Annotated in this window: 42 protein-coding genes and 1 tRNA gene (2 of these 43 only partly in view); 22 read left to right on the top strand and 21 right to left on the bottom strand. The window is 46.5% G+C overall.

Translation table 11 applies throughout. The features are described from left to right. Positions 1–165 carry the 3' portion of an alkaline phosphatase family protein gene (locus BC343_RS24270; protein WP_078350388.1) on the top strand. 1,191 nt of this gene lie to the left of the window's left edge, so only the last 165 of its 1,356 coding nucleotides appear in the window; its start codon lies beyond the left edge, outside the window; its stop codon occupies positions 163–165. Between the two features lie 112 nt (positions 166–277). Continuing rightward, the gene (locus BC343_RS24265) at positions 278–3,583 is read left to right on the top strand and encodes a TonB-dependent receptor (RefSeq protein WP_078350387.1); all 3,306 of its coding nucleotides are present in this window, start codon (positions 278–280) and stop codon (positions 3,581–3,583) included. A gap of 53 nt (positions 3,584–3,636) precedes the next feature. On the opposite strand, the gene BC343_RS24260 is transcribed toward BC343_RS24265, so the two are convergent. From BC343_RS24260 to BC343_RS24250, 3 genes are all read right to left on the bottom strand, one after another. After that, on the bottom strand, positions 3,637–4,518 hold the full coding sequence (locus tag BC343_RS24260; RefSeq protein ID WP_078350386.1) for an AraC family transcriptional regulator: 882 nt from the start codon (positions 4,516–4,518) through the stop codon (positions 3,637–3,639). 65 nt (positions 4,519–4,583) lie between these two features. After that, positions 4,584–6,002: a DUF1501 domain-containing protein gene (locus BC343_RS24255; protein ID WP_078350385.1), complete on the bottom strand. Its 1,419-nt coding sequence runs from the start codon at positions 6,000–6,002 to the stop codon at positions 4,584–4,586. Between the two features lie 33 nt (positions 6,003–6,035). Continuing rightward, positions 6,036–8,423, bottom strand: a complete 2,388-nt coding sequence (locus BC343_RS24250; protein ID WP_078350384.1) for a DUF1549 domain-containing protein — start codon at positions 8,421–8,423, stop codon at positions 6,036–6,038. Positions 8,424–8,862: 439 nt separating this feature from the next. Here BC343_RS24250 and BC343_RS24245 point away from each other — a divergent pair, with 439 nt between their 5' ends. Beyond that, entirely contained in the window at positions 8,863–10,122 is a 1,260-nt protein-coding gene (locus BC343_RS24245) for a cation:proton antiporter (RefSeq protein ID WP_078350383.1), read from the top strand. Positions 10,123–10,131: 9 nt separating this feature from the next. Here BC343_RS24245 and BC343_RS24240 read toward each other — a convergent pair whose 3' ends face one another. Further along, entirely contained in the window at positions 10,132–11,043 is a 912-nt protein-coding gene (locus BC343_RS24240) for a PIG-L family deacetylase (RefSeq protein WP_078350382.1), read from the bottom strand. Positions 11,044–11,419: 376 nt separating this feature from the next. Between BC343_RS24240 and BC343_RS24235 the strand changes: the two genes are divergently transcribed. The 4 genes from BC343_RS24235 to BC343_RS24220 all read left to right on the top strand — a co-directional run bounded on the left by BC343_RS24235 (position 11,420) and on the right by BC343_RS24220 (position 16,142). Further along, complete coding sequence (locus BC343_RS24235) at positions 11,420–12,541, top strand: cysteine desulfurase family protein (protein WP_078350381.1); 1,122 nt, start codon at positions 11,420–11,422, stop codon at positions 12,539–12,541. A gap of 9 nt (positions 12,542–12,550) precedes the next feature. Further along, a tRNA-Cys gene (locus BC343_RS24230) sits at positions 12,551–12,622 on the top strand. A gap of 9 nt (positions 12,623–12,631) precedes the next feature. Continuing rightward, entirely contained in the window at positions 12,632–13,630 is a 999-nt protein-coding gene (locus BC343_RS24225) for a quinone oxidoreductase family protein (RefSeq protein ID WP_078350380.1), read from the top strand. 106 nt (positions 13,631–13,736) lie between these two features. Next, the gene (locus BC343_RS24220; protein ID WP_078350379.1) at positions 13,737–16,142 is read left to right on the top strand and encodes a sensor histidine kinase; all 2,406 of its coding nucleotides are present in this window, start codon (positions 13,737–13,739) and stop codon (positions 16,140–16,142) included. 89 nt (positions 16,143–16,231) lie between these two features. On the opposite strand, the gene BC343_RS24215 is transcribed toward BC343_RS24220, so the two are convergent. From BC343_RS24215 to BC343_RS24195, 5 genes are all read right to left on the bottom strand, one after another. After that, positions 16,232–17,023 carry an MBL fold metallo-hydrolase gene (locus tag BC343_RS24215; protein ID WP_078350378.1) on the bottom strand — a complete coding sequence of 264 codons (792 nt, stop codon included), beginning with the start codon at positions 17,021–17,023 and terminating at the stop codon, positions 16,232–16,234. Between the two features lie 10 nt (positions 17,024–17,033). Beyond that, positions 17,034–17,816, bottom strand: coding sequence for an alpha/beta hydrolase (locus BC343_RS24210; protein ID WP_078350377.1), 783 nt, complete (start codon positions 17,814–17,816; stop codon positions 17,034–17,036). Positions 17,817–17,870: 54 nt separating this feature from the next. Next, positions 17,871–18,905, bottom strand: coding sequence for an alpha/beta hydrolase (locus tag BC343_RS24205; RefSeq protein ID WP_238381849.1), 1,035 nt, complete (start codon positions 18,903–18,905; stop codon positions 17,871–17,873). Between the two features lie 474 nt (positions 18,906–19,379). Beyond that, the gene (locus tag BC343_RS24200) at positions 19,380–20,762 is read right to left on the bottom strand and encodes a sigma-54-dependent transcriptional regulator (RefSeq protein ID WP_078350376.1); all 1,383 of its coding nucleotides are present in this window, start codon (positions 20,760–20,762) and stop codon (positions 19,380–19,382) included. Positions 20,763–20,850: 88 nt separating this feature from the next. Beyond that, positions 20,851–22,500 carry a sigma 54-interacting transcriptional regulator gene (locus BC343_RS24195; RefSeq protein ID WP_078350375.1) on the bottom strand — a complete coding sequence of 550 codons (1,650 nt, stop codon included), beginning with the start codon at positions 22,498–22,500 and terminating at the stop codon, positions 20,851–20,853. 369 nt (positions 22,501–22,869) lie between these two features. Between BC343_RS24195 and BC343_RS24190 the strand changes: the two genes are divergently transcribed. From BC343_RS24190 to BC343_RS31880, 10 genes are all read left to right on the top strand, one after another. Beyond that, positions 22,870–23,739, top strand: coding sequence for an alpha/beta fold hydrolase (locus BC343_RS24190; RefSeq protein ID WP_078350374.1), 870 nt, complete (start codon positions 22,870–22,872; stop codon positions 23,737–23,739). Positions 23,740–24,121: 382 nt separating this feature from the next. Next, the gene (locus BC343_RS24185) at positions 24,122–26,518 is read left to right on the top strand and encodes a GumC family protein (protein WP_078350373.1); all 2,397 of its coding nucleotides are present in this window, start codon (positions 24,122–24,124) and stop codon (positions 26,516–26,518) included. Between the two features lie 8 nt (positions 26,519–26,526). Next, on the top strand, positions 26,527–27,888 hold the full coding sequence (locus BC343_RS24180; protein WP_078350372.1) for a lipopolysaccharide biosynthesis protein: 1,362 nt from the start codon (positions 26,527–26,529) through the stop codon (positions 27,886–27,888). A gap of 19 nt (positions 27,889–27,907) precedes the next feature. Further along, on the top strand, positions 27,908–28,546 hold the full coding sequence (locus tag BC343_RS31885; RefSeq protein ID WP_162276928.1) for an acyltransferase: 639 nt from the start codon (positions 27,908–27,910) through the stop codon (positions 28,544–28,546). Positions 28,547–28,559: 13 nt separating this feature from the next. Beyond that, positions 28,560–29,816: a hypothetical protein gene (locus BC343_RS24170; protein WP_078350371.1), complete on the top strand. Its 1,257-nt coding sequence runs from the start codon at positions 28,560–28,562 to the stop codon at positions 29,814–29,816. Positions 29,817–29,853: 37 nt separating this feature from the next. Continuing rightward, positions 29,854–30,600: a glycosyltransferase family 2 protein gene (locus BC343_RS24165; protein WP_162276927.1), complete on the top strand. Its 747-nt coding sequence runs from the start codon at positions 29,854–29,856 to the stop codon at positions 30,598–30,600. Beyond that, positions 30,597–31,895 (top strand): glycosyltransferase, encoded by a 1,299-nt coding sequence (locus tag BC343_RS24160; RefSeq protein WP_078350369.1) that lies wholly within the window; start codon positions 30,597–30,599, stop codon positions 31,893–31,895. Before BC343_RS24165 ends, BC343_RS24160 begins: the two co-directional genes overlap by 4 nt. A 1-nt stretch (position 31,896) precedes the next feature. After that, positions 31,897–33,033 (top strand): glycosyltransferase family 4 protein, encoded by a 1,137-nt coding sequence (locus BC343_RS24155; protein WP_078350368.1) that lies wholly within the window; start codon positions 31,897–31,899, stop codon positions 33,031–33,033. Next, positions 33,023–33,769, top strand: a complete 747-nt coding sequence (locus BC343_RS24150) for an acyltransferase (RefSeq protein ID WP_078350367.1) — start codon at positions 33,023–33,025, stop codon at positions 33,767–33,769. The genes BC343_RS24155 and BC343_RS24150 overlap by 11 nt, the downstream gene beginning before the upstream one ends. Before the next feature lie 10 nt (positions 33,770–33,779). Beyond that, positions 33,780–34,322, top strand: coding sequence for an acyltransferase (locus BC343_RS31880; protein ID WP_078350366.1), 543 nt, complete (start codon positions 33,780–33,782; stop codon positions 34,320–34,322). A 53-nt stretch (positions 34,323–34,375) separates the two neighbouring features. Here BC343_RS31880 and BC343_RS24140 read toward each other — a convergent pair whose 3' ends face one another. Continuing rightward, positions 34,376–35,041, bottom strand: coding sequence for an acyltransferase (locus BC343_RS24140; protein ID WP_078350365.1), 666 nt, complete (start codon positions 35,039–35,041; stop codon positions 34,376–34,378). 362 nt (positions 35,042–35,403) lie between these two features. Between BC343_RS24140 and BC343_RS24135 the strand changes: the two genes are divergently transcribed. The 4 genes from BC343_RS24135 to BC343_RS24120 all read left to right on the top strand — a co-directional run bounded on the left by BC343_RS24135 (position 35,404) and on the right by BC343_RS24120 (position 39,717). Beyond that, a complete protein-coding gene (locus BC343_RS24135) occupies positions 35,404–36,582 on the top strand; it encodes a DUF1972 domain-containing protein (protein WP_078350514.1) in 1,179 nt (392 codons plus the stop codon). Positions 36,583–36,586: 4 nt separating this feature from the next. After that, a complete protein-coding gene (locus tag BC343_RS24130; RefSeq protein ID WP_078350364.1) occupies positions 36,587–37,381 on the top strand; it encodes a polysaccharide biosynthesis/export family protein in 795 nt (264 codons plus the stop codon). 93 nt (positions 37,382–37,474) lie between these two features. After that, on the top strand, positions 37,475–38,320 hold the full coding sequence (locus BC343_RS24125) for a sugar transferase (RefSeq protein WP_078350363.1): 846 nt from the start codon (positions 37,475–37,477) through the stop codon (positions 38,318–38,320). Between the two features lie 89 nt (positions 38,321–38,409). Continuing rightward, entirely contained in the window at positions 38,410–39,717 is a 1,308-nt protein-coding gene (locus BC343_RS24120) for an OmpA family protein (RefSeq protein WP_078350362.1), read from the top strand. A gap of 169 nt (positions 39,718–39,886) precedes the next feature. Here BC343_RS24120 and BC343_RS24115 read toward each other — a convergent pair whose 3' ends face one another. The 11 genes from BC343_RS24115 to BC343_RS24065 all read right to left on the bottom strand — a co-directional run bounded on the left by BC343_RS24115 (position 39,887) and on the right by BC343_RS24065 (position 57,226). Further along, complete coding sequence (locus BC343_RS24115) at positions 39,887–40,294, bottom strand: response regulator (RefSeq protein WP_078350361.1); 408 nt, start codon at positions 40,292–40,294, stop codon at positions 39,887–39,889. Next, a complete protein-coding gene (locus tag BC343_RS24110; protein ID WP_162276926.1) occupies positions 40,291–41,490 on the bottom strand; it encodes a sensor histidine kinase in 1,200 nt (399 codons plus the stop codon). The genes BC343_RS24115 and BC343_RS24110 overlap by 4 nt, the downstream gene beginning before the upstream one ends. Before the next feature lie 258 nt (positions 41,491–41,748). Beyond that, positions 41,749–42,948, bottom strand: a complete 1,200-nt coding sequence (locus BC343_RS24105; RefSeq protein WP_078350359.1) for a glycoside hydrolase family 76 protein — start codon at positions 42,946–42,948, stop codon at positions 41,749–41,751. A 12-nt stretch (positions 42,949–42,960) separates the two neighbouring features. After that, positions 42,961–44,202 (bottom strand): glycoside hydrolase family 76 protein, encoded by a 1,242-nt coding sequence (locus tag BC343_RS24100; protein ID WP_078350358.1) that lies wholly within the window; start codon positions 44,200–44,202, stop codon positions 42,961–42,963. Between the two features lie 79 nt (positions 44,203–44,281). Beyond that, positions 44,282–46,648 carry a GH92 family glycosyl hydrolase gene (locus BC343_RS24095; RefSeq protein ID WP_078350357.1) on the bottom strand — a complete coding sequence of 789 codons (2,367 nt, stop codon included), beginning with the start codon at positions 46,646–46,648 and terminating at the stop codon, positions 44,282–44,284. Positions 46,649–46,685: 37 nt separating this feature from the next. After that, positions 46,686–47,915, bottom strand: coding sequence for a glycoside hydrolase family 76 protein (locus BC343_RS24090; RefSeq protein WP_078350356.1), 1,230 nt, complete (start codon positions 47,913–47,915; stop codon positions 46,686–46,688). Positions 47,916–47,979: 64 nt separating this feature from the next. Beyond that, positions 47,980–49,098 carry a SusE domain-containing protein gene (locus BC343_RS24085; protein ID WP_078350355.1) on the bottom strand — a complete coding sequence of 373 codons (1,119 nt, stop codon included), beginning with the start codon at positions 49,096–49,098 and terminating at the stop codon, positions 47,980–47,982. 24 nt (positions 49,099–49,122) lie between these two features. After that, positions 49,123–50,754: a RagB/SusD family nutrient uptake outer membrane protein gene (locus BC343_RS24080; protein ID WP_078350354.1), complete on the bottom strand. Its 1,632-nt coding sequence runs from the start codon at positions 50,752–50,754 to the stop codon at positions 49,123–49,125. 30 nt (positions 50,755–50,784) lie between these two features. Next, the gene (locus tag BC343_RS24075; RefSeq protein WP_078350353.1) at positions 50,785–53,934 is read right to left on the bottom strand and encodes a SusC/RagA family TonB-linked outer membrane protein; all 3,150 of its coding nucleotides are present in this window, start codon (positions 53,932–53,934) and stop codon (positions 50,785–50,787) included. A gap of 50 nt (positions 53,935–53,984) precedes the next feature. After that, positions 53,985–55,418 (bottom strand): sugar porter family MFS transporter, encoded by a 1,434-nt coding sequence (locus tag BC343_RS24070; protein WP_078350352.1) that lies wholly within the window; start codon positions 55,416–55,418, stop codon positions 53,985–53,987. Next, positions 55,418–57,226: a class I mannose-6-phosphate isomerase gene (locus BC343_RS24065; protein WP_078350351.1), complete on the bottom strand. Its 1,809-nt coding sequence runs from the start codon at positions 57,224–57,226 to the stop codon at positions 55,418–55,420. Before BC343_RS24065 ends, BC343_RS24070 begins: the two co-directional genes overlap by 1 nt. A 270-nt stretch (positions 57,227–57,496) precedes the next feature. Between BC343_RS24065 and BC343_RS24060 the strand changes: the two genes are divergently transcribed. After that, positions 57,497–57,671, top strand: partial view of a GntR family transcriptional regulator gene (locus tag BC343_RS24060; RefSeq protein ID WP_078350350.1) — the beginning only. 554 nt of this gene lie beyond the right edge of the window; only the first 175 of its 729 coding nucleotides appear in the window; its start codon is at positions 57,497–57,499; its stop codon lies beyond the right edge, outside the window.

The following is a 57,671-nucleotide window of genomic DNA, read 5'->3' as shown; positions in this document are numbered from 1 at the left end:
TTCATTGCCAGTGGTGCGGGTGTAAAAAAAGGCGTAAGCATGCCGCTTATCGGTTTAGAGGATATTGCACCTTTAGCAGCAAAACTGCTGGGTGTAAAATTTAACGCCCCCGATGGCGTGCTTTACCCTGGTATGCTGGCAACAGATAAAAATTACAAAAAATAACGATCGATAATAACCGGCCGTAAAGAACGGGCAGCCTAACGCTGCCCGTTCTATTGGTTTAAAGCCATTACTATTTGAATTAACATTTACAAAAACATCACATTGGTGGTTTATGAAAACAAAGTGCTTCCTTTTTATGGCCATGCTTACCTGCCGGATGCTGTGTGGCTACCATGCACTTTACGCCCAAACCACTAAAAGCAGCCTGGAGGGTGCTGTTGTTGCAGGCGGAAGCCCGGTTGCAGGAGCCAGTATCCGTTTGCTATACATACCAACAGCCACGGAATATGGCAGCGCCACTAATGATAGAGGCTTTTTTTACCTGCCCGAGGTAAAGCCCGGCGGTCCCTACGAGTTAGAAGTTACCCACACCGGTTACGACAGGTATACCATAAAAGACCTTTACCTTAAACTTGCCGAGGCTAAGAGCCTTGAAATAGTGCTGAGCAACTCTACTCGTACACTCCCCGAAGTAGTGATAAATGCAGATGCTGATGAAGGTAAACTCCTCACGGCACAAACAGGCCCCCGGCTTTATATGGCAAACCGGCAAATACAGGCACAGCCCAATATCCGAAGAAGTATTACCGATTTGCTTAAGCTGGTGCCCCAGGCGTTTGGCAATGCCATAGCGGGTGGCAATTACCGCCAAAACTTTATTACGGTAGATGGCTCGGAGTTTAACAATAACTTTGGCGTTGGCGATAATCTGCCCGGCTACGGCGCACAACCCATCGCTTTGGATGCTATTGATCAGCTTACCGTTAGCATAGCACCATACAACAGCATTTGGGAATCGGGCTTTATTGGCGGGGCCATCAATATCATCACCCGTTCGGGCGATAATAAAATCAGGGCTTCGGTTTACAGTTATTTCCGAAACCAGGATATGTACGGCTACCGTGTTGGCGAAGCGCAGCTTGCAAAGCGGCCGGTATCTTTTCATCTTAACGGCTTCAGGATAGGCGGCCCGCTCATTAAAAACAAGCTTTTTTATTTCCTAAGCCTCGAGGCCGAGCGCGAAATTTACGATCCGCAGGTATTAACGCCCTCAACCCCGGCTGCACCTTACGGTAGCAGCCCGAACGTGGCGCGGCCAACGGCACAGGAGCTGGGCGCCATTAATGAATACCTGCTTACCAACTACGGGTATAATGCCGGGCCTAATAACGGCTATACTTTTAAGAACACCAGCTCACGCGTGCTGCTACGGCTCGATTGGAATATTGCAACCAACCATACCCTCACCTTAAGGTACAATCAACTAAACAGCTTGCGCCCCGAGTTGGTGAACGGCTCCCGCAGCCCCTTAACCGCATTCCCGATGGGGGCAGGCCGCCGCAGCAACAATGCGCTTCCGTTCGGCAACTCCAACTTCAGCACCCGCTCTAATTTTTATTCGCTGGCTGCCGAGTGGAACTTCCCTGTAGCGCCGGGCTTATTTAATACGGCCAGGGTATCATTTACCCGGCAGGATGAGCCACGCGAAACGGCAAGCACAGTTTTCCCTTTTGTAGATATCTTAAAAGACGGTTCGCCGTTCACCTCATTCGGGTTTGAGCCTTTCACCTATGGTAACAGCCGGGATATCAGCATGCTGTCGGCAGCAAATTATTTGCATGGCAGTGGTGGTAAACACAACTGGCAGGCAGGGCTTCAGGCCGATTACAGCCGTACCGAAAACACTTATATGCCCTTTGGTACGGGTTATTACACCTTTGCATCGTGGAATGATTTTGCCACCGGACAAAAACCTGTTGATTACGCAGTTACCTATTCCATTGTACCGGGGCGAGAAAAACCCTCCTACAGTTTTATATACACCAACTTTGCATTATTCGGACAGGATCATTTCACCATCAATGATGGCTTTGAGCTTACGGGAGCTATGCGGTTAGACCTGCCTGCATTTCCAAAACCATTAGCCAATAACACTTTAGCATCAAGCTTGGAGTTTGCGGGCGGGCAACGCCTGTTTACCTCGCAATTGCCCAAGCCCGCTTTTTTGTTTTCGCCAAGGCTTAGCTTTAATTGGGATATGGATGAATTTAAAACGATTAGGTTGCGGGGCGGCACGGGCATATTCACGGGGCGCATACCCTTTGTGTGGATAATTAGCCAGGCCCGGTATTCGGGCATAAACCAGGTAACACAAACCTGGCAGGGGCAACAAAATACACCCGGGCCTTTTAACCCCGACCCAAAAGCTTATGTACCTGCCGTTACGCCTGCTACGGGTACTTTTCTCCCTTCAAATATCAGCGTGTTGTCGCCAGATTTTAAGATGCCACAAAGTTGGAAAAGCAGTCTGGGCCTCGATGTTCGTTTACCGGGAGGGCTTAAAGGCACCGCGGAGGTTTTGTACAACCGGGATATTAACACTATCGTTTTTAAAGATGTTAACCTGGTACAGCCGCAGCGCTTAAATATACCGGGCTATCCCGATAACCGGCTGGTGTACCCATCGGCAATAAACCAACGTTTTATACATCCTTTAAATACCTCCGGCTATCCGGACCCGGCGGGGAATGCAGCTTTTAATGCTGTATTGATTAACAATGCATCAAGAGGGTACTACTGGTCGGTAACAACAGGCATAGAAAAGCAGTGGGATAACCATTGGTCGGCATCGGCAACGTTTATTAAAAGCATGGCCAAAAGTTTAAATGATGGCGATGGCGACCAAACCTTATCAGCCCTAACGGCTACCCCAACCGTGAATGGCATAAACCAGCCCGAGCTTTCCTACGCAGGCTACGTAAGCCCAAGCCGCATTATCGGCAGCCTGAACTACCAAAGCCCTTTGGGTAAGAATTTACAGATCAGCGCGGCGGTATTTTATCAGGGCGCTATTGATGGCAGGTTTTCTTACACCTACGCCCGCGATTTGGTGAATGATGGCACCAACCGCTCCCTTTTATATGTTCCGCGAGATGCCTCCGAGATCACATTTTCGCCCATCATCAACAACGTTACCGGCAGGGTGGCGTACACAGCCGAGCAGCAGGAAGAAGCCTTTTTTAAATTTATTGAACAGGATAATTATCTAAGAACACGAAAAGGGCGTTATGCAGAACGCAATGGCGCAACGCTACCCTGGCGCAGTCAGCTGGATGCTAAACTGGCTATAAAAACCCATTTCAAGCACAATACAAACAAACATGCGCTGGAGTTTACTGTGGATTTGCTAAATGCCGGAAACCTCCTGAACCCGAACTGGGGCCTCAGAAAATTAGTTAACGCCAATGCGCTGCTGATACCCGTAAACCTGAACGCTGTTAAACCCGGCGGCACCACCAGGCCGGAGTTCCAATTGGCCACAATTGGCGGCAAACTTGTTTCAGAAACTTTCAGGAACGATGTAAGCCTAAACTCTACGTACACCATACAATTTGGTGTACGGTATAGCTTTAATTAGCGAGCCTATATTGCCCGCTGCATCAGATACCGATATCAATTGGCTGATTTCTTCTAAATCCCGCGGGCACGGCTGCGGTACTGGGAGGGCGTATACCCCGTTTTTTCTTTAAAAATTGAAGAAAAATAAAAGTTAGAATCGAAATTTAGCTGAGCGGAAATTTCTTTGATGGGCATACTCCCATTACTCAAAAACTCTTTGGCTTTTTCAATTTTTAGCTGGAGAAAATATTGCCCGGGCGATAAGCTTGTATAACTTTTAAAACGTTTACGAAACCAGGAGTAACCCACGTTAAGCTCTTTTGCCGCCTGCTCTGCCGAGAATGGGTTGCTAATATTTGCCCGAAATAATAGCCGCGCCTTCTCTATAATTGTTTCTTCTTCGGTGCTACCAATTGTGTTCTGTTTCACAATTGCATGGCAGTTGCCTATTAAATGATGCACCACACCGGCTACAAACGGTTGATAGCCGGTTTTTTCGAGCTTAGTTTTTTCTATTATCAAATTAAAAAGGCCAACTATGCCTTCATTGAAACCTATATACTGGCACGGAGAATCGGGCAATATATAATTTGCGCCTACCAGGTTATCAATAACAGGGCCCTTAACACCTACCCAATATTCATCCCAGCCCGTTGTAAAATCCGGTTTATAACGGTGTTTTTCGCCCGGGAAAAGGTATATTATGGTACCGGCTTTTACCGGTATTTGCGGGCAATGCTCCGATTCAAAAATCCCCCCGCCATTGGTAATATAAATAACCTGGTATTCTTCTAACCGGCGCCAGCTTTCCCAGTTAAAATTATGATGGGCAGGATGGTTCTTATAAGGGTAGCTACAGGCCGGCTCTATCCGCGTGCATCCTGCATTCAATACGGTTAAGCCCCAGCTTTCGTCTTCTTTACTTACCGGAAGGTATTTGTAATAATTGATCATTTACAGGCCTAATGGCCGCCCAATATACTATTTATGGGTTTTAATACCGGTATATCGGCGATTGCTTAAGCAAACAACTCCATCACCGGTTTACCCAAACCATCGGGCGTGGTATAAAAAGGGCGCTTCTCAACCAAATAATTAGTATCGGGTGCTATCCCCAGCGCATGGTAAATACTTTGGTGCACCTGGTCTATCACTATCGGGTTCTCAATGGTTTTACATGGGCGCTCATCGGCAGTTTTGCCGTATACGCTGCCTTTTTTTATGCCGCCCCCAAACATCAGCATCGAAACACCATCGGTAAAATGGCGGTGCATACCGTAGTTTTTAATATCCTGTATCACATCAGGCTGGTCAACCTGTTCGGGCACTTTTGCATCAGGGCGCCCTTCCACCATCATATCCCGGCTAAATTCACTGGCCAAAATAACCAGCGTCCTGTCCAGGCGGCCGCTTTTGTCGAGGTCTTTTATCAGTTGCGCTACCGGTCCGTCTATTTGTTTTTTCATATCGATAAGGCGGGTGTAGCCGTTATCATGCGTGTCCCAACCTTTAAACGGCTCGTATTCCGTTGTTACGCTAATAAAACGGGCACCTTGTTCAGTTAGCCTGCGAGCCATCAGGCAACCTAAACCAAATTTACCGGTGTTGTATATGTCATAACTTTCTTTGGGCTCCAAACTCAGGTCGAAAGCTTTAGCTTCGGGCGATTTTAGCAGGATGTATGCCTGTTCCATTGATCTCCGTAAAGATTCTTTTTGATAGTCGCTGCCAAACTCGCCCATCGGGCTTTGGCTGATCAGGTCGTTATACAACTGGTTACGTTTTTCGAACCGGGAAGACGACATGCCCACCGGCGGGCGAACGCTTTCCAGCCCGGATGTTGGGTCGGGCACCAGGAAGGGGCCAAACTCGTTCCCTAAAAAGCCTGCTGTGTGGAAAGCCTTTAGCTCCTCGCCTTCGCCCAGGTTGAAGCGCTGCCCAATGTCGATAAAGGCCGGAATCACCGGATTTTTGGGCCCCAACTGCTTCGCTATCCACGAGCCGATGTGGGGTGCCATAACAGACTGTGGTGGTTTGTAGCAGGTATGCCAATGGTACTGGTGCCTGGAATGCAGGATAGAACCCATATCTGCCGCCACATACGAACGTATCAGCGTCCCCTTATCCATTACCTTACCAATAGACTGCAACCCTTCCGAAAAGTGAATGCCATCTAATATCGTCGGCACCGATTTGAAGGTGCTTAATACGCTATTGGCCTGCATGCCTTTGGTAAAGGGTGTAAACTTTTTAGGGTCGAAGGTATCGGTATGCGCCATGCCGCCGGCCATCCAAAGCAAAATGACTGTATCGGCAGTTGAATGAATGCTTTTGCCGTTACACGAAGACAGAAAACTGCTCATCGGAACACTCCCCGCCATGGCCGCTAATGTAGCCGCACTTGTGTTTTTCAGAAAATCACGCCTGTTCCAGTTCATTTTATATGCGCATCAGTTTGTTGAAATAATTGGTTAATAAATGATCTGGAACTCGGGCAATAACACTACCGCCCAAAACAGATCTTGTATGGCTGCTACACTTGGTGCTTTACCCAGTGCTTTTTTTGCCAGCGTAAACTCCTTCGTCGTCGGTTCCCGCGCCAGCCCTTTGCTATATAATGCTTTTATCAACGTATCAGGATCGTTATACTGCGCTTTCCATTGTTGCGCGCCTTGTTTAAGCATATCGTTAAAACGGCCACCGTTGGTTAGCTCCAGCGCCTGCAATAAATTGGCCTGCGAATCGCGGCTGGTGGCTACCGTTTCGCGGTTTGGCCTGCCCAGGGCGGTTAAAAAGCTATTGTTGGCCACCAGGGATGCCCTAATAATTGCAGGCTTGGTATGTGTATTCTTGTACGCCGCCGCCGTGAATGGATCATACTTTAAGTCGACGGATAAAAACATTGGCGAGATAAGCCCGCTTACGGCATCGGTAAATTGCTCGGCCGTCATGCGTCTGCGCAGCATGCCCTTAAATTTATAGTTGGGATTGTTAATCAGCGCCACTTCCTTAAACCCGACTGATGGTAATTGGTAGGTTTTTGAGGTAGCTATCTGAAAGATGAGCTCCTTCAAGTCAGATCCATTGGCAGAAAAATTGAAAGCCAGCCAGTCCAGCATATCCTGGTCCCAGGGGGCGTTGTCCATCACATCCACCGGCTCTACTATGCCACGCCCCATCATTTGCGCCCAAATACGGTTTACCAGCGTGCGGTACAGGCGGCCATCTTCGGGCTTAACCAAATTTTCGGCTAATTGCCGCTGCTTTACTGCTGCAGTGGCTTTACTGTTTATGGCACCCAGCTGTTGCCATAACATTTTAGGGTCTACATATTTACCCGTTGGTTTATCGCAACGGTTTATTTCTAAAGTAGTATCGGCAAAAATATTGGCAAATGCATATGCGTCGGCCAGTTTCCAATCGCTTATAAAACTGTTATGGCACGAAGCACACTTTAAATTAAGCCCCAAAAACACCTGCGACACGTTTTGCGCCGCCTGCATCTCGGTACGTTGGCTGGAATTTACCACCCCGCGCCATTGTATGCCGGCTATAAACCCCTTCGACGCATCCGTAGGGCTCAGTAATTCTTTCACGAATTGGTTGTAAGGCTTATTGTTTTTTAATGATCGGTACAACCAATCGGTAATGTTAAACCGCCCGCCGGTGATGTACCCGGTACCCGAATAGTCGTTACGTAGCGCATCATTCCAAAATGTTAGCCAGTGCGTTGCGTAGTCGTCCTGCTGATTGAGTAGTTGCCGCACCCACAGCGCTCTTTTATCTGCACGGGGATCTTTTTCAAATTTGTCAAGTTCTGCAGGGCTTGGCAGCAGACCAACTATATCCAAGTATATGCGGCGTAAGTACAATCTGTCGTCAACGGGGGCTGGCCATTGACTGTAGTTTTTTTTGAAGTATTTGTTGGTCCAGAGGTCAATAGGATTTGAAAGGCCCGCCGTAGGCGCAGGTAATACGGGGTTTCGGGGTTCCAGTTTAGCTACGCGGTAAACGCTTGCCTTGCTTCCGTCTTCGGGCCAGGGGGCTCCTTTACTTATCCAAAATTTAACAATAGCAATATCTCTGTCCGCCAGCCTCTTACCTTTCGAAGGCATAACATCTTTATCATCAGCAGGCAGGGAGATCCGGCGAAACAATTCGCTTTCGGTTGTATTGCCGGGAACAATCACCGGGCCGTTTTCGCCACCTTTAAAAGCGAGATGCTTGCCATCAAGCCGTAAACCGCCTTTTACTTTTTCGGCCCCGTGGCATTTATAGCAATTATGCGCCAGTATGGCCCTGACCTCAACATTCAACTCAATTTCTTGCTGTTTGGTTAATTTGGCGGTATCTGCCCCTAAGGAAGCGAGGTTGAAGTTACTGCCCGAAGCGGGTACATAATCTTTATCCCACGGTAGCGTACTCGATAAATAATCGTCGCCATGGGTAAGGCTTGCGCCAAAATGCCCGGCCACCGATACCGTTACCGCCGTTATAAAAAGGATAGTGCGGTATACCAGGAAATTCCCGCTATCTCCGCCACGCCTGTAAAGCAATAGCAGCAACACTAAGCCAAAACCTGCCGTAACAAACCCGAACCATTGATGAATGATAAGTACATTGCCACTGTAATCGCCATGCCGATATAGCAGCCAGCCTAAAAATGCAGCAACAACGGCGGATGCCGCCCCGGTTAAAATCAGGATATTGATACCCGGGCGAAGTTTTGAATGGCGATTTTTCAGCGTGAACAGTTCCAGTATGGCAGCCAATAATAGCAGGCTCACGGGAAAGTGCACAGCCAAAGGATGCAGGCGGCCTAAAAACTCCCAAAGCCAAAACACCTTTTCTGTAGCCATATTTAAATTTTAAGAGCTGTTAATTGGTTTTAATAGCGCCGCCACAATGCCGGGTTAGGTAGCCTGGATAATAACAGGCCTATTGCAGGGGCTATTCAGCAAAACTATCCCGCTGGGGGTGATAATAAATATACGATATGACATATTAATTATAAAATTTGATTCGGGTTGAGAAACAGCTAAGCAATAAACTGATGTTGGTTACCCGCTCATCCGGCTACCACTCTGCAACGGCGAGCAATAGCATCAAAAAGCACTTGGAGCGGTTAATCACCTACTATCCTGGCAAAGGGGATGAATAAATTCAAAAAAGAGTATTAATGAAACAACAAAACATTTTTCATTAAACTATTAAATCTATAGACATTATATACTATACTTGTGCGAATAGTATATACACTCTATCGGCTCTTAAACATTGCTATAATTCTACCGTACCATGGTTTCTAAACTGACCTCATCAGAGATAATACATTTCCTGCTTATACTATTAATTATACTGGTGCCGGCCAGGCTGCTGGGCGAGCTTTGCCGCAGGTACAAACTGCCCGCCATTATAGGCGAAATACTGGCAGGTATACTGGTTGGCCCTACCCTGCTGGGCGCAATATCGCCGGGAGCTTTTGATAACATCTTCCTCTCGGCACCGCATGCTTTCGAGGCTTTCGACGGTATAGCAAACATTGGTATCATCCTGTTGATGTTCATAGCCGGTTTTGAGGTAGACCTGAAACAGATACGAAAAGATGGCAAGCAGGCCATCAGCATCAGCCTTACGGGCATCATTTTCCCTTTTGCTATTGGCTTTGCGGCGGTGTGGTTTTTATACCAGAGCCACTTCGCTAACGAAGCCAATAATCAACTGGTAACCTCGCTGTTCTTTGGTACGGCACTATCAATTACCGCACTCTCGGTTATTACCAAAATACTGCTCGACCTCGACCTGCTTACCACCCGCATAGGCAACATTGTGCTTACCGCAGCCATGGTTGATGATTTTTTGGGCTGGATATTGTTTTCGGTCATCATTCAACTCATGCATGTTGGCAAAGGCGAAGCGTCGTTTTGGTCGGTAATTATTGTGGTAGCATACGCCATTTTTATGCTGACGGGAGGCCGCTGGCTTATACACCGCCTGATGGAAATAGCCGGCAAGGGCGAAAAGCCGGGGCGTGCGCTTACCATGGGCGTTTGCCTTTGCCTGCTTAGTGCCTGCGCTACCGAGGCATTGGGCGTACGTGGCATATTCGGCGCATTTTTGGTAGGCATCGGCATAAACGATTCGCGCTACTTTACCGAAAAACACAAGCATGTTTTACACCAGTTCACCATTAACGTACTGGCACCGCTGTTTTTTGCCTCGGTAGGTTTAAGGCTTAATTTCATCGCCAATTTCAACCTCGAGATAGTGCTTATCATCCTTGTGATTGCATGCCTTGCCAAGCTGGTGGGCGCGGGCATTGGCAGTGCATTAAGCGGCATGAGCAAAAACGAATCGATAGCCGTGGCCTTCGGGATGAATGCAAGGGGATCGCAGGAAATTGTGTTGGGGTTGTTAGGCCTTCAGGCTAAAATAATAAGCGAGCCTGTTTTTGAAGGGCTGGTGATCATGACAGTAGTAACCATGCTTATATCGGGGCCTATAATGAAATACTATTTCCTTAAAGAGCAGAAATTAATATCAGCACCTGCGGGTTAGCAAAATAGCTTAATAGGTTTTTGCCAGGTAAGGTGTAAGTTTCAGCTTGTCAAAAAGCTGCCTGCATTTTTCAAATCGGCCAGCATCATTCTGTTTAAAAAACCAAAATTCCTCCAAATCGCCTTCGTTCATGGTCATTTGGGTAACGCCCTGCGTTTTATGTTCGGCTATTTCCCAGTTAGCTATCACTTTATAGTTTACGCGGTTATGATAGCTGAAGCTTGCGGTACGGTCTATTACAAAAGCTGCGGTATCGGTAGTAGCCTCCGTTTCCGGGTAATTTCGCAAGCTTGTATAGGCAAGCGTCTGCCCTGTTTTGTTCTTTAACGTGGCGCCCAACAGCGTCGGCCTCCTGCCTTCGGGCAAGGAATGCACAATATCAAGCGATAATAATGCAGCGGCTTTATGCGCACCATGCGTATCGGCTTCGGGCAGTAAGCAAAACACAAAATCGTAACTCTTACTCAGCAATACTTTCTTCAGTTCTTTCCCCACCAAAGTAACATTCCAGCAACTATCAAGCGGCTGCCGCTCGTTTAGGGTGAATTTAGAATCCTGCTGCCCGGCAAAGTGGTATTCAGATACGCCAAGTATCTTCCCGGCGTTCATCAATTCCTGTTTACGTATGCGTGGTAAATTTTGCCTGCCGGTTTGCTCGTCGGTCAAATCGCGCCCATAAAATGCTTCGGCAAGTGTGGCGTATTTAAAACCAGCCTCGCCATTAGTAATCACAAACAGGTCTACCGTACCGTGCTGTTCCTTGGCTATTTTATATAAGGTTACCGAGAATGTGCTTTCATCATCAGGGTGCGCCATTACCACCAGCACGCGTGGCGGCTTCGCAGCCTCCTGCGCAACAGCATTTATAGATATATGCTTCAGTACTAAAAACAGCAGTAAAAATTTCAGGGAAGTGCGCATGGTGTTATTTAAAGTAAAAAGAAAGAGCTCCTGATGGGCAGGAACTCTTTACAACCAATTATAAACCTTAATGAAGAGAAGCTGTGTAAGAACGATTTGAAAAACTAAAAGAATCAATACTAAGCTTTAAAAACGTTGTGGTGCAAACATAAAAATAATTTCTACTATTTCTATAGAATTTATAGAATTAATTCTATTTTTGCATCAACAAATATTTACTGATCTTATTATTTGCTATCAAAACTACAGCATCCTTGCCCGCGCAAGGATGCTTTTTAAACTACTACTACCATGAAACTGCGCTTGTATTGTTGTTGATAAAACCCCTTCCCCCATCGTCCTTAAAACATCTATCTACTTTATTTTATCTACTACTATGGGTATTTATCTCGACAATGCTTCGTCTACCCCTATACATCCGGAAGTATTCAGCGCCATGGCGCCTTACTATTTAGAGCACTTTGGCGATACCGGCGCCAATAACTCCTATGGGCGCAAGGCAAAAGAGGCCATAGAGAACAGCCGCGCCACTATAGCAACTTTATTAAAGGTACCCGCCGATGCCATTGTTTTTACCGCTAACGGTACCGAAGCAAATACACTTGCCATTACCACAGCAATTGCTGCACAAGGCATCGACCACGTTATAACCACACCGTTTGAACATAGCGGCGTGCTTAACACCCTGAGCACCCTGCAGAAAAAACATAATGCCCGTATCAGTTTCCTGAAGCACGATAGGATAGGCCGGCTCGATCTGGATCATTTAGAATACTTGCTACGAACCAATACCCGCAACCTAATTTCGGTAACACATGCAAACCCCTTAACCGGGCTTATTAACCCTATTGCACAAATTGCCGAAACAGGCAAACGTTTTGGAGCAACGGTACATGCCGATACTACGCAAACCATAGGCACCCTTCCCCTTCAACCCGAAAAGCTGAACCTTGACTTTGCATCGGCATCGGCAAATAAATTTCATGGGCCTTTGGGTGCCGGCTTTTTGATTAACCGCAAAGCAAAGCGCATCAATAACCCTTTGTATGGCAACGGGCGGCACCAGGCCAACTGGGGAACCGCAAATGTTGCCGCTATAGTGGGCCTGGCCAAAGCGCTGGAGATAGCCTACTGGGATATAGACAATACAAGCGCATACATCCAAAACTTGAAAAACAGGCTGATAGCCAAACTGCAGGAACATGTTCCGGGTGTGCGGATAAACGGCGGGAAACTGCAAGAAAGCCTGCCAAGTATCTTAAGCGTAAGCTTTCCGCATTGGGGTAACCGCCCACTGAGCGATTACCTGGAGGATATAGATGTTACCGTATCGGGAGGCACTGATTACACCTCACAATCCGGAGCTGTTTTTAAAGCGTTAGGCATACAAACCGAGATGGAAACTATCCGCTTCTCGTTCAGTTATAAAAACACCGTGGCTGAAATAGATGAAGTTGCGGCAAGCCTGGCAGCCTTACTGAAAAACGTGGCCGCCTAAAATAGCAATGGTGGAGTGGCCGAGTGGTTAGGCGGAGGTCTGCAAAACCTCTTACGGCGGTTCGAACCCGCCCTCACACCTCATTAAACCATGAAAGCAATTACCCTGAAAGCCTTTGGCGACAGTTCCAATTTCGAGCTTACCAACCTGCCTGTTCCCGCCGTTGGGCCAAATGATGTATTGGTGCAAATAAAAGCAACGGCCTTTAACCCCATTGACTACCAAATGCGCAAAGGGCTGCGCGAAAGCGCGCTGATGCGCTCGCCTATATTAGGGCGCGAGTTTTCGGGCGTGGTGGTTGGTACGGGCAGCAACGCCAAAAAGTTTACCCCCGGCGATGCTGTTGTAGCCCTTGCCGGCAGCCTGGGCAGCAATGGCACCTATGCCGAATACATTGCCATAAACCAGAAGCTGCTGGCCAAAAAACCGGCGGGTATTTTCTTCGAGGAGGCAGCGGCCATTCCTTCGTCGGGGCTTACGGCCTGGGAAACTATTACCAGGGCAGGCATAAAGCCCGATGATAGTATTTTTATTGCCGGAGCAACCGGCGGCGTGGGCCGCTTCCTGATCAAACTCCTTAAACTAAATGGCATAAATGATATAACGGCAACCGCAGGCAACCCGCAAAGTGTTGATTCGCTGATTGCGCTTGGGGTAGATAGCAATCGTATTGTTAATTACAACGCGGATAACCTTACCGATGCTATACTGAAAACAAACGGGCGGCAAAAATTCGATTACGTTGCCGACCTTGCCGGTGGCACAATAACCGAGGCGGCTGCAAGCGTGTTAAAAATAAACGGCACCTACCTTGATGTTACCTTTTTAAGTACCGAAGAAGCGAGGGAGATACTGTTTGATAGTGCCTGCAATATTTACAACATAGCGGCTTTTGCCTACGGGCTATCGGGTAATTTAGAGTGGTATGGCAACACGCTGGAGCAGATCAACAACCTCATCAGCACCGGGCAACTCAGCGCACCCGATGTTAACGTTATTGGCGGCCTTAGCGTAGCCACCGTTCAGGAAGCGCACCGCCTGATGGAAAGTAACCAGATTTTCGGGAAGAAGATAGTGATGTCCATTTAATGACCTAAACAGGCACTTTTTTGTTTAGCGTATAGCTATTAGGAGTTAACCTATTTTTTCGTAAATTACACGTTGAGGATTTTTTGCGCCGCTCAACAGTTTTTTTATGAAACCTGCCTTTCATTTTGCGACTATCGTGTTGCTGGCTTTTAGCTTAAAAGCAAATGCGCAATACTTCCCAAGAGAGCGCGAGGGCACACAGACAGATATTACCAAAGCCATCATCAACCTCAACGCCAGTAAACCGGGGCAGGAGCGTATACAGGCCATGCTAAACCTGGGCACCTGGTACCTTTTTAAACCATTTCAATCAAAAACAGATATCGATAGTGCTTTTTTGCTGGCCAACAATGCAAAGCAGTTAAGCCTTAAGTTGAAATACACCGCCGGCTACCAGGAGGCCGTAATGCTTACAGCAGGCTGTTACTCCGAACGTGGCGACCGGGCGGCGGCTAAAGCGCAACTCAAATTCTTATCGGGCCAGGCCAAAGTAACGCTGCTTACCTACATTGGCGACCAATATTATTACATAGCCTATGGGGCAGGCCCGGTGCCGGGGCTGGTGTACCTTGATACGGCCATTACCTATTACCGCGCAAAATTTGCAGAAAGTAAAAAACTAAAATCGGATAAACTCATCCACCAATCGATAGAGCACCTGTTGCATTGCAGCGAAATGTTTAGGGAGGCTGGTAGAGTGGCCGATGCCGACAAGCAGGTAAAGTGGCTGAAAACTGAGGCAGGGAAGATAGGCTACCCCGTAACCGATATAAGGCAGCACCTTGCAGCAGCGCAAAAATCACTCTACGCGGGCGACTATACCTTATCAATGAAGGAAACCCTTAGTGCCTTGAAATTGCTGGATGCCCAAACTTCCGATCACGACAGAGGATCGCTTTACCGGCAGGCAGGTAATTTGTACCGGCTTACCTACGATTATAAAAAAAGCAATTATTACTACAACCTGATACTTGCCGAACCCGAGAGGTTCGAGTCGGCAGCCACTATTTATGGTGTGGTAAATAATGTGAGTTATAATTTAGGCATGCTTGGCCGCCCGCAAGAAGGCCTGGACCTGGTTTTAGGTTTTGGCAAAAGGTACACTCCAAAAACAGATGGCGATGAATATTACCTGCAGCGCGCCTTAGGCCAAAATTACGCGAGGGTAAACCGGCCCGATCTTGCTGTAAAATATTTACTGGCCTCGATACAACTCATCGGAAAAGCCAGGTTAAGCCCTTCTGCAGATTACCGTTATTTAGGCGATGCTTACCTTGCACTGGGCGAAGTAAAAAAAGCATCTGAGGCCTTTGAAAAATCCGCCGAGTTATCATCGGGGCAACATGCGGCATTCATCAGTTCGCTTTATAAAGCCCGCTCGCATACCGATTCGCTGCTGGGAAATTATCAAAGCGCTTTGGGCCATCTGCTACAGAGCAAACGGATAGACGACTCGATATACACCGAGAGTAAAGAAAAACACACGCAGGAGCTTGAAGTGCAATACGAAACGCAGAAGAAAGAGGCCTTGCTTGCCCAACGCGCGGCCAACATTGCTTTTTTAAAGCAAACAAATTCGCTGCAAGTACAAAACGCCAAATTACAGGCGGTAAAACTAAGCCAGGCCGATCAGCTCGTGGCGAACAACAAAGCACTAATTAAGTTACGCGAGCATGATCTGGAGTTAAAAACCAAGGACTACCAATCCGTTAGCCAGATAGCCGCCCTGCAACACACCCAGCTGGAGCAGGCCAGCCTTAACAAGCGCATTACCGCCACCGTTATTGGGTTGTTGGTGGTCATCATTATTTTGATCTACAGGCAATTTCGGCAAAAACGCAAAAGCAGCCAATTGGTTAGCGAGAAAAACGAACAGCTAAGCAAATTGCTCAACGAGAAGGAATGGCTGCTAAAAGAGGTGCACCACCGCGTAAAAAACAATTTGCAAACCATTGTTAACCTGCTCGAGTCGCAATCAGACCATCTGGCCGAACCGGCGCTCTCCGCAATCGAAACCAGCAAGAACCGCATCTTCGCCATGTCGCTCATTCATCACAAACTATACCTGTCAGACGAGAGCACAAAAATTGATATGCCGGTTTACATCAGCGAATTGGTTAGTTTTTTACGCGAGACATTTTCGGGCAGGCCCATTGTATTTAATATTGATGCCGACCCGGTTAAGCTCGATGCCACCCGTGCCATCCCCATAGGCCTTATCATTAATGAACTGGTGACTAACTCCTTAAAATATGCTTTCAGGGAACAGCAGAAAGGCATTATCAGCATAGCGCTGAAAGTACAGGCAGACTGCTCGGCTACCCTTACCATTGCTGATAATGGCATTGGCCTACCCGGCGGGCAACTCAGCGAAGAACCCAAAACAATGGGGCTAAAACTCGTTAGAGGCCTCACCCGGCAACTGGATGGGGAACTGAACATCCAAAGCAGCAAGGGTACAACCTTTGTAATATGTTCTATCAATATCCACGAAGCGGCGGCTGTTATTTAAACCACTAAAAGGTAGGTTTTATGATAAAAAAAATAGGAAAATAGCTTAATGCCATTCCCCTATCGGTATCTACTAAAAAACTTTCCGCTTTACCTCCCCGTAACAAGCGTAGGTTCGCCGGGGGTTAAAAACTGTGTGCGGTCGCGGGTATATTCGTTAGCGTATAAAGTGGTCATCAGCGCCGCTTCGCTTTCCTTAAAGTGCGACCAGCCCTGTGTATGCACCGGGAATATTTTATTAGGCTTTATTACCTCTGCAGCGCGAATGAGTTGCTCCGCATCCATGGTATATTTAGCACAGCCTGTAAGGTAACGGAACTGCACAGCGCCTACATTAAATATCCCCACATCCACTTTAAAACGGGCAGCAACCTCATCAATGCCCTTAAAATAAACCGTATCTCCCGAAAGGTAAATAACGCCCTGCTCCTGCTCGTCATATTCGATAACGAAGCCAATCACCTTACCCGAAATAAACTCGGGCAGCCACCACGGGCGGTGTTGCGCGGGTGTGGCCGTTATGCGCAGCCCCTTTAATTTAGGCGTTAAAATTTCGGCTGTTTCCCATTCGCGCAAACCCTGCACACCGGGGATGGCCCTGCTTGCCGGCACCGTAGATATCACTTTTTTAGCGGTGCGAAGAAAAGCTTCCCCGGCATGGTCCAGGTTGTCGCGGTGTTGATGATGGCTTAGTAAAACAAGGTCAATGCCCTCCAGCATCGGGGGCAGGTAACTGGGGCCACCCGTCTTGCGCGAAACCGCGCCATAGCCATGGTAATCCCAACCTCCCGCCCTATCCAAAGTAGGGTCGGTAAGTATTTTATAACCGTTGATATCTATCAGCAGGCATGCGGTATCTATATGGGTTAGTTGCAGGGCCATCGTTTACAATTTAATTCCTGTCCAGCCAGTCCAGAATATAGTCGGCGTCTTCTTTCCAAATTGGCAGACCGAGTACAAAGTGGTTGCGCCCTTTAAATTCTTTGTACTCCAGCACCGATCCATTCCGCTCATACTTCTCAAAGTTGCGTTTATTCAAGTGCGCGGGAATGATATGGTCTTCGTCGCCGGCGGTTATCAGCAAGGGGGCATGTGCTTTCTTCCAGTCAACAGCTGCTGCACTGGTAAGCCCGCCGCGTGCTACCCGCTTAGATTCGGGCACGGCAAGGTCCTGATAGGCTTTACGTTGTTTAGCTGCCGGCAGGCCGTTCACAAAGGCATACTTAAAGGTATCGAACGACATCATGTAGGTATTATCGAGTGAAGTAAACAAACCCAGGGCCCGCCATGTCGACCGCAGGAAAGATAACTCGTACGGGAATATGCCCTGTGGCGGCACGGGATGTATAGCCACAGCCTTTTGCGCCAGCCCGCGGTTAACCAGTATCTGTGTGATAAGCCCGCCAAGCGAATGGCCAATAATAATGGGCTTCTGCGGCAGCGCTGCCGCAATATCGGCATAGTGGTTCGCCAGTTCATCCAGCGTGAGCCGCGCCAGGTTGGTATCATCGGGTTGGCGCGCCCTTAGTTGCGCGGCGGTCCCGCCATCCTTATGCGGCCAGGGAGGGGCAATAGTATCATAACCCTTACTTTCAAAATAAGGGCGCCACTCGTCCCAGCAGTTATGGCTTACAAAAGCTCCTGTAATAAATAATATAGTATCAGATTTTTTCATGTTGATGTAGGGTAACAAGGCATTGGGTTGCCTGCGTATGTAACTGTGTTAGGTTTACTTAAGGTATTTTTTGAGTTCGGCAGCGGCCTGCAAAAACAGCGATTTTGTCTGCGGGATAGTGGCCAGCCCGTTTAGCAAACCAAAATCATGAATAACATCGTTATACCTTACTGTAGTAACCGTTACGCCGGCATCGCTCAGTTTAGTACCGTAAGCTTCGCCTTCATCGCACAGTATATCGTTCTCAGCGGTTTGTATAAGTGTTGGCGGCAGGCCTTTCAGTTGTTCTAAACTGGCTTGCAACGGCGATGCATATATTTCTTTCCGTTTTTCAACCGGGATGTATTGGTCCCACATCCACTTCATCAGGCTGCCTGTAAGAAAACGCTGCGTGGCGTACTTTGCCCACGATTCGTTGCTGAACCCGGCATCGGTAACTGGCCAAAACAATACCTGCACTTTGTAAAGCGACAAGCCATTTTGTTTGGCCATTAAGGCAGATGCCGTGGCCAAATTGCCACCGGCGCTATTGCCCACTATGCCCATGCGGCTGCCGTCAACGCCAATTTGGGCACCGTTTTGTTTCACCCATCTGGCAGCGGCATAAACTTCATTCACCGGAACGGGGTATTTGGTCTCGGGCGCGCGGGAGTAATTAACAAATACGCCCGCATAGCCTGTAAGTACGCTCAGGTCGCGCACCATGCGTTTGTGGGTAGGGTAATCGCCGAGTACCCAACCGCCGCCATGGATGAACAGGAACACCGGCAGCTTACCAACCGCGCCTTTGGGGCGAACGATGTTCAGCGTGATCTTGTACCCGTCTGCGGTGATCACCTTCTCCGTTTCGGTAATGCCAGATAGGTCTACGGGTACCTTCTGCGCCCCTACAAGCACATTGCGGGCATCGGGAACCGGCATGGCCTCTAATGGTGTACCGCCGCCGTTTAACGGTTTTAAGAAGGACTTAACAGCTGGTGATAAATGCGGGTCGGTGGCGTAATCTACCTGCGCCTCTGCGGTACGGGTGTTCAGCAGGGCCGCAAACAACAGTGCGGCCATCATGCTCGTTTTTAAGTTATTATTCATTGTGTTTTGGGATTTGGCTTATCATGTCGGTCCTAATGGCTTTCGGCACCAACAATGCAAGCACCACTCCAACAGGAACAATTACCTATAAATGAACAAGTTAATTATAAACAGCCTCAAGTAATCACAACGGTATTTCGTTTTTTATTGCTATTTAGATAGCAGGAAGCTATCGCATCAACCGATGGTCCGAACCTAAAGCCAACCGCTGGTTTTTGATGCCTTGCGGTACTGTTTATAAGCCGCCAATAAAATAGTGAGCTGGCAGCCGCACACCACTGCCCGGGTGATAAAGTAGATGAGGTTTTCCATAATGGGTTTTTTATCAGCCATTACACAAAACACACCAAATGCTCAATTATCTAATTATCAACAAATTAAACAAGAAAACACGACCCTTTCGATAGCTATATTTCGTTATTTAACGCAATACAATGGGTTGTAGCAGATCTCGGCAGGCGGCCGTTAGTATGGTTAACCGGAAATATCGTTCTTTTTAATACCCAATTTTTTGATCTTGGAGGCTAAGGTAGAATAAGGCAGGTTCAGCATTTCGGCAGCGCCGCCGGGGCCGGCAAGCTTGCCCTTCGCAAGTTTCAGCACTTTAATAATATGGTCTATATCATTCTCCTCCATAGTTTTTACCCGCCCGCCGCCGCTTTCGGGTTCCTGGTAAGTAGCCGGCGATGGCAATTCAATATGGTTGATGAGTTTACCGTCGGCCAAAAGCATATGCCGCTCTATAAGGTGCTCCAGTTCGCGTACGTTGCCCGGCCAGTTATAGTCTATAAGCGCAGCCATGGCCCTTGTTGAAAGCCCGCCAATGTTTTTACTCAGCCGCTTATTAAAAGTTGTTATAAAATGCGCAGCTAACAGCGGAATATCTTCTTTTCGTTCGCGCAAGGGCGGCAAAGTTACCGGGAATACGTTAAGCCTGTAGTACAGGTCCATCCTGAAAGTGCCTTTTGCAACTTCTTTTTCCAGGTTTTTATTGGTGGCGGCTATAACTCTTACATCTACAGTTATCGTACCCTTGCCGCCCAAGCGTTCAATTTCCTTTTCCTGCAGCACGCGTAACAGCTTCACCTGCAGATCGGCCGGCATATCGCCAATTTCATCAAGGAAAATAGTGCCGCCATGGGCCTGCTCAAATTTACCTATACGCCTTTCTACTGCGCCGGTGAAAGCGCCTCGTTCGTGCCCGAACAGTTCCGATTCTATCAGCGTTTGCGGTAAGGCGGCGCAATTTATCTTTACTAAGGGCTTAGCACGCCTTTTAGAAAGGTGGTGAATGCTATCTACTATCAACTCTTTACCGGTACCACTTTCGCCAAGTATCAAAACCGAAGTATCTACCGGCGCTACCACCTTAATGAGGTTTAGTACGTGCAAAATTTTATGGCTTTCGCCTATGATGCCCTTTATACCAGGCGCCTGCACAAATTTTTCTTCGAGGATGGCCTGGTGGCGCTGATTTAGTTTTTGTTTTTGCTCGTGCAGATAGGCAGCTATGTTCAGGGTACTCAACACGTCTCTTTCGCGAAATGGTTTTACCAGGAAGCCGTATGGTTCGGTCTTTTTAGCCTCATCGAATATGCTGCTGTTGGAGTTGGCAGAAAGAAACACAAAGGCAATTTGCATGGCCTTAAGTTGCTGAGCCAGTTGTATACCGTTCTCGGGGCCTTTTAACCGGATATCCAGCAGCACAACATCCGGTTTTTCGCGGTTTATCATTTTCAAGGCTTCCGCAACAGACATAGCTATGCCCATAACAGCAAAGCCCGCTTTCTCCAATACACGCTCCAGCCCGCTTGCTTCAATAAATTCATCTTCAACAATAAGTACCTTTCTTTTCATTTATCTGGAATTAAAGCAACGTGCCGGCCGTGTTACGAATTTACCCTTTAACGCCGAAAAAGCAAAGCTTGCCTTCGGGCATGTATGGTTACAAAACCGCCTGATGCCCATTGCTGAAAACCTTTTGCTTTTTGGCGATATTTAGCTTCACTATTTTAGAATTTAAGGTTGATACCGGCACTCCCAGCAGCCCGGCCGCGCCAAAATACCCGGATATCTTCCCGTTGCAAAGCCGAAGCACGTGGCAAATATGTTCCCGCTCGTTTTCTTCCAGCGTTTGCACTGCGGTGTTGCTGCAATACTTGCCGGGTGGCTTATCTGTTGCGTCGGTAAAAAGGTTAAGTTCTTTAATGGTTGGCCCGGTTGCCATTAATACGCATCGTTCAAACACGTGCTCCAGCTCGCGCACGTTTCCCGGCCAATCATAGGCCATCAGTTCCTGTTCTGCTTTTTTAGAGAGTCCTTCTACTTTTCGGTTCAGTTTGCCCGAAAACTTTTTGATAAAAAACCGGGCCAACGGCAGCAGGTCGGTTTGGCGCAGGCGTAGCGGCGGTAACAGTATGGGGAATACATTAAGCCTGTAGTACAGGTCGCTCCTGAAACGGCCGGCGGCAACCTCTTTCAGCAAATCGCGATTGGTGGCTGCTATTATACGTATGTTCACTTTTATGGGGCTTTTTCCTCCTATGCGCTCTATTTCCCTTTCCTGCAGGGCGCGTAATAACTTTGCCTGTTGTTCGAGGGGTAATTCGCCAACCTCATCTAAAAACAGCGTGCTGTTGTCGGCCAGCTCAAACTTTCCTATCCGGCGTTCTGTAGCACCGGTAAAACTGCCCTTTTCGTGGCCAAACAATTCGCTTTCTACCAGGTTGGCGGGCAGCGCAGCGCAATTCACTTTTATCATGGGGCGATTCTTCCGGGGCGAGGCTGCATGTATGGCCTGCGCTATCAGTTCCTTCCCGGTTCCGGTTTCGCCAAGTAGCAGTACTGTAGTATCGCTGTAAGCCACCCGCTCCACCCTGTTAAATACTTCAAGCATTTGGGGGCTGTTGCCAATCACCTCTTTATTGCTAACTGTATTATAGGCTTGTTGCTGTGAATAAGTACGTTCTTCTGCCAGCTGCTGTTTATAATGTGCTATCTCTTTGAGGTGTGCTGCGGCCCTTTCGTTCGCCAGTATATTTGCAAGGGCAATGGCCAACTGGGCAACCACCCCTTTAAAAAAGCCTCCCGTTAATATCTCGCTATCGGCATCTTTATCAGGTTCTATCCACAAAATACCGATATGTTGATGCCCTACTCGTAAGGCCACGCCAACAATTTTGCTTATACCCATAGCGCGCCAAAAGGCCACATACCCGGGGGCATCGCAGCGTTTGGCCTGCCCGGCAATGCTGAAAGGCACCGGATCGGCAGAATTGAGTACCATATTGGCCAGCCCATCATTAATGCAAAACCGGGCATTCATCATTTCTTTAAAATCTGCACGGCGCGCGTAATGGGAATTGGCATTGATCAGAAAACTGCCGTGAGTGTGCGTTGCTTCATCTATTGTTGATATCAGGTAGTCCTTCATACCGCAAACCCTTTTCAACCTGTCGTTAATAGCACTGCTTAAATCGGCCTTGCTGCGTGCCTGGGCAATGCTGTATGAATAACTTAACAGCAGGTTCTTCTGCTCATCATTAATACTCAAATGAACTTGCGTTCGAGAGGGTTGGGTGTAGGTGCTGTTCATGTGCCGGTAAGGTTTTTAGATGTAGGTGAGGTTCGCAAAATCCTTGTATACAAAATCATGCCCAATTTCAAATACCTGATTATCAAATAAATAAAATCAACCCCTTCTCAAAATTGTCGAAATGCCGACATCAGCACGCTTTTACTATCGAAATATCGATACTCCCTCAACACTGCGCAGAGTTATAAGGCAATACTGCCTCTGTTTTAAGCCCCGCACGGGCTACCAGCTTTAAACCTGTCGCTATTTCGACAATAGCTGATATTTCGCAAGCTTATTGGGCAAATACCAGCAACCAATATTTTAAATATCAACCACTTAAGCAAACAAGCCCAATTTATGCGTAGCGTGAACATAAAACCTTAAAACATGGAAACAAACACAACATCTGCGCCCAATGACGCTCGCAACGCGCCCACACGATACCTGCCCGGCGAGCAGGGGAAAATTGCCTACCGCGTTATAGGCAAAGGAACGCCTATTATCCTCTGCAACCGCTTCCGGGGGATACTCGATACTTGGGACCCTGCCTTTTTAGATACTCTTGCACAAAAGCACCAGGTGATCATTTTCGATTACCCGGGCATCGGCTTGTCTGATGGGCAATTGCCGCACAATATGCTTGATGTGGCCAAGGCGGTGAATAGCGTGGCAGCAGCGTTCGAGCTGGAGAACTTCGATCTGCTGGGCTGGTCGTACGGAGGAGCCGTTGCGCAAACTTACGCTTCAAACTTTGGCGATAAAGTGAAGAATTTGATACTGATAGGCGCCAACCCGCCGGGCAAAAACGATGCGCCCTTAGAACAGGCATTTTTAGATGCTGCCTTTAAGCCTTATAACGACCTGCGGGATGATGAGGTATTATTTTTTGAACCCAACATACCCGCGAGCGTAGAGGCTGCTAAACTTTCGCGTGAACGGATAGCATCCCGCAAAGCTGACTTAAGCATAGCAGTTACGCCCGATAAATTTGGCGACTATTTTAAAGGGGTTGCCGACTATCAGCAAGATAGTTATGCCAGCCGGGAAAAATTAGCAACGGCGCCATTCCCAATACTTATTCTCTCGGGCGACCACGACCCAAGTTGCCCGGTAGAAAACTGGTTCCCGCTGGTACGCGTTTGGAAATCGGCACAGTTGCACGTAATAGGCAGTTCGGGTCATGCCCCGCAATACGAATTTCCCGAATATTCGGTTAAACTTATCGATCTGTTCCTGGGCGGCCTCTCCGCCAAATAAACCCGGTACAGGGTTAATAAAATGCTTCTATAATACATAAAACCGGGCAGGCCCGGGCTACTACCCTTGCAAGCAATACCCACTTACTTGCCATGCGGTATTAGCCTCGGGCCTGCTTTATATTTCGGCTCAACCCGCCTAAGCCACTCTACGCCCACAGCGCATACAAATTGTTGCCCGGCGGAATAAAAAATTCTCTCGGCATGTGGCATAAATCAACCACTGTTAGCCGTGTTCATTTTATTCAAGGCATTCACCTTATTCATTGTCCCTAAATTAATGTGAATGAGCTATGCTATCAGGTACCTTTATGCAAATAAACCGCTGTAATTAAGTATTTAATAGTACTTCAGTAATCCACCTACCTTAAAATTTACAGTTTATGAACAACGGAGATTTATTAGCCGAAAAGCTTGATTTCACCTACAAAAAACAAGACGATGCCAACGAGGCAAGAAAGCTTATTGCCTTAGTGGCCAACTATTGGTACCTATTTGTGGGAGGTGTAGTGATAAGCGTTTTTATCGCTTTCATTGTTATAAAATTTACACCCAGGCAATGGAATATCGTAAGTAAAATAATTATTGAAGACGAGAAGAACTCGCCGACAAAATTACTCACCAACGGCGTAAACGCCGACCTTTCATCGCTTTTCGATATCAAGAGCAACTCGGATAACGAAGTGAAGGTTTTACAATCGCGCAACCTGTTACGCCGCGTAATAACCGACATGAATATTAACGTTCATGTTTTTGATAATAATGGCTTCTTAAAAACCGAAATTTACGATGACGCGCCATTTAAGGTAGCTGTTGCCCAACGCGGCGAGTTACATAAATCCGGCACTTACCAACTCTCTATACTTGATGCCCAAACCTACCGCTTGGTAAACGAGGACAGAAATATTGATATAAAAGGAGTTTTTGGCGTGCCAAACAAATTATCAGACTGTACAATCACATTAAACAAAACCGCCTACTTCCAGCCAAACGGAGAATATAAGATCGTTATCAAATCGCTCAAAAGGGCCGAGAACGAACTGGCAGCTAAATTCATGGCTGGGCTTAACGATAAACAATCAACCGTTATAGACCTGCAATTGAATTATGGCGACCCTAAACATGGCGAGCTGATTTTACAGCGTTTTATGGAGCTGTACTTAAAAAACAACCTCTCCAATAAAATACGCATTGCTGATAGCACAATAAAATTTATTGACAGCCGCCTTACTGTAGTAAGCTCGGAACTTGATAAGGTTGAAAAAAGCCTGGAGGCATATAAAGTCAATAATAAAATATCCGACATCAATGCCCAATCTAAAGCGCTTGTTCAGGGTGCTACTGATTACCAGCAGAAACTTAACGAAAGTGCAGTGCAATTAGCCGTAGTGAACGACCTTAACAGGTACATCAACAGCGGACCTAAAGCGCAGGTTGTACCCAGCTCGCTTATTACAAAAGATATGTCGTTCGGCAGCGCAATTAACACCTACAATGAGATGTTATTGCGCAAAGAGCAACTGAAGTTAGGCTTGCAGGAATCGAGCTCGATCATAAAAAACCTCGACCAGCAAATAGAAGTTGCACGCCAGGCACTAAAAACAAGCCTAAAAAATTACAGCCGTAGTTTAAATATTTCGCAGGCTGCAATAAGAGAGCAAAACAGCGCCATAACCAATAAAATAGCGGCTGCTCCTGTTAAAGAGCGCATATATTTAGATTACTCGAGGCAGCAAAGCTTAAAACAAGACCTGTATTTGTTTTTACTGCAAAAAAGGGAAGAAACAGCTATTTCGCAAAAAGCCACTATCTCTAATTGCCGCATATTGGATAACGCCGAGAGCGGAGAAGACCCCTTCGCGCCAAAAAAATCTTTTATCTACACCATTGCTTGTATTGCAGGATTGCTTATACCTGCCGCTGGTATAGGGTTAAAAGAGACGCTGAATAACCGGATAAGCAAGAAAGATGATATAGAAAAACATACCTCAGTAGTTGTATTGGGCAAAATAAGCCAGAACACCAATAAGCAAAAAGTATTGATTTATAACGAGGCACGCTCTGTAATTAGTGAGGAGATACGCGCTTTGCGTACCAACCTTAAGTATGTAACCAACGGCAACCGGTCTAACGTTATCATGTTTACATCGAGCATGAGCGGCGAAGGCAAATCGTTTGTATCATTAAACTTAGGCAACTCAATTGCATTATCCGGAAAAAAAGTGGTACTGCTGGAGCTTGACCTCCGTAAGCCTAAACTGTTAAAATACATTGGCACCGATGCAGCTTACGGATTTACCGATTATGTGGTATCGCCTGAGAAAAATGACATAGAGGACCTGATAAAACCATCATCTTTCAATGAGAACTTCTATTTCATATCATCGGGCACGATACCGCCTAACCCTGCAGAAATACTAATGAGCCCCCGCCTGAAAGAGCTGATTGAAGACCTCAGGCGCAAGTTTGATTATGTTATTATTGATACTGCACCGGTAGGGCAGGTATCTGATGCTCTGATAATTGAAGAGTTTGCGGACATTACCTGCTACGTAATGCGCCAAAACTATACTTTCAAGTCGCAATTAGAGATAGTAAACGATCTGCAGAAGCAGAAGAAAGTAAAACAGATGTACCTGGTTGTGAATGATATTGAACTAAACAGCAATGACATTAGCGGCTACGGCTATGGATATGGCAATTACCATTATGATAATGTTGAAACCTACAGCGGCAAATTTGCTACGCTGATGAAAAAACTTAAACCAAGTTTTAAATAACACACACTATGCTTCAGGTAGTAGAAACCGGGTTTCGTAAATTTTTTACGAAAGGGCATGAGCGTTCGCTTAGGGCTAAGCGGAACATATTCCAATCGTTATTAATTAAAACAGGCGGGGTGGTTATTTCATACTCCCTTATTCCGCTTACAATTAGCTATGTAGGTGCCACCAATTATGGGGTTTGGCTAACGCTAAGCTCCATTATAACCTGGGCGGCCTTATTTGATATGGGGCTTGGCAATGGGCTAAAAAATAAACTGGCAGAAGATATTGCTTTAGATAACATTGATAGAGCTAAAAGCTATGTAAGTTCTACTTACGCTATATTAACGCTTATTTCGGCAATACTGTTAACTGTGTTTTGCCTCATAAACCCTTACATTAACTGGCATAGCATTCTTAACGTGCCCCACAATGAACTGAGCAATTTAAACCACCTGGTGGCTGTAATTTTTACATTTTTTTGCCTCCAGTTTATTATTCAGTTAATTAATACTGTACTTACTGCTAACCAGCAACCGGCGCTACCGGCACTAATAAGTGTTTTAAGCCAAACGTTTACGCTGCTGGGGGTACTGTTCCTTATCAATTTTAAAGAAAGTTCGCTCAGCTATCTCATTTATGCGTTTACCGCTATACCATTACTGGTATTGCTTGCAGCAAGCATTTGGTTCTACAGTGGCACCTATAATGCGCTGGCACCAAACTTCAGGTCGATAAATGTAGGGTACGCCAGGCAATTACTATCTGCGGGAGGGGCATTTTTTATTATCCAGATAGGCACCCTGGTACTTTACGAAACCGACAACATTGTAATTACCCAGTTATTTAGCCCTAAGGATGTTACCACATTCAATATCGCCTACAAGCTATTCTCGGTAATCATCATGGTTTTTATCATGATCATTACGCCCTTCTGGAGCGCCTTTACCGAGGCCTATGCAAAAAAAGACCACGATTGGATAAACCTTACACTCAATAAAATGAATAAGTTATGGATGGGGCTAAGCGCAGCTACATTACTGCTTTTGGCTTTCTCTCCTCTTATCTACAGGTTATGGCTGGGCGAAGATATGGTTGTGCCGTTCACGCTATCGCTGTCAATGGCCATTTATACCATCGCCCTTATCTGGCAGGCAATGTATGTGCAGTTTTTAAACGGCATCAGTAAAATAAAGCTGCAATTGTACCTCAGCATTTTTTGTGCTTTAATAAACATACCCTTGGCCATTGTGCTGGGGAAATACTGGGGGTTGGCCGGGGTTACCACATCAAACACCATTGTATTTATTTTGATGGGGGTTGCATTTTCTGTTCAAACAAAAAAAATAATTAATGGCACAGCATCGGGCTTATTCGCGGCCTGATAAATACACATATAATAAAATGAGCCTGATACACTACATACGAAAAGCTTACCGCGGCATGCGTGTAGTTTACTACAACAGCGCAAGGGTGTACTCGCACATAGTTACAACGTTTAAATTCCACCTTAACGGGGTTGAATTTAATAGCGATTTTGTAGGCTTCGGCATCCCCATACTTGATATTAATATGGAAGGGAAGTTTACCATAGGCAAAGGGTTTTGGTTTAACAGCGGTAAATACCATGCTATGGGCGGCAGGCAGCAACAATGCTACTTTGTAGCCGCCAAAGGTGCCGAAATTGTTATAGGCGATAACGTGGGCGTAACCTCCATTGCCATTATATGCCATAGCAAAATAGCCATTGGCAATAATGTAAAAATTGGCATAAACACGGTTATTTACGATACCGATTTCCATTCGCTTGATGCCCGGATACGCAATAGGGTACCCGAAAGTATAGATGGCGTAAAAAGCAAACCCGTTACCATAATGGACGGTGCCTTTATTGGCGGGCACACCACAATTTTAAAAGGTGTAACCATTGGCAAAAATTCAATAGTTGGCGCCGGCTCGGTAGTTTTTAAAAGCATACCCGACGAACAGGTTTGGGCCGGCAACCCGGCCGTTTTTATCAAAGAGAATAGTTACACCTCATAAAAATTATAACGCTATGAGAGCAAAGTTTTATTCGGCCCTGCTACTTGTGCTGGTTTTAGCTTCGTTTTTCCACATGCAAGCAATTGTTTTGGGGGTAGCCGCCATTATAATTGCCATGCCGCTAAAAAAGCACCTAACCGCGCTAAAACCGGTGCGGTTGTTTACCATTCTTATCATCCCGATTGTTTTGGGGCTGTTTGCCGGTTTCTCTAACGATAACTATCTTATTTTTAAAGATTTCTACTACTTCCTGCTACCCGTAATATTCATTTTAGCTGGTATTTTACTGGCTTTCAGGTTAAAAATTGGCGAGTTTTTAAAGGCGCTGGTTTACGCCGGTGTACTCACCTCTATTCTGGTAACCTCTATCTCGGTTTATTACATGGGCGTTGGCTCGCTCAGCGATCCTTATTCGGCCCACTATGCTGCGGGTATTGTTGGTACCCCCGGCCCGCCAATAGCGCTTGCCGCTTTACTCATAACTAAAAAATTCAACATCAGGTTGTTTAGCCGGTTTCAGTTCAACCTGTTCCTGCTGATAAATGCCATGGGCATATACATGTGCGCATCGCGTACTTACCTTGTTATAACACTTTGCTTTTTGCTATTGCTTGTAGCCGATAAAGTAAAGAGGCAATGGGTAATACCTGTGTCATTCATGATAGTTATGCTGCTTTTTATGGTGCCTGCCAACTTTTTTAGGGCTACCGAAACATCAACATCATTTGTAGATAAACTTTTAGGCTCGTTTAACGAACTGAGCATTGGCAATTACAATACCGAAGAGGAAATAAACACCAAATACCGGGGCTATGAATCGTTTATGGCGCTAAACCAATACGCCCAGGGCGATACCAAAGACTGGATATTCGGTGGTTTAGGCAAATTGGTAGATCTGAAAACTTTCCTGAGGTTAGGCGAAGATACCGATTACCAATACATCCCCGTGCTGCACAATGGCTGGCTATATTTGCTTATTAAAACGGGCATAATAGGCATCCTCACTTACCTAATACTATTCCTGAGGCTGGTGTTTATTAACTGGCGCAAATACGCTAATACACAAGAAAAACCGGTCATAAAACTATTTGCGGCACTTACCATCGGCTGCATTTTCAGCCTGTTCCTTACCAACTACATTGTTACCGCATTTTTTAATGTGGAGATGAGCATACTAATGATAACGCTTGGTTATAGCTATTTAAACTTTAACTACCTGCTTTTCTTGACCGAATACAACGAGCCCCCTATTCATCAACCCGCTTATTAATACCGTTATGAATATACCCCATCACACAAATTTAAAGGTGACAATAGTGACAACGGTGCTTAACGCGGTTAGCACCATTGAGCAAACTATTGTAAGCGTTATTAACCAAACCTATAAAAACATTGAATATATAGTGATTGACGGCGGATCTACCGACGGCACCCTGCAAGTGATAGAGAAGTACCGGGATAACATAAGCGTTATTGTAAGCGAACCCGATAAAGGTATTGCCGACGGTTTTAATAAAGGCATTGCTTTGGCTACCGGCGATTGGATTGGGTTAGTGAACGCCGATGACTGGTATACCCCCAACGCTGTAGAACTAATGATGGCCAATACAAATGCCGGTGATAATGTTTGCTGCGGCAATTTATTGCTTATTGGCCAAAACGGTTTTCAGCGCATAAAAAAGAGCAAAGTAAGCTGGCTTAACTATGGCATGTATATAATGCATCCTACTTGTTTTGTAAGAAACAGTGTGTATAAAAGGGTTGGCGGCTACGATACCACACTAAAAATAGCCATGGATTTCGACTTGTTTTTGCGGATAAAACGAGCCGGCTACTCCATCAAATATGTAGATGAACACATTACCTGCATGCGCACTTTCGGGGTAAGTAACGATGTGCAGAAAATGCACCGGGAAGAACTGGCCGTGATGAAAAGGAACTTGAACGGGTTTAATTTCGTGCTATCGGGCATGTTCAATTATTTAAACAAACTACGCTGGCGCCTTTGGTATAACGACCCTTTTCGCGAGGTTAAAATTACTGCTGCATCGTGAAAAAGAATATCCTCATATCGGCATATGCAATATCTCCAACCAAGGGTTCGGAGTATGCTGCGGCATGGAATACCGTTGTAAACCTTGCGGAGCAGCATCAACTGTGGGTACTGTACGGCATGTCTGACGATCACATGGGCGATACAGAAGGACTTAAACTATATCTCGAAGAGCATGTGATGCCCACCGTAAAATTTATTGAGGTAAAAGGCGGATGGCTGGCCAACAGCATTAACCTGTTGAATAAAGTGGGCTTAGGCTGGTTTTTTTACTTTGCTTATTACTTGTGGCAAAAGCAGGCGCTAAAAGCAGCACAAGAGATTGCAAAAACGGTTGATATTGATGTAGTGCATCAACTGGGGCCTATAGGTTTTCGCGAGCCGGGCTTTTTACATCAATTGGGCAAACCCCTGGTTTGGGGGCCAATAGGCGGAATGAAAATAATGGACGGCGAGTTAATTGCTACGCTGCCTGTTAAAGCCCGGCTTAAATTCATTGTAAAAAATTATATAAACCGGTACCAGCTGGGCTATTCTTTCAGGATAAAAGCCGCTTTTGAAAAGGCAGATGTTCTTATATCTGCAACACTTTTGGGCCGCGAAACTATTTGGCAGCGCTTCAACCGGGATAGCTATTACCTGCCCGAACAAGCTGCCGCCTGCCGCGTAACACCGGCAGCGGATAAGTTTAACAACATAGACAGGCAAGTAGATTTGGTTTGGAGCGGCAGCCTCATCCATCGCAAAAACTTGAAATTATGTATTGATGCCTTAGCTGCCCTAAAGCAAAATAACTGGAAGTTGCATGTGCTTGGCGATGGCCCCCTGCGTAACGAGCTTGAGAATTACGCAACAACTAAAGGCATAGCAGGTAACATTACTTTTTATGGCCATTTGCCGCGCAAACAAGCTTTGCAAATAATGGTGAACGCACATTTACATATGATTACCAGCATTGCTGAAGATAACCCCGCAGTAACTTTTGAGGCCATGAGCAATGGGGTACCCACCCTAACTATTGACCACTGCGGCATGGGCGATGTACTTTGCAGCAAATGCGGTATAAAAATTTTGCCCGGCAACCATTCCGACATGGTAAAAGAAATGAGCTGCGCACTGGACAACTTGCTGTGCAATACAAAAATACTGGCCGATATGTACCATACAACTCTGGTTTGCGCCAACGAGCACAAATGGGATAAAAGGTTGGCAAAGCTGAACAAGATATATGACGAGGCCATATTGGCCCATGCCCGCCATAGCATTTACCCTACCCACACCTTAACCATGACCTAAAATGCTTATCACAAACACAAAACTGAACGTAGGGATAGATGCCAAGTGGTTTTTTGAAGGGCCGCCAAGCGGAAACATGGTGGTTAAAAACCTCGTGAACGAACTTATATTGAACAATAACGACCGCTTTAATTTGTTTTTGCTGATAACCAGTAAATACCGCAAGCAAGCCATGGAATACTTCCCGGCAAGCGTTAAACTAATATCGCTGGCAAATTTACCCAACCTGGTATCAAACCTGTTTTTGATACCAATAGCGGCACTGCGGTATAACTTAAGCGTGGTGTTATTCCAAAACTTTAGCAGCACCTGGCCGGGCAAACTTTATAAGATAGCTTACATACACGATGTGCTTTTTCTGGACCATCCGGAATATTACACTAAACCCGAGCTGTTGTACTTTAAACAAATGAAACGCTCGGCGCTAACAGCCAACAGTATAATTGCCATATCCGAATCTGAAAAAAAACGCCTCATAGGCAATGGCATTGCCAATGATAAGGGCATTAACGTGGTATACCATGGCATTAATGATGATTTTAAACCGGTAAGCTATTATGCCGAAGATGCTGTTTACAATGTAATTAACAAGTACGAGCTGCCTTGCAGTTACCTGCTTTTTGTAGGCAGGGTTAACATTCGCAAAAACCTGGTAAACCTGGTAAAAGCGCTCAACTATCTCGACGATAAAAAGATCCCGTTACTGATAGTTGGCGAAAAAAACAATTTATATGCGGATTTGAAAAAATACATAACCGACGAAAAATTAAGCGACAGGATTATGTTTACCGGCCACGTGCCCGAAAAAGACCTGCAGCTGATATACGCATGTGCCACTGTTTTTTGCTTCCCATCTTTTGCCGAAGGTTTTGGTTTACCCCCGTTAGAGGCCATGAAGTGCGGTGTGCCGGTAGCAACATCTAACCGAACGGCCATGCCCGAAATTTGCGGCGATGCAGCGGTTTATTTTGAGCCCGATAACCCCTGCGATATTGCCCATAAAATAAATGCATTACTGAACGACCCGGTATTGTATAACGATAAAATTAAAAAGGGCCTTTACAGGGCCGCAAACTTTGTATGGTCGAAGTCGGCACAGCAAATTTTAACATTAATTGAAAAGGCAAATGTTAATTGAAAAACTAATCAGAAAGCTAAAACGCGACCCTAACTATAAATGGGAAAGCGACTACCAGCCGCTCGATCTGTTTATTGTGCTGTTGGGCCGATCGCGCCAGGTACTGCGGGGCCTGTTTGTTAAAATACTGGTAAAATCAAAGGGGCTGATGTTTATTGGCACGGGGGTTAAAATAAAACATGCGCATCTGATATCTGCCGGCAAAAATTTGATACTGGAAGATGGTGTTTATTTAAATGCCCTATCGGCAAACGGCATAAAACTAAAAGACAATGTAACCATAGCCCGCAACAGCACCATTTTGTGCACCGGCGTTATAGCCCACAAGGGTATTGGCGTAAGCATAGGCAACAACACCGGCATAAACGAGAATGCTTTTATTGGCGGCCAGGGCGGGATAGAAATTGGCGACAACGTAATAATTGGGCCGGGGGTAAAAATATTCTCCGAAAACCATGTATTTGCAGATGCCGATGTTATTATTAAAAACCAGGGGGTAACCCGGGTGGGGGTAGTAATAAAAGATAACTGCTGGATTGGCGCCGGTGTAACTATTATAGATGGTGTTACTATTGGCGAGGGTTGTGTAATAGCGGCGGGCAGTGTAGTTACCAGGTCTGTGCCTCCAAATTCGATAGCAAGAGGAGTGCCCGCCAAAGTATTAAAAAGCAGGTGCTTTGCAACTGAGGCAAATTTGATAAAGCAAGAGATCCCCACCATAAAAATTTCTGCATAAACCTATTCTTATGGCAAGTAGCTTCGAAAAATTTAAAGGTTCGTGTATCTATATAGTTTCGGCAACTATAGCGCTGTTGCCGTTTCATTTTGTGCGGATAGGGTTGCTGCGGATATTAAGAGCGAACATTGGTAAAAAAGTAGGCTTGTACCGAGGCTTCGAGGTACGCGCACCATGGAAAATGCGAATCGGCAACAGTACCATTATAGGCCATAAAGCAATGCTGGATGCCCGCATGGGTTTATCTATAGGCAACAATGTAAACCTGAGTAATGAGGTAATGATATGGACCCTACACCACGATTATAACAGCCCCGATTTTGCCCAAACAGGCGCCGCAGTAACTATAGAAGACCATGCCTGGATATGTTCGCGGGCTATAATTTTACCCGGAGTAAAAATAGGTAAGGGTGCTGTAGTAGCTGCAGGTGCTGTGGTTACGAGGGATGTTGCGGCATATACCGTTGTAGGCGGCACGCCCGCTAAAAAAATAGCCGACAGAAACAACGGCTTAGTTTACGATTTGGGCGACTTTGTACTGCCGATAATTTAACCACGAGCGCGGCGGTTATAGCAGTTGTTCAGTTTGTGAATGGTAGCGGCAGATCAATACCACCAGGATATTCCACTTTTTAATACCCTAAGTGGGTTGCCGCCAAAAATGCTTTTTTCGCCTGTAAGTCCTTTAGTTACCATAGAGTTTGCGGCAACTATACTTCCATTAGGGATAACGGCACCTTTTAGAATAGTGCAACGGCAGCCCACCCAAACGTTATCGCCAATAATTATTTCCTTGGGGTGATTAAACACCACGCCTGTTTCATCGGCTATGTGGTGGAAATCGGTATCCATAACTAAGCTCTCCCAGGATATACCACTGTGATTGCCAATCTCTATTTTTTTAGCTGCAACTATGGCACACTCGGTGCTCATATTAAAATCGTCGCCGAATATGAGTTGCGCACCTTCGCTAACATTTAGTTTGCAGCCATGCATAATAAATGCCCGGCCATTAAAAACCACATCGCCATACACTTCCCACACGGCACGCGACCGTTTAAAATCCGATATCCCTATCCGGCCAAAGCCTATTTGCACAAGTGCAGTTCGGATAGGCCCGTTTAAAATTACCCGCCCTTGCATACGGTGTAAAAAAACATTGTTAGAAATTAATACCGGGAATTTTATTGCCGTTTTAAAAGGGAAGTATTTAAAGTTAAAACGAATAGTTTTCAGGTTTATCCTGGTTAAAAATTTCAAAGCGTTGTTCATAGTGTTTACTGCTTAAATAACAGGCCAGGCCGCCCGGCATTAAAAAACCTTTTTATACACATTCCCTCCCTCCCGCATCTGTTTTAAATGTAGCATATAATAACATAGCTTATGTAAAAGCACTACCCAAATCGTTCCGTTCGTTTTATTCACTGCTTATTGCTTCATTCAGTACTCTACCCCTCATTCAGCCTCGGCCATTTTACTTATATGGGTTGTTCAACCCGCGCCTTTTACTGCACATAGTGTAATTTACATTATTGTTTTACAGCTATAAACGCCCTGCCTCAGAAGGCCTTACAGCTGGCAACAATACTGACACCTGTAATAGAAAATATTATCCACCTATAATACTATATACCATGCGCATAGCAATCATTGGAACAAGAGGCATCCCCAACCACTACGGTGGTTTTGAACAATGTGCGGAATACCTATCGGCCGGTTTGGTCAAGAAAAACTACGAAGTGACAGTTTATAACTCCCACAACCATCCCTATCAGGAAAAGGAGTGGAATGGAGTAGAGATCTGCCACTGTTACGACCCGGAATACAAGATGGGTACGGTTGGCCAATTTTTTTACGACCTGAACTGCATAAGAGATGCACGAAAGAAAAACTTTGACATCATACTTCAATTGGGCTATACCAGCAGCTCTATTTGGGGATGGCTGTTACCCATTAATTCGATAATAACCACCAATATGGATGGTATGGAATGGGCACGAGCGAAGTACTCGAAAAAAACGAAAGCCTTTTTGCGCGTTGCCGAGCGGCTTGCTGTATTAACAAGCGACCATTTGATAGCAGACTCCATTGAAATACAACGCTACCTCAAAAATAAATACGGTAAAGAGCCCGTGTTTATACCTTACGGTGCAACGCTGTTTGATGAGCCCAACCTTGCCTGCCTAGAAGAGTACAATGTTGAGCCTTACAATTACGACATACTAATTGCACGGATGGAGCCCGAAAACAGTATAGAGATGATACTGGATGGGCATGCCCTGGCACAAACAAACCGCAAATTTTTAGTAGTTGGCAATACTAACAACGTATTCGGCAATTACCTGGTAGCCAAGTTTAAAAACAACCCAAACATCGTTTTTTGCGGGGGCATCTACTCCTTAAACAAGCTCGACAATTTAAGGTACTATTCCAATTTATACTTCCACGGGCACACTGTTGGGGGCACCAACCCCTCGTTGCTGGAGGCTATGGCCTCTAACGCCCTCATTTGCGCTAACGACAATGTGTTTAACCGGGCCGTGCTGAACGAAAATGCACAATATTTTTCTACCGCGAATGATGTGGCATTCAGCCTACTGAACATCCAGAAATCAACCGGACTGTACAACAACATGATAGCCAACAACCGCGACAGGATTGCAAATTTCTACAACATCGACAACATTGTTAATTCATACGCGGCGCATTTTGAGAAGATAACCCGCGAAAGGCTTGCAGAAAAACCGCAAAGAGTAGAAAAACCACAAAGAGCAAACGAACCACAAATAAAACTCCAACTAAAAAACAACTAACAACATGGCTTACATCAACAAAAAAACGAAGGGCCTTTTAGCTGTGATGTGTGGTGTGCTGCTTATGGCTAATGCCTCTTGCTCGTACAAGCAAAACCAGGTACTTTTTGAGAAAAACGCGGTAAACGAAAATATGCCGCCGATAACTTCTGCGCCGCCTGAATACAAGATAGAAACGCAGGATGTACTGCAAATGCGCAACCTGCAGGATATAAGCTATGTGTATAGCGTGCCGGGGGGCAATGTGAACAGCAGTAGTGCTGCATCTGTACCCCAGGCGCAAACCTACCAGGTAGAAAACGACAGTACCGTGGCGCTGCCTGTATTAGGCAAGGTGAAGGTTGCCGGCTTAACAAAGTTAGAAGCGGCTAACAAAATACAGTCGCTCTATGCAAAATCGGTATTGAAAAACCCAATTATCGAACTGAAGATAATGAGCCTGAAGGTTGCCGTGTTTGGCGAAGTAAGGAACCCCGGAAGCTACATGCTGGTAAGCGATAAAACCACTTTAGTAGATATGATAGCCCAGGCGGGAGGATTAACCGAAAAAGCGGATGAAAAAACCGTAAAGATCGTTAGGGGCGGTATGGCAAATGCACGCGCATTAACCATCGACCTTAACGATTTCAGGTCGGTTTCTAACCCTGCCACCATTTTACAAAGCAAGGATGTTATCTACGTTGCGCAAAATAAACGCGCTATCAAAAACGAAAAGATACAGGACATTTCGACCCTGGCGCAACCGGGCTTGCTTCTGTTAAATACGGCACTGCTTATTATCACACTCGGCCGAAGGTAAAACAGATCAACCTAAAACAGTAAACAACCCATACCACAATTATCAAATGCAGTAGAACAGTCTTCACAAATTATTAACTAAACATATCCACCCATGGAAAGAATTACATCACCTGCCCGTATTATCTCCATTTTGGTATACGAAGGCCTAACTTCCGGTTACTCCCAACTGTTTAAACCGGCTTCAAGAATTAAACAGGACAAGGAACTAATGAGGTACTCCGCTCCTCTTTACGACCCCAATTACTTACGGCCAAACACTAACGTGGTTATAAACAACGCTGTAACGTTCAACGCCTTATTACTCGAAGGTGAAGACGAAAAGATGTTTTACCCTAACAACTATTGGTTCCGTAGCACCAAAAGGGCTTTTGACATTGTTTTCTCCTTAGCCGTTATCATTTTTATTTTGAGCTGGCTAATGCCAATTCTTGCTCTGCTGATAACGATCGAGTCTAAGGGCCCTTTCATTTTTTCGCAAAAACGATCGTCGCGCAATAACAAAACGTTTCATTGCTACAAGTTCCGCAGCATGTACATCAATGCAGATTGCGATACTTTACAAACCGCAAAAGGCGACCCACGCATAACCAGGATAGGTGCTTTTTTAAGGCGGTATAACCTTGATGAGCTGCCACAGTTTTTCAATGTACTTATGGGCAATATGTCTGTTATAGGCCCCAGGCCGCATATGCTTTCCCAAACAAAAGAATATGCAAAACTAATAGACACTTTTATGGTGAGGCACTTTGTTAAACCGGGTATTACCGGATGGGCACAGGTGAACGGGCTGCGCGGCCAAACCAAAACGGTATCTGAAATGCAGGCCCGTGTAGAGGCCGACCTCTGGTACCTGAAAAACTGGTCGTTCTCGCTTGATATGAGGATCACTATGCGTACCATATTACAAATGATAACAGGTGATAAAGATTTCCGCTAATATGGATTAGTCACCTCAACCCTTTAATAGTTTATATGATAGCGTGTTTAAAACTACCGGCTACTTAACACAACTTAACTTTAACCATCATGAAATCAATAATAAAATACAACTGCTTAATTTTGCTCTTGTTAGCTGTTTCAACTTCGGCTATGGCGCAAAACATCATCCCTGATACCGCAATTAAATTTCGCACATGGTCTTTTGGATTAAACGGAGGTTCGCTTACTCACTGGACACCCTTTAACCGTGTTACCAATGGCGATTACCGTACCACACACCACACATTGGGGTATGGGTTTTATTTAAAAGACCAGTTACTTTCTAATGTGGGCCTGCAATTAGACTTCCTGGGTGGCAAAGTACATGGCACTCAGTTGAACAATGTACCCGTGGGAACGCTTAACCCCGAGAACAGCGGCTATAACACAAGAATAAATTGGTCGGCCGCCCTTAGCGTTAACCTAACCATCCCTAACCTGAATTTAAATAACAGGCACGATATTTTCCCTTACGCAACCATAGGCGGGGGCTACATGGGCTACAGTGCCACCGTATACAACGCCCCAGGCGCAAACAGCAACAGCAACCAAAAAACTTGGTTTATACCAATAGGCCTCGGCTTTAAAATTGGTGTTTCCGATAGGGTGGGTATCGATTTGGGCTATCGCGTATATGCTGTGAAAACCAACAATTTTGATGGGTATAGGAGCGGTTTATATGATCACTTTTCGTACATACACGGCGGTATAGAATATAGCTTAGGCAAAAAGAGCCGTCCGAAACTACAAAACTACAGCCCGGTAGCCGCTTTGAATGATGAAAATGCCGCCCGAAATGCGCGCTTACAAGCCGAACTGGCAGAGGCCGAACGCAAACGCCTGGCAGAGCAACAGCAATACGAGCGTGATATGGCTGATGACGACCACGATGGTGTGGCCAATAAATTTGACAAATGCCCCGACACTCCGGCCAATACACCGGTAGATGGTTCCGGCTGCCCTATTAAGATACCTGCACCGGTAATTACAGAGAAAGTGATAACCGAACAAGATCGGAGGGTAATAGGCGATGCCATAAAAGACCTTGAATTTGAATGGGGTAAAGCAACTATCAAAACAAAATCGTACCCGGTTTTGGATCGTGTTGCCGACCTGTTGATCAAGAAAGATTTCAGCCTGAAACTTGCCGGGCATACCGATAATACAGGCAGCATGCTGGCAAACTTTAAACTGTCTAAAGCAAGGGCACAAGCAGTTAAAAATTACCTGGTTAAGAAAGGCGCTAATGCATCGCGTATAGAAGCTACCGGGTATGGCTACACACAGCCAATTGCTACAAACAAAACAGCTAAGGGGCGGGCCATGAACCGCAGGGTAGAGTTCTCGTTGTTTTAACAACAACACTAAACAGTAGCGGGCGGTACTTTACCGCTCAGCTATTTTAACATCACAAAAGAGGCCGCTCCTTTAAACAGGAAGCGGCCTTTTTTATATCGCTATTTTAAATCTTATTAAAGCAACAACGGGTCTCTGCAGTTATAACGCTATTATCATGAAGCTAATATTAAACCATTGCCACCTTATCAAACAGCTTTTTCAGGCTATCTAAACTTACCGGCTTCACCACATAATCCAATACCTGCGGGTACGATTTTGCTTTCCGGTGATCTTTTTCATCAATTGACGAACTGACAATGAAAATGGGGATGTCTTTTTGTGCGGGGGAATCAAGCAACGAAAATTTATCTAAGAATTGCCATCCATCCAACACCGGCATATTAATATCTAACAGAATAACATCGGGCAGGGCATCAGGCTTACCCGAGATATTGCTCTTAAAAAACTCTATAGCTTCCTGCCCGTTCGGAAAAAACAACTCGCTTGATGCCAGGCCCGAGCCGGCTATCATTCTTTTAATGATACAGGTATATATCTCGTCGTCGTCAATTATGCAAACTTTTCTTATGCTCATGTCCTTGCTTTCTGATTAAAGTTAACCTTAAAAGTTGTGCCCTCTCCTATTTTACTCTTCACCGTAATGCTGCCTCGTTGCGATTCTACCTGGGTTTTTACCAAAAAAAGCCCAACGCCATGCGCATCTTTATGTGGATGAAAAGTTTTATAAAGCCCGAATACTTTATCGCCATGCAGGGCAAGGTCGATACCTATACCGTTGTCTGCGCAATCCATAATAACAGATCCGTTTTCATCTGTATAAGTACTGATAAGCACAGTGGAGGCAACATCGTACCGCCTGTATTTAATGGCGTTAGACAAAAGGTTGATCAAGATGCTCTTTAAATATTCTGCCGGGTAAAGTATCGATTGCACCTGCAGATCTGCTTCTATCGTAACCTTACTGGCGTCTATTTCGGTGCGCAACTCTTTCAAAACATCATTTATAACCTCCTGAAAGGTTATCAAAACAGGCTCAACGTGCCGCTCCTTTATCATAATAGCCTCGGCAACGTCGTTTACCGTGCTGATAAGCCCCTGCGATACTTTTGCTATCTTATCAAACAGGTCGGCATTGTACTCTTCAAGGCCCTGCCGGTCTACCATATCGGTAAGTAGGGCTACATTGCTGGCATGGTTGCGGATATTGTGCGATAATATATGCGTAAACGACCGGAGTTGCTCGTGGCTGTCAACCAACAGCTGATGCGATTTATTTAGCGCTGCTTCGGCTTCCTCCCGTTGTTTAATCTCTTTTTTAAGTTCGGCAACGCTTCTAAGCGTTAATATATCAGGCAATACCTTGTATAAAGCAATCAGGGTAGACACTGAAACAACCCCGGTTAATATCCTGATGAACGCACTTAACCGATAGGCGGGCCACCAAAAAATTGCTGCATCTATCAAATGCGTGCATCCGCATAGAACAATGAATGCAACAAACAACCAAATTATCCTCATGAAGGGTAGGTCCGCCCTTCGTTTTACCACCAAAGCCAAAAGGATGGGGATGGCAAAATAGGATACAAAAATTAGCAGGTCGGCTGCTATATACAACCAGCCGTGCAGGTCGGTCCAGTTGCCGCAATGCCAGCGCGCGGGCCAATCTTTGGTATCAAATAAATTGCCGAAGAAATCTCCGGCTTGCGTTTTTAACGGGGTCGCGTTATGTGATGTATCTATCGCAGCCTTTTTACATATGCTGCAAGGCACCGGTTTCGTAGCGTTTACTGTAATAATATTGATCAACATAAATTACGATCACAATAAATTTTCCGATTAAAAAAGCCATCCTTTAGGGATAATATCAAATATCCGCATTTAAAGCATCAAAGAACGGGCATGAACAAAATGAACAATTATGCGCGGCAAACTAACTGTATCATAACTCATTGCAAAAATCAACATCAAACAAAAAACGCCGCCGGTTCTCAACCCGACGGCGCTCACTTTAACCAATTATCAACTAACTCACTGTTTATTTTTGATCATAGCCAGGCGGGCATACAGCTCGGCTATGCAGGCTTCATCTAACAGCCATTTGGGTTTGCTCATTTCGGTCGGTTTGGGTGTCCAGCTATGGGTGGTGAAGCCATATTTATCGCGGGTGTTTTCCCAGGCGTAGTTCAGGTCGTGCTCAATGGCAGCAAGGTATTTGTAGTTGCCGTCTTGCTTATACAAAGCCTCGTACCCTCTGAACAACACGGTTACAAACCATGGCACATCCACGTGCAGCAAAAGGTTTTTATCGTGCGGGATACCGCTGTAGTATTTATAACTATCAGCCGCCAATTGCTGTGCTTGCTGCAGATATTGTTTCTCGCCCGTAAAGCGGTAAAGCAGTACGGCAGCCTCTATCAGCGAGCCGGTGTTGTAGGTCCAGAAGGTGCGGTTTTGCTTGCCGTCCATCTTTACATCGTTGGTGATAATACCCGTAGTGCTATCGCGCAGGGTGTTATACATCCAACTATAAAAGCGCTTGCCTTGCTCCAGGTAGTATTTATCCTTGCTACCCTCGTATATCTTCAGGGTTGTTAAGGTGGCCATGCCGTTGGTGCAGGCGGGCTTTTGGTCGCGGTGCCCTTCCAGCCAGGTTACGCCGCCGCCCACATCATCATTCCAGCCGCTTAATATGAATTTAAAAACCTCTTTGGCGCGTTGCAGGTAAAGTGGGTTGCGGGTGTTAAAGTACGATTCCATGTAGTCTATCCCCACCAGCCCGTTATCGTCGTAGTACCTGTCGGCCTTTTCAAACTTTACCGGGTAGGCCTGGTAACCTGTGGGTTTGCGCACGGTATCACGGTATTGCTCCACCCCTACTATCAAACTATCCTGATAAGGTTTGTATTTGGGCTTTAGCCCGGGTAGCCTCATCAGCACGTTGGTAGCCGTAAACACACCCGAGAACGGCCACAAAAAACTTACCTCTTTTTCCTTCACCCCCTCACCCTGGAAATAGTTGAGCGTATCCTTTTTGTTCGACGGATAGTTCTCGGCAAACAGTCCCTTTTGTGCCGGCACGCGGTAAAGCTTCCAAACGCGGGCGTACATTTCTTCAGCGCGTTGTTTATAAACAAGGGCTGTGTTTTTTTGCTGCGCGATGCATGGGCTAAACCATGCCGAGAAGGCAGCGGCCGAAAATGCTAAACGCAAATAGTTTTTAAAGTTCATGGTATTAAATATTTACCTGTAATCAGATAGCATAGCTTGCGTGCGCTGCATCCATGCCTGGTCTACACCCTCAAAGCGGGTTTCTACATTGCTGCCATCAAAATTGCAGAAGTGGTAGTAGCCCAAATTGGTGGTGTTACGCAGTTTGGTGTTCATGTAGTCGATATTCTGCTGGGCGTAATCGAGCCAGGCGGTGTTGCCATCGCGCTGGTAAAGTTTTATCATAGCTTGCGAGCCCCATACACACCAGGCCGGGTTTATCCTGCCATCGGCCGTGTTGAATTTGTATACATGGTAGGTGCTTTGCCACAACGTAGTATTCATGGCGCTGCCCAGGTTTTGAGCTTTGGTTACAAAGGTATTATCCGCCATTATTTGCGCGTACAGCAAGAAAGCCTCTACCATAATGGCATTATCGTAAGTGAATTTCTCCATATGTTTCGTACCTGCTCCTGGCCCGTCTATCTTCCAGATGTACAGCCCGGTTGTAGTATCGAGCATATTGGCCAGCATCCAGTTTTTGACCGATACGGCCCAATCGCGGTAAAAAGTTTGCCCGGTAATTTGATACAGCCTCAGGAAAAGCTGCATGGCCAACCCGTTGGTTTGCGTGGGTTTGCTCTCTTTAATGGTGTTCCACCAAAAGCCACCGCCGTATACGGTATCCCACTGGCCGCTGTTCATCAGCCAATTGGCGCAGGCTTTGGCCGCATTCAGGTAATTGGTTTTGGTGGTACCGGTTGTAACGTCGTAAGCATCAAGGTAGGCCACGCCCGAGAGGGCATTATCATCGGTATACTTATCGCCTGCGGCACCTGTACCATTAATGTTTGCGGCGGCATAATAACCGCCTGTCGGACTGGCACCGTTCCACATATTGTTCATCCAGGTAAAGGTGTTGTTCATATAGGGCGCGTAGGCGGTCGCCCCTATTTTTACCATGGCTGCATCGGCATATATCTGGCTGATGTTGTACCACTCGTAGGCCGTGGTAGTTTGTGTAGTGGTATTTACGCGGTAACTGTTGTAGGTGGTTAGCAAATTGCCGTACACAAAATTGTGCGTTTCGTTAGCCTTAATGTAATAGGCCGACGATGTGCTTTGCACCTTGGTTTTCTTCCCCGTGGCCGAAACCGAATCGGTAGTTTGTTTGGCCAATGCGGTCGCCTGGTCTTTTTTACAGGCAGCAAGGTGTACACTTAGGCACAGCAGCAAGCCGGCCGCAAGCAGCTTTTGGTTTTGATAAGTTCTCATAACAGATGTTTATTTGGTTTTAATTGTTTCGTAGTACCAGCGTTCTCATCCTGTCCTCATCCCATTAAAAACGGTTTTTTTATTGTGCCGATGGCGGCGGCGTTTGCGTGCCCCAATTGGTGTTGGGTTGGCTGCCCATTACAAAGCTTAGCTTGCCGCCCTTCATCAGTTCGTCGCGGTAAAGCCAGCAATTGTTTAGTACTGCGCCGTTAAACTCTGCCGACTGTATGTAAGCGTTCTCTTTAGAATTATTTTTTGTTTCGATAGTAAGCGTTTTGCCGTTGCCCAAAGTGATAGTAGCTTTTTCGAATATCGGGCTGCCCAGTTCAATAATAGGGCGCAAATCGGTAAAGCCTTTTACATCGAACAAGCCCAAGGCGTTCATTACATACCACGAGCCTAATTGCCCCTGGTCTTCATCCTGCCCGTAGCCATAGCCGTGGATGGGTTCGGTGCCGTAAAAATCGCTGCCGATGAGCCTTGTCCATTTTTGCGTAAGCCATGGTTTGCCCGAGAAGTTGAACAACCAGCTTATATGCAAATTGGGTTGGTTACCATGGTTGTAGATAGAATTGATACCAGCAAATGCATCTATAGTTTTACCGCCGCCAAAGCCTAATTTCTCCGACACGGTGAAGATGCTATCCAGCCTTTTATTGAAATTATCTTTACCGATAGCTTCGACTAATCCCGCCGGGTTTTGCGGCACATAAAAAGTATACTGCACCGCATTCCCTTCCTGGAAACCCCTCCATGGCTGGTACGGGTCGAATTTTTCTATAAAACTACCGTTGGCGCGCTTAGGCTGCATCAGTTTATTTTGCGGGTTGAGTATTTGCCGCCAGCCGTTAGATAATTTGATCAGTTGGCCGTAGTCGGCAGTTTTACCCATCGCTTTGGCCATTTGTGCAGCGGCAAATGCGCTGTAGCTATACTCCAAAGTATGCGAGCCTGCAAAGTTGGAACCGGTAGAATCGGTCACAAAATCGCGCCCCGTTTGGTCGAAGAAGGGCACGTAGCCATGTTCAACAAAGGCCTTGGTATCTAATTTACCCGAGCCTACCGCGCGGTTCTTGTAACCCAATTCGTTCGCCCTAACCGCCTGGTAGGCCAGGTTAACATCGTAATTACGGATGCCAACGTTATAGGCCCCGGCAACTGCCAAGCCCACAAAGTTGGTACCCACGCCCGATACATATTCGCTGTTGGCAATGCCATCGCCAAACCAGCCCTTGTCCTTATAAAGCTGTAGCTGGGTATTTACAAAGCTGCCATACCACTCGGGGTACGATAGCGACCATAGTTGGGTAATATTCCAAAAACCGCCCCAAATAGCATCGGTATTAATAAATTCGGCCTTCAAATCACTGTTGGTTTGTGCCGGCAATTGGCCGATCAGTCCGCCATGTTTTGGGTAAGCACCGTTCACATCGCTTGCTATGCCCCTACCCAGCAAGGCATGGAAAAGCCCCGTGTAAAACTTGGTTTTATTTTGCAGGCTGGTATCTTGCACCGCTATTTTACCTAATTGTTGCTCCCAGGTTTCCTGCGCGTTCTTACGAGCCTGCTCAAAAGATAAACCTGTTGCTTCTGTAGCAAAATTGGCTTTAGCGTTGGCAACAGAAGTGTACGAGAGGCCTGTTTTTACCTCGATAGTTTCACCCTCGGTAGTTTTATAATTGAGCGATAAGCCTGCCCCTTTGCCTGTTGCCGAGTTACTATTTTCGGTTACTTTATCACTTGTAAAGGCGGTAATGTTTGTCGGCTTTTTGCTCAGCTCGCCATAGAAATACATGGCAACCTTGCCTGCCGGGTCGTATATCTTTACATACTTAGGGTAGGTTATTACATAACCCTCAAAGTGCGTATCGTCGGTCATTTTTACGGAGGCATCAGTAACAATATCGCTTTCGCCCTGCTTGTTGCCTACATCCAGTAAAATATGCACTTGCTCATTAACCGGGAACGTGTAGCGCTGAAAGCCCACCCTTTTGGTAGCGGTAAGTTCGGCAGTGATGCCGTAATCATCCAGCAGCACTTTATAGTAACCCGGCTCTGCCACCTGGTTCTTCCTGTCGAATTTAGAGCGATAGCCGATGTTCGGGCCCTCCAGGTCGCCGGGTTTTGTTTTGAGCGTGCCTGTGGTTGGCATATAGCTTAAGCCGCCCACCTGCCATTCGTGGAAGTGTACAAAACCTTCTATCGAGTTTTGGCGGGTATCGTACCCAACTGCTTCCCATCCCGAGGGGTTACCATAGTGCCCGTTGGTTGATGGAGCCAGTTTGGCCATACCGTATGGCACCGCAGCAGGCGTGTAGAAAAACCAGCGGCTGTGCGCCGTACCAATATTAGGGTCCACGTATCTTAAAACACTTTCGCGTTTCACACTGCAGCCCGCCAATATTGCGGCCACCAAAGCTATCCCTAAACCGAATTTAACTTTCATGTATCTGTATCTTTTTAAGGAGCATCCGCCCCGTATTTTACTTATCGTATTTGGCCATCATAGCCTGTACCCTTTGCATCCATGCCTGGTCTACACCCTCAATCTCGGGCGAGCGGTTGCTGCCGTTAAAAGCTGCAAAAAAGTAGTAAGCGTGCGAATCGGCATTCCGCGTTGCGGTATTCAGGGCGTTAATATTGTTCCGTGCGAAGGTAAGCCACTTTTCGTCTTTATCCTGCTCATACAACCTTATCATGCCCTGCGTACCCCAGCCGCACCAGGCGGGGTTAACGCGCGTTTGGGTTGGGTCGGTGTTAAAAATGTAGCCTTTGTATTGGGCGTTCCATAGCACCGTATTCATGGCGTTGCCAATATCCTGTGCTTTGGCCAAATAGCCTGCGGCATCGTTAACAGCCTTACCATACAGCAGGTAGGCTTCTAACATCACCGCATTATCGTAGGTGAATTTTTCGAAATGTTTTGTGCCCGCGCCGCCGCCATCTATCTTCCAGATGTAGAGGCCGCTTGCAGAATCGTACATGGTGTTGCGTAGCCAGTTATTGGTTTTGGTTGCCCAATCTAAATAAACGGTTTCGCCGGTAATGGTGTAGAGTTTGGCGAATAGTTGCATGGCCACACCGTTAGATTGTGTTGGTTTATCGGGCTTGGCAGTACTCCACCAAAAGCCGCCGCCGTAGGTACCATCCCACAGCCCGCTGTTAATGAGCCAGTCGGCACAGGCCTTTGCTTTGGCCAGGTAGGCGGCTTTGTCAGCCCCTGTAGTAATTTCATAGGCTTCGAGGTAAACCATACCCGTTAAGCCGTTATCGTCCACATATTTATCGCCGCCTGCGCCGGTACCATCAAGCCTTACCGAGGCAAAATACCCTCCGCGCAAGTCGGACTTATCCCAAAAGCCTTCCATAAACTTAAAAGTGTTGTTCATATAAGGCAGTGCTGAGGCGTCGCCGGCGGCCACCAAAGCAGCGTCGGCATATATCTGGCTCACGTTATACCACTCGAAACAGGAATTGGACTGCGAGGTAGTGTTTGCCCGGTAACTAAAATTTGATGTAAGCAGGTTGCTGCTGATAAAACTGCGTGTCTCTTTAGCAAGATTCAGATAATTAACCGTAGTAACGGGCGGATCTACCGGCGGGTTTGTGGTACCGCCGCCCCCACCGTCACCCGGCGTTACTGTTTTTTCCTTTCCGCACGATGCTGCCAACACAGTTGCAACAGCCATTAACCCGAATATTATTTTTTTCATGAGGTACTGATAAGCCTAAATACAGCACCCGCCGCATGGGCGGCGGGGTGCTGCAGCAGGGGAATTATAGAACGGTTACTTTATGTGTATAAGCTGCGGGCTGAAACATCACATCAACCTTAACATTCTTTTTATCGGCCGAAGGGTCGAACTTGTAGGTATTATCCCACTGCGAACCAGTTACCGGCACCAGGTAAAAGTATGATGCCGGTTGGCCTGCCGGGGCTACGTTATTGGCGTTGGTGCTGCCCACGTATTCGTTCCCGGCGGCGGTGTGCATCACAAATTTGTAACGCTCATCGCGCCCCCACGAGAACTGGTAGAACTCTACCGCCACGTTAGGTGCTTCGAACACGCCATTGCCAATGTAGTTAAGCGTACCTATCTCGGTATTGTAGGCCGACATATACAAACCGATGTTGTTGATCTGCATAGATTTGGTGGTGGCCGATGTGAAATCAAAATTCAAACGGTACACCTTCTCGGCACCGCTAACCGTAACCGGGGTATTGCCCTCTTTAATGATGCCATTATCTACATAGTATTTTTTACCGCCATCGCTGTTTTTATCGGTCAGGATGTAATCGCCTGCCTTAAGCGAGGTATAAATTTCAAATACGCCGTCTTCGGTTTTTTTGAGTTTCACCGCTTTGCTCAGATCGGTACCACCTTCGGTAGCCGAGCCGGTTATGTACAGGTCAACGGGGTTCTCAGCAAAACCGGCCGGCCTTTCCATTTGCAGGGTACGCGCTACCGATGCAGGCTTTTTATTAGTGCCTTTTGATGCGATAACCGTCCACTTCAATTTGCCTACGGTTGATGAGGCAATGCCCGCCGCGGCGGCTATTTTATTCAGGTCTTTATGGGTGATGGTTACCTGTGGTTTCACACCGCCGCCATCGCTCATTACTTTAAAGGCAGGTTTGCTAAAGTCGCCGCCATCTTTATCAAAGGCAACTTCATACAATATCAGCCCGCCATCGGCATCTGCCGCAGCATCCCATTTGAACAGCACGGTTGCCGCGCTGGTTGGGTCGAGTTTTACATCGGCATTATCATTAGGCGTGGCCAAAGTGCCCACCGGGGTAAAGTTCAGGTCGAGCGGGTGGTTCTCTTTTTTGCAGGAACTTGCTGCAATTACAGCCAGCAGCACCACACTTGCCAGCTTCATTATCTTCTTCATGTCTTCTATAATTTTTTTATTGGTTTACTTGGTATAGCCCGGGTTTTGCGACAAATTGGTATTTAAGCCCAAGTCATTTGCGGGGATGGCCAATAGGTAATCTCTGCTCGCATTAAACTTGCGCAGCTGTGTGCGGATGTAACCGTTATCGGTACTTTGATCCGATGAAAATTTGGCACCGTGTATGTAACCGTTCATTACTACTTCGGCTGTTTTCCACCTGCGGATGTCATCTGCACGGGTACCTTCCATGGCCAGCTCTACCCTTCTTTCGCGGCGGATGATGTTGGTCATATCGGCACTGCCCGGGTAGTTTAATGCGCCGGGATCGGTAAAGCCGGCCCTTGCACGTAATGCACCAATGGTTTTTGCCCATACGGTAGCGTCCATTTGACCAAGGCTTTGTTTGGCTTCAGCGTAATCCAGCAATATCTCGGCATACCTGATGAGGTGCAGGTTATTGCCCGATACAAAATTAGCAAGCGCGCTTGGGTCGTAATATTTACGCCAGTAATATGCCGTTGCCGATGCTGCCTGCGAGCCTGCATTGTACTCGTCTAAACCCGGCTGAACAGGGTCGGTGCCCGGTTTTATGTAAATAGTTTTGGTGCTATTGTTAGCGTTTACCCATACGTAGCGGTCGTAAACGATGGTTGCAGTAAGGCGCGGGTCGCGGTTTACGTAAGGGTTGGTTTCTACATAGCCCGAACCAGCTTCTTTAATGCCTTTACCGTTCAGCATAATATAATCGTCAACCAGTTCCTGCGTTGGGGCCATGCTGCTCACGCGCCCGCCCACGGTACGGGGTACAAAGTCCCAAAGGTTTTGCCAGGTACGGGTAGTGGGTACATATTGTATGGCCAGAATGCTTTCATTACTGGTTTTGTTAACGTTGGGATCGCTAAACAAAGCACTATAGCTGGTGGCTAATGCGTAGGCGCCGTTGGTACCCTGGTCGTTCATCAGTTTCTCGCAAATGCTAACCACATCGGCCATGCGGTCGCCCTGGTATAATAGCACGCGTGCTTCTAAAGCCAATGCAGCACCTTTGGTAATGCGGCCATTCTCTGATGCGGGGATGGCATCCTTAGATGGCAAGGCAGCAGCGGCGGCCTCCAATTCGGCTACCACAAATTTTATAACATCGGCCTTCGGCGTGCGCGATATGGTTTGCGCCTCCTCGGGTGTAATATCTTTATCTACCAAAGGCACATCGCCATACCATTTAGCCAAATTGAAATGCTCGAAGGCACGGATAAAGCGGGTTTCGGCAACCAAACGGGCTTTGGCAGCGGCAGATAAGGTGGTATTCTTATCAATATTGGCCAGGAAAATATTGCATGATTTGATGGCCGAATAGTACCTGCTCCAATCACCGGCGAACTTGGCGGTTTGGGCAGTAGCATTACCGCTGGCTATCAGGTTCAGGTCGCCCGATGGTGAGTAGGCGTTGTCTGAAAGCGCCTCGGCATCAAAATATAGGCCGCTGCTGTATATCAGGCTATAGTTATTGTAAAGGGCGTTATATACGTTCGCATCAACCTGCCAAAAGGTAAGGTCGGAAAACCGGTCTGTTGGTGCGATATCGAGTTTTTTGCACCCGAATGCTGCCATCATCGCAACAGATACGATCAAAAGCTTTTTAAAAGATCTCATTTCTTTATGTTTTAAATATTATCTGTTTCTTTAGAATGTTACATCAAGCCCGGCACCGTAGAAAACAGGCAGCGGGTATTGCCTTGCACTGTTCGAAGCTGAACCCAGGCCAAGGTTATTGCCAAATTCAGAGGTTTCAGGGTCGATGAATTTCAGTTTGGTAAGCGTTGCCAGGTTTTGGCCGATGAGTGATACCCTCAAGCGCTGTACGCCCAGTTTCTGCGTAACGGCTTTACCGAAGCTATAGCCGATGTTCACGTTCTTCAACCTTGCATATGCTGCATTGTACTTGTACAAGTCAGACCCGGTGCGCCAGTTGTTGGTGTTTGATGGCGAACCTATGTTGGCCAATATGGGGTAACGTGCATTGGGGTTTGTTGGCGACCAAATATCTGTTTGGTGCTCATAAACCGTAGCGCCATAGCCGTAGTGGAATGGTTCAACCAACTCGCCACGCAGGAACTGATCGCGTTTGCCTACGCCTTGTATAAAGAACGACATATCGAAGCCTTTGTAAGCAACACGATAGGTGAAACCGAATGTGTAGCGCGGGAAGGGGTTACCTAAAACAGTTTTATCCTTTTCATCTATAATGCCATCGCCGTTGCGGTCTTTAAATTTCAGGTCGCCGGGTTGTACGCTGTTGCCTGCAATTTTGGGCGAGTTTGTAATATCCTGCTGATTTTGGAAAAAGCCATCGGTTTCGTAACCGTAATATTGCGTAATAGGCTGGCCAACTCGCCTGATCAGTTGGAAAACATCCTGGTTGATAATCGTTTCGGTAGCGGAACCTGTTAATTTCAGCAGGGTGTTTTTGTTATCGGCCACGTTAATGCTGAAGCTTTGGGTAAGGTCTTTACCGCGAAGGTTATAGGTTACCGATGCTTCCCAGCCTTTGTTGCGTACTTTGGCTACGTTATAGTCAGGCGAGCCTGCACCGAATATCAGCGGCACATCGGCACGCGGCGCAAGAATGTTGCTCCTCGTCTCGCGGAAGTAATCGAAACTGGCGGTAAGTTTATCATCAAAGAAACCGGCATCAAAACCAACGTTCAGTTTGGTGGCTTTCTCCCAGGTAATATCGCGGTTAGCAATGTTGGTACCTGCACCGCCTACAATATTGTTACCGAAGCCATAAGCGTTAGGGTAGTTAAAGTAAGTGGTTTGATACTGGTAGTTACCCACATTTTGGTTACCCACCGTACCATATGATGCCCTTAGTTTGAAAGTGCTCAGGGTGTTTTTAACCGATTCCATGAACGATTCGCGGGTTACTATCCAGCCGGCACTTACCGATGGGAAGAAGCTCGACCTGTTACCTGCTGCAAATTTTGAAGATGCATCCTGGCGGAACAAGGCCTCGAACAGGTACTTATCAGCATACGAATAATTTAAACGGCCAAATGCAGATAGTAAACTATAAGCGTTTACCGCTATACTATTGAATGAGTTTTGCGTATCAACAATGGTACCTGTTGTTGGGGTACCCAAAAGCGGGTCGGTTAATGTTTTTTGTAACTGGAAACCATTTTGGCTATAAGTTTCGCTTGATACACCCAGCTGCACTTTAAAGTTGTGCTGGCTGATGGTTTTACCGTATTCGGCGTAAACCTTGGTATTGGTCAGCAACGATTTTGCGTTATTATCGAACACGGTAAGGTCGTTACCATAAACACCCGCAGGCAGGTAGTTCACTTGTGTGCGTCTGAAAAAATTGCCATTATTTTGAATGGTACCGCCAAATTCGCCGGTTAGTTTCAAATCTTTGGTGATGCTTAATTGGCCGTTAAAGGCGCCGAATATCTCATCGTTATCCGCCTGGTTAAAACCGCCTTTTTCTAATACACCATACTCGTTGTATTGTGATGCAACCGGGTTGGTGAGGTAGTTACCGTCAGCGTCCGTCCAGTTGTAATTGTGCGGTACGCGGTTAGCATCGGCAAAAATGTTATTGTCGCCTACGCTGTTGGTTTTATTGCGGGTTTTGGTATAGTTCAGAATAATATTAGTTCTGAAGCGGCCTATCACCGAAGTTTGGTTTAGCCTCAGGTTATATTTTTGGTAACCAAAATCGGCACCCGAACCACCGTTACCTATCAGGTTACTGCCTTGATCCTGGTACCCGGCAGATATGTAGTACGAGTTGGTTTCGCCACCACCGCTGATGCTTACGTTATGCGATTGTTGCGGTGCTTTTTTCAACAAATGCTCCACATCCCAGTTACCATTACCGGCATCTTTTAAAGCCTGTATCTGGTCGGGGGTGTAGGCCGGTGGCAAGCCCGAATTAATGAGCGACTGGTTTTTGTAGTAAGCATTATCCCAGGCATCAACTTTATGCACCAACACCTTAGCATCCTGCAAACCGTAGCTGCCGTTATAGCTTACCGTTGGTTTCGAATTGAATTTACCACCTTTGGTAGTCACCAAAATAACGCCGTTAGCTGCACGCGAACCATAAATGGCCGCCGAACCCGCATCTTTCAGTACCGATACACTGGCAATATCATTAGGATTGATCGTATTCAGGTTACCACCTACTATACCATCAATAACTACGAGTGGCGTATTATCACCCAGCGTACCTACACCGCGAATGTTCACGGTAACGTTGCTGCCCGGGTTTAAGTTAGTTTGCTGGATAATTAAGTTTGGCGATTCGCCCTGCAGCGCCTGGTAGGTGTTCAGCACCGGCTTGCTCTCAATGTTTTTTGAACTGATGGTACCTACAGCACCAGTAACGTTTATCCTTTTTTGGGTGCCGTAACCTACCACTACCACCTCATCTAAACTGGTGTTGGTGGCTTTCAGGCTAATGTTAATTTCGGTTTGGCCCGCAATAGCAACACTCTGGCTCACAAAACCAATGAACGAGAAGCTTAAGCTGCGGTTAGCATAAGCATCGGGTATAGTTAATTTATAACGGCCGTTGGCATCGGTAACGGTACCTACAGTGGTGCCCACAATGCTTACGTTAACACCCGGCAGGGGCTGGTTCTTATCGTCGAGCACCCTACCGGTAACCGTTGCATCAAAAATGTTTTTGGTAAAATACCCGGTTGGCTTTATAGCAGCATTGGCACTACCGGTAAATGCAGCAACGCAAAGCAGGCTGGCCGCAAGCGGGCCACTGCACAGCCGCCATGGTTTTTTTAATTTGGGTAATAATTTAAATCTCATAGTATGGGGTTTTAGTTGGTTTATATTGCATTGTATTTGGTTTATTCGGGTTATTTATGGGTAGATGATCGCTTATAACTTTCCTTCCAGTAGTTTTCTATATCTTCCAGCGAGTGGCCTTTAGTTTCGGGTATTAGCTTGTAGGTTAACCACAAGGCAGGCGAGCAGCACAGGGCAAACAGCCAGAACGTCCAGGCCGAGCCCAGTCCTTCCAGCATCAGTGGCGTTAACTGCCCTACTAAAAAGTTTCCTATCCATAAGGAAAGTGTTGCCAGCGCCATGGCTTTGCCACGAACGGCGTTAGGGAATATTTCGCCCACCACCACCCAGCAAACCGGGCCGAACGAGAAAGCGAAACAGGATATGAAAGCGAGTATAAAAATGAGTATCCATGGACCGGAAGTAACACCCAGCGAAAACAGGGCACCGATGATAATGAGCGACAAAACCGCACCGCCAACGCCCACATAAAGCAGTGGTTTACGGCCCCATTTATCAACAGTGAAAATGGCAACAAAGGTGAACACCACATTTACAAGGCCGATAGTAACCTGCCCGCCCAGAGCGTTATTCAGCGTGAAACCGGCTTGTTCCAAAATCCTTGGCCCATAATAAATCACGGCGTTAATTCCGCAGACCTGCGACAGGAAAGGCAGCAACAAACCTATCCACAAAGCGGTGCGGTAAACGGGTTTAAACAATTCTTTTATGGATGTGCTCTCGCTATCGTCCTGCTCTTTAAAGGCTTTTATTTCGTTAATTGCTGCGGCAGGCCCGTCTATCTTAACAAGTATTTCACGCGCCTTGGCTTCTTCGCCCTTCAGCAACAACCAGCGTGGCGATTCGGGCACCATAAACAGGCTCACTAAAAATATAGCGGCCGGCAATGCACCCAGGCCAAGCATAGCACGCCATACCTCGGCAGAAAAAATAGTGTGCATGCCTTCGCTGGCATAACTATCGGTAACATGGTTGGCTAAATATGCATTAGAGAAATAGGCCAGTACTATGCCCACCGTTAAAGCGAGCTGGTATAATGATACCATCATCCCCCGGTAGCGTGATGGCGAAAACTCGGAGATGTACAGCGGCGATACCATAGAAGCCACGCCGATGCCTAATCCTCCTATCAACCTAAAGATGATAAGTATGGTGAATGAGCCGGAGAACATGCAGCCAATGGCAGATGCCAGGAACAATACAGCCGAAAGGATGAGCACTATTTTACGCCCATACATATCGCTTAACTTGCCCGAAAAACTTACCCCTATAATGCAGCCCAGCAATGCGCAGCTAACAAACCAGCCTTCGCTAACGGCGTTTAAGGCAAAATCGCTTTTCACCAGGCCAACCGTGCCCGAAATAACGGCCGTATCAAACCCGAACAAAAACCCGCCCAGCGCAGCTACCAGGCACACCAGGTAGAGGTAGGTACTGCTTTTTTTAGCAGCAGTATGTGATGCTATTGTTGTTGTAGTTTCCATTACTTTAAAAAGGCTTTAATAACCTTTGCGCGGCCGGCGCCAAGGTTGGTAAGGGTGTATGAGCCGGCTGCCGCGGGCACCACAAAAGTTTCGGCGTAGGCAAAGCGGTGTTTGGTACCGTTAGCTGTTTCCAGCGTTATGGCATCGCCTTCCACCAGCATCAGCACGTGGCATACGTCATTGGTATCTACCGATATTGAATGATCAAACTCCAGGCGGTGCACATCATAAAAATGGTCGGGATGGGTGGGCAGGTGTACCAGTTCTCTGCCTTCGCCTTGTTCAATTACGATTTGTTTGGATATCAATTCCTGTTGAACGCGCTCGCCTTTGCGCTCAAAATCGAGATTGTTAAAGGCGTGTTCGATGTTGATGGGGCGCGGGTTGCCATCAAGGTCCAACCGTACCCAATCGTACATTTTAAAGGTGAAAATGTAGGGCGTTGCGCTTATTTCTAATACCAGGTTGCCAGCACCGGCGCTGTGTACCGTTCCGTTAGGGATAAGGAACAGGTCGTGCTTGTCGGCGGGGTGCGCCTGCACAAATTGCTCAATATCTATCTCCTCCCCTTTTGCCTGGCTTTCTTCCAAAGCATTGCGAAAGGCAGCCGGTTCGATATCCTGCTGGAAACCGAGGTAAACGCGGGCACTATCATCGCAGTCTAAAATGTAATAGGTTTCGTCCTGCGTAATGGTTTCACCGAAGTTTTCCTGTATGTACTTCAGGCGGGGATGGCATTGGATAGAGAGGTTCCCGCCATCGTAAGTGTCCAGAAAGTCGAACCTGATGGGAAACTCATCTCCAAAGCGGTCGGCATGTTTGCCCAATACGTTTTTATTGTTGGCGAACATGAGGGTATCGAACGATACCTCCAGCAAATTACCGTCGCTCTCGAAAACGAGGCCATTCTCGGGCACGATCAATTCGAACGACCAGGCCAGGTTAACTACATCGGTGTTCAGGCCCTTAATGTTTCGCTTCATCCATTGCCCGCCCCATGCACCCGGCTCAAACCAAGGGCGCACACGCAGCACCGACGTACTTAGCTGGCCGAGCCCTTCAGTAAGGCTGCTTTGATGCATCCAGTTAATGGTATCGGGCCATTGCCCGTCGGCCATTACGGCAATTTTATTAAGGATGGCTTTTTTGTGCTCGTTAAGCACTACCCAATCCACAAAGTAAAAGCGCTTATACATCTGGAAAGGCTCGCTCATCTCATCGGCACCCAAATTGGTAATGCTACCTGCCCGCATCCTGAACTGTATCTCATTTTTTGGCACATCTATGTATACCACCGGCACATCCCAGCCCGAAAGCGCAGCACCGGGGCCAATGATGATGTTGATATCGTAATTGCTATCGGCAACCTGCGTGGTAATTGTTTTATCGTAAAAATCAGACAGAGATATAGTTGCCTTAGTTCCCCAAACAGATTCCGTTTCGCCAAGGAAGGGTTGCACCATGGCCTCAATTTCAGCCGCCGGCTTTAACAATTCTTCGGTTCTTATCCAGTTAACGTTCAGCCCGGCGTCCGCAAAGCAATCTTGCAACTGGTGCTGTATGCTTTCATAAAACACGCCGCCATAGCCGTCGATAACAACAGTTTTCTGCGCGATGATGTATTTAGCCAGCGAAGCAAACCCGCTAAATATTTTGCCTCCTCCGAGGGATGCGGCCGGGTAAATATTATAACCGCCATCTGCATCTAAGCCCGCATCTAATTGCGCGGGCATCAGAAATTGCGAGGTTTTGCGCAGAGGGGCATCTGCGGCTGTCAACGGTTTAAGGTCTTTAGTAACAATATTCATTTATTTGTAGTAATGTATGTACATATTAATTGATGCATAAAAAAGCCACGAAGGCTCCATTGCTATTTAAAACTTGAAAATTATAATTGGTTTTTGTTTATAATGTACAAACATATGAACAAAAATAAGAATAGCAAATAATTTGAAATTTATTTTTAACGGGGTGTATTACCTACACTTATAGCTATTTACCCTGTTTTAGGGCTAGTAATGTATATACAAATTGATGTAATGATTTAAAAATACTATCATTGCGTAAGCACAAGCCTGATGAAGTATTCTATAGATCATAAAAGCCCTGTCCCCCTGCATATACAGGCCGAAGAACTTTTACGAAAACTTATTGCCGAAGATGAGTTTCAGAACGGCAAACTATTGCCCAACGAGGTTGAGCTGGCCAAAATATTGGCCATATCGCGCACCACTCTCAGGCAGGCCATTAACA

Origin of the sequence: Mucilaginibacter pedocola (genome assembly GCF_002013915.1) — a bacterium.
Classification (GTDB): Bacteria; Bacteroidota; Bacteroidia; order Sphingobacteriales; family Sphingobacteriaceae; genus Mucilaginibacter; species Mucilaginibacter pedocola.
This window is presented reverse-complemented; position numbering and strand designations above follow the sequence as displayed.

Coding starts and splice junctions, on each gene's coding strand:
- BC343_RS24130 (WP_078350364.1), top strand. CDS start 36,587: ATGGCTTACATCAACAAAAAAACGAAGGGCCTTTTAGCTGTGATGTGT.
- BC343_RS24170 (WP_078350371.1), top strand. CDS start 28,560: ATGAGAGCAAAGTTTTATTCGGCCCTGCTACTTGTGCTGGTTTTAGCT.
- BC343_RS24200 (WP_078350376.1), bottom strand. CDS start 20,762: ATGAAAAGAAAGGTACTTATTGTTGAAGATGAATTTATTGAAGCAAGC.
- BC343_RS24120 (WP_078350362.1), top strand. CDS start 38,410: ATGAAATCAATAATAAAATACAACTGCTTAATTTTGCTCTTGTTAGCT.
- BC343_RS24085 (WP_078350355.1), bottom strand. CDS start 49,098: ATGAAGAAGATAATGAAGCTGGCAAGTGTGGTGCTGCTGGCTGTAATT.
- BC343_RS24220 (WP_078350379.1), top strand. CDS start 13,737: ATGAAACCTGCCTTTCATTTTGCGACTATCGTGTTGCTGGCTTTTAGC.
- BC343_RS24240 (WP_078350382.1), bottom strand. CDS start 11,043: ATGCGCACTTCCCTGAAATTTTTACTGCTGTTTTTAGTACTGAAGCAT.
- BC343_RS31880 (WP_078350366.1), top strand. CDS start 33,780: ATGGCAAGTAGCTTCGAAAAATTTAAAGGTTCGTGTATCTATATAGTT.
- BC343_RS24205 (WP_238381849.1), bottom strand. CDS start 18,905: ATGAATAATAACTTAAAAACGAGCATGATGGCCGCACTGTTGTTTGCG.
- BC343_RS24225 (WP_078350380.1), top strand. CDS start 12,632: ATGAAAGCAATTACCCTGAAAGCCTTTGGCGACAGTTCCAATTTCGAG.
- BC343_RS24135 (WP_078350514.1), top strand. CDS start 35,404: ATGCGCATAGCAATCATTGGAACAAGAGGCATCCCCAACCACTACGGT.
- BC343_RS24150 (WP_078350367.1), top strand. CDS start 33,023: ATGTTAATTGAAAAACTAATCAGAAAGCTAAAACGCGACCCTAACTAT.
- BC343_RS24215 (WP_078350378.1), bottom strand. CDS start 17,023: ATGGCCCTGCAACTAACCCATATAGATACCGCATGCCTGCTGATAGAT.
- BC343_RS24140 (WP_078350365.1), bottom strand. CDS start 35,041: ATGAACAACGCTTTGAAATTTTTAACCAGGATAAACCTGAAAACTATT.
- BC343_RS24245 (WP_078350383.1), top strand. CDS start 8,863: ATGGTTTCTAAACTGACCTCATCAGAGATAATACATTTCCTGCTTATA.
- BC343_RS24100 (WP_078350358.1), bottom strand. CDS start 44,202: ATGAGAACTTATCAAAACCAAAAGCTGCTTGCGGCCGGCTTGCTGCTG.
- BC343_RS31885 (WP_162276928.1), top strand. CDS start 27,908: ATGAGCCTGATACACTACATACGAAAAGCTTACCGCGGCATGCGTGTA.
- BC343_RS24180 (WP_078350372.1), top strand. CDS start 26,527: ATGCTTCAGGTAGTAGAAACCGGGTTTCGTAAATTTTTTACGAAAGGG.
- BC343_RS24095 (WP_078350357.1), bottom strand. CDS start 46,648: ATGAAAGTTAAATTCGGTTTAGGGATAGCTTTGGTGGCCGCAATATTG.
- BC343_RS24155 (WP_078350368.1), top strand. CDS start 31,897: ATGCTTATCACAAACACAAAACTGAACGTAGGGATAGATGCCAAGTGG.
- BC343_RS24265 (WP_078350387.1), top strand. CDS start 278: ATGAAAACAAAGTGCTTCCTTTTTATGGCCATGCTTACCTGCCGGATG.
- BC343_RS24185 (WP_078350373.1), top strand. CDS start 24,122: ATGAACAACGGAGATTTATTAGCCGAAAAGCTTGATTTCACCTACAAA.
- BC343_RS24080 (WP_078350354.1), bottom strand. CDS start 50,754: ATGAGATCTTTTAAAAAGCTTTTGATCGTATCTGTTGCGATGATGGCA.
- BC343_RS24070 (WP_078350352.1), bottom strand. CDS start 55,418: ATGGAAACTACAACAACAATAGCATCACATACTGCTGCTAAAAAAAGC.
- BC343_RS24250 (WP_078350384.1), bottom strand. CDS start 8,423: ATGGCTACAGAAAAGGTGTTTTGGCTTTGGGAGTTTTTAGGCCGCCTG.
- BC343_RS24115 (WP_078350361.1), bottom strand. CDS start 40,294: ATGAGCATAAGAAAAGTTTGCATAATTGACGACGACGAGATATATACC.
- BC343_RS24075 (WP_078350353.1), bottom strand. CDS start 53,934: ATGAGATTTAAATTATTACCCAAATTAAAAAAACCATGGCGGCTGTGC.
- BC343_RS24195 (WP_078350375.1), bottom strand. CDS start 22,500: ATGAACAGCACCTACACCCAACCCTCTCGAACGCAAGTTCATTTGAGT.
- BC343_RS24105 (WP_078350359.1), bottom strand. CDS start 42,948: ATGAACTTTAAAAACTATTTGCGTTTAGCATTTTCGGCCGCTGCCTTC.
- BC343_RS24235 (WP_078350381.1), top strand. CDS start 11,420: ATGGGTATTTATCTCGACAATGCTTCGTCTACCCCTATACATCCGGAA.
- BC343_RS24065 (WP_078350351.1), bottom strand. CDS start 57,226: ATGAATATTGTTACTAAAGACCTTAAACCGTTGACAGCCGCAGATGCC.
- BC343_RS24260 (WP_078350386.1), bottom strand. CDS start 4,518: ATGATCAATTATTACAAATACCTTCCGGTAAGTAAAGAAGACGAAAGC.
- BC343_RS24090 (WP_078350356.1), bottom strand. CDS start 47,915: ATGAAAAAAATAATATTCGGGTTAATGGCTGTTGCAACTGTGTTGGCA.
- BC343_RS24190 (WP_078350374.1), top strand. CDS start 22,870: ATGGAAACAAACACAACATCTGCGCCCAATGACGCTCGCAACGCGCCC.
- BC343_RS24125 (WP_078350363.1), top strand. CDS start 37,475: ATGGAAAGAATTACATCACCTGCCCGTATTATCTCCATTTTGGTATAC.
- BC343_RS24210 (WP_078350377.1), bottom strand. CDS start 17,816: ATGAAAAAATCTGATACTATATTATTTATTACAGGAGCTTTTGTAAGC.
- BC343_RS24255 (WP_078350385.1), bottom strand. CDS start 6,002: ATGAACTGGAACAGGCGTGATTTTCTGAAAAACACAAGTGCGGCTACA.